Here is a 54930-nt window from a genome sequence, read left to right as displayed (position 1 = left end):
GAGGAAGTGGAAAGCCTGCCGGCAACCGTGAACAACGGTGATGCTGTAGTTTATAATTATGAAAAAGAAACATATGATTACATCGTTGAGTATTATAAAGGAACATTGGATTCTGAAAATAAGATAGGGACCAGTGAAAAACTCAGTGCGAAATATCTTGAGCCCATTATACTTGATTCTGGAACAGATAATGGACAGCTTGATTCAATGAGACCGGCTGGATATTCAAGCGGTGTGCAGCAAGAAGCTCCATATATAATGGGAGAAAAAGATAATATAATTAAAGTCTTATATGTAGCTGAAGAAGTAGATTACGTTGTGCATATGTATTATCAGACAGATGGCACTTACCCAGACTTTGATAAAGCAACTTATGTTGATATCAGACAGGGATTGACAGATTCTGAAGTTGAAGTCACAGCGAATGATTTAATTCCGGTAAGAGAAGGTTATGTCTTAGATACAGATGCCATTGGAAATCGGTATAAGGGTACGGTCATTGCGGGCGAGGAATATCTGATATTAAGAGTATACTTCAAACAACAGTTCACCGTAACATACGAACCGGGAACCTACGGAGTTGGAATTTTCGATACTTCAGTTACAAATGAACTTGACTATGGCAGCAATACTCCGACGGCACCAATAACAGAATTAGGTACCCCTGGAACAGGCGGCTACGTATTTGCAGGCTGGGAACCAAAGGTTGAACCTACCGTTACAAAGGATGCAACCTATGTAGCGCAGTGGATTCCTTCCGACAGCACGAAGTATACAGTTGAGTTCTATTATGAGAACGCAGGTAAATATCCTGCAGCCCCGGATGATATTTCATTGAGGGCAGGAACAACAGATGCCACAGGAGCTGTAACAGATACAGACAAAGCAGCGCCAGCTGGATACATCCTTGATTCAAATGCAGCAAATGTATTCGAGGCAAAGATAACTGGCGATGGCAATATGGTGCTTAGGGTTTACTTTAAACAGCAGTTTACCGTAACCTATAATCCTGGAGAGCATGGCTCATTTGATGCACAGAGCAATTCTGGATTAAGCTATGGTGATAAGACGCCTGCATTCAGCGGACAGACCACAGCGAATGGTAACTACAGCTTCAATGGCTGGGATAAGGAAATTGCTGAGACAGTCACAGGAAACGCAGTTTACACCGCTCTTTGGAGTTACAATAGCAGCACCGGAGGCGGTGGCGGAGGAGGCGGCGGCAACCCAGGCCGTGTAACCCCATCTGTCGACAACGGCCCAGGAGCAGTAACCATCATGCCAGAAGACGTACCGTTGGCACAGCTTCCAGGTTCACCAGTTGACCCAACAGTGATTGATGACGGAGAAATCCCGTTGGCAGCACTGCCAAAGACAGGACAGAGTTCTGTTAAATCAACACTTACAATGATGATGTCCGGCATCTTCCTGATGCTGACAGCCATGAGCAAGAAGCGGAAAGAAGAGGATTCCTGATAATCATTAATCAAGGATAAGTTACAGGTAACAAAAGCATAAGAGAGGGCGGCGCCTTACGGCTGAAGGATTATCAGCCGGAGGGTGCCGTCCCTTTTTTGCGTAAAAATCAATCCCGGTTTTATGTAATCGAAGCCCACGGGAGGTAAATCCCATGACCAAGCATAAATGATTTAAAAGATAAAAACCAATTTACAGAATTTCCTAAAATGTAACTGGTTTGTAACCTGCATTTGTTATACTGTCCCTAGATAACAAAAATCCTGATTTTGGAAATAGAATGTAAGAAAGGGGAAACAGTATGGAAGGAAAGAAAACAGCCAGGGCGATTGTAAGAAGCATGCACAGTGTGCAGAGAAGGTTCCTTGCATTTGTACTTGCGGCTGCAATGACCATCACAAATGTAGGCGTAAATGTGAATACGGCGTATGCAGCCAGTTCATCGGAACCAGTTACATTTTCAATGAGCGGCTCACAGCTTGTGCAGGCCATTGAAGACGCGATTGCCAATGGTAATGAAGTCACAGCAGATGACCTTGATTTCACCAATGGAAAGATTGCTGAATTTGAGGAATTATTATTTGGGGAGGGAAAGATTTACGAAGCATTCCCTGAGCCGGAAGGCGGCAGTATGGATGCAGAACTCCGCGTGTTTGTACGCCTGCCTGAAGATGCAGATGACATGTATATGGTAACTGGCGATGAGGAGATTATTTTCTTATATGTCAATAACGGTGATGACACCATCAGCTGTACCACTGAAATCACAAGAATGGATGATGGTAAGGAAAAGGTCAAAAAGACCAAGCGCGTAACGGTAAAGAGTTATGAGTCGGCATATGGTGATGAGAAAGTAAATTTTATTTCTAAACCAGCCGAGACACCGGCACCCGAAGAAAACCAGGGACCATCTGCAGAAGAAACAACTGCTCCTGCAGAAACCGTGAATCCAGATGGGACAACAGTACCGGATGAGGACGGAACCGCAGCAGCTCCGGAGGAGACAACAGCCGCAGAAGAAAGCACATCTTCTGAGAGCACAACCGCACCGGAGGAAACAGATACACAGGAGGAAACCACGGCAGCTCAGGAAGAAAGTCAGACAGAGCCCCAGACAGGGTCAGATGCCGCTGAACCTACCGAAGAAAAAACTCCTGAAACAGAAGCTCCCCAGCTGGATGAAACAGAAGCCTCTGAAACAGATGCCCCACAGCCGGATGAAACAGAAGCCCCGGAAACAGAGGCGCCAAAAGCAGAGTCTCTTGAAACAGAAACATCCAAGCCTGAATCAACCGGACCAGTGGCATCTATTATGCGTCATTACGCACCGGTAGTTGCAGATAATGAGAACGGAGATGCAGCGCCGGAGCCGAAGGAAGAGACAGATGCTCCAGAGGCAAAGGAAGACACAGAAACTCAGGAGCCGGAGAAAGAGGAAGAACCCAATGCAACAGAGGCGCCGGAAAAAGAAGAGGCAGCCGTTGGCAAGGACGAGACAACGGAAGCAATAGAGGGAACCACAGAGACAACCGAAGCAGCTGGTTCAGCCGAATCCCCACAGGCTTCCGAAGAGTCAGCAGAAGGTACTGATGCAGAAGCAGACAAAGAAACCACTGTACCGGATACAGAAGAGACAACCGCGGCTTCAGAAGAGAGCGGTTTCACGGATAACAGTGAAAGCAAGGCGGATGTATCTTCAGAGCCGGAAGGAACAGTTGGAACAGCTACATCATCCACAGCCCAGCAGACAGAAGAAAGCCCTTCGGAAGAGAAGCATGTTTCCAAGGCTGGCACCACGGATTTGGTTGGAATGGGGTATTGCTCCACTGCAAAGGTATATGCAGCTACACTCAACCAGCTGAAGGCTTTAGATGATTTTGACGGATACAAGGTATCCTATGCCGTATATCCAGAGGCAAGCGCACGTATCGTGGAAGGCCTCAGGGGCGTGGAAGAGGGAGGAACATTAACATTTGGCGTAAAGAACCAGCTTGGTTCTGCCATTGATTATGTTTCTGTAAATGATGAGATTATCGAGGCGGATGCAGTTGTTGATAATGAAAATGGTTCCCAGACCGCATGGTATTCGGTTCCGGATATCTATGAAGAGCAGGATGTAGAAGTTTATATGAATGAGACCATGGCCCATCCCGCGGTTGAACTGGAACCTATTGTGATGGACGACGGTGTAATCATTTATATCAGCGCTGATGAAGGCGTTCTTCCTGTTGGAGTAACAGCATCTGCTGCAAGGGTAAGTGAAGATGTTGAAAATGCAGTAAAAGAAACTGCACAGGCAGACGCGGAAGGCAAAATTGTTTCATCTGTCATGGCTTATGACATTAACCTCTGGTTAGGCGATAAGCTGCTGGATTCAGATATCTGGGGCGGAAGCAAGCGGGTAAGGGTAACATTTGCAGGCGCTCCTGTGGAAGAGCAGAATGCCCAGTCCGACAAAGTTGAGGTCATGTATGTTGAGACTGTCCAGGACAATGATAAGGAAGAAAAAGAAAAGGTAGCTGCACAGGAGATTGACGTTCAGGCGGCAGATATTGTAAATGTTGAAGCGGTTGGCGCCTCTGTTGACGAAGCAAGCGTATCTTTTGAAGCAAAACATTTCTCCATCTATGCTATCGTAGGAACTGAACAATACAAGAATTCCTATACCATGTATGCAGGGCAGACCATAAGGCTGGAAGCACGCAATGCCCTGATTGGAGGGACGTGGACTTCATCTGACCCAAGTGTAGTAAGCGTGGAGGAGAGCGGAACTGTCTGGTATCCATATGCGTTTGTACATGCCAAAGATACAAGCGGTAAAACTGTAACACTCACCTATTCATATGGATGGAATGGCCGTTACAAGCAGAAATTTGAGATTACGGTAAAGAAGCATGAGGTTAAAGCATATTTCTATGTTCAAAGACCTGGAATGGATCCTGATTCTTTGGAAAATAAAGACTGGAAATATGTAGGATATGGAAACATTGATGTAAGCGGTATTAAGAACCAGCATGGAACGGATATGGTAGGGGGAGAGGGGCATTACAGCCTTGATAATCCGGCCGGCAGAGTCATTAATTATCCGTCTGATACCAACATCAAGAAAATCATAGCAGATCTTTATGGGGTCAATGTTAATGATATTGATGTGGAAATATCATATTCACCATATAAGATAACCTATCCAATGGGATGGGTGGATGCAGATAATAATCCACATGATCAAGGAAAGGCAGTTTACCATGTGGATATGACAGCCAGCGTCACTACCAGGGAAAAGGCTACGGCAACCTATTGGTTATGGGATGCAGGCGAACAAGGCTATCAGCCTGTTGAGAGTCATGATGTAAGTATCGGAGACAAAACATCTCCGAAAAAAGTATATGATGATGTAAAGACAGTGGACGGAGTGGAATATCGGTTCAGCGGATGGTACGCAGATGCGGAGCGCAGCCAGGCGGTGGGATTCCCGTACCAGGTTGACAAGATGGTTAATTTCTATGCCAAATATATTCCGAATCCATTTATAACGATTTATTATGAGGCCGTAGGCGGAGGCAGCGTATCCCCAAGCACAGATCAGTTTATGGCATATACAGAAGGGCCGGCAGGCTCAACAGGCACAACGCCTCTGGGATATGAATTCAAGGGCTGGTTTAACAATGATATGGGACTTGGAACCCCCATTTCTACCAATCTCAAATTCACACCCAGCAAGCCGGCAGGCGGCTGGACAGACGGAATGACCTTCTACGCGGTATGGGAGGGGAATAGCGACGCTCTTACCTATGATGCCAACAAAGGCACCGGAGAAATGTCTGCAAGTACTGGAAATGTGGGAAGTGAAGTAGCGGTAAAGGAAAACCAGTTCACCAGACAGGGATATTACTTTGCGGGCTGGAACACAAAAGCAGACGGAACCGGCACCACATACATGCCAGGTGAAAACTATACACTGACAGCAGGTGATGATATTCTGTTTGCAGTATGGAAGGAAGTAGGGACCTTTAAGGTTTGGGCATACTATCCTGATACAAATCCAGACCTCAGTTACGGGGATTATATTAACATTTATGAAGATTATGGCCCGGATAATGCACCTCTGACTTACAAAAAGAATGGAACACAGAGCGGGGAGAACCTGACCCTTGAAGGTATAAATGAAATTCTGGCATACAGCAAGGCCGAGACGGAAGCGAATCATATGGGAGCTAAAATCAGTTCCGTATATCTTCAGTATGAGACAAATGCAGGATGGTCCAAAGCGATTTATGCGACATTAAAAGACAGTAAAGCTATTGCATTTGATGGGTTAGATGATGAAGTATTCCATGAAGGCAAAGAGTCACGCCTGCATATCACTTACAAACTTCCTAGAACTGTCCAGGTTGAATATTGGAAGAATATAGGTACAGGTTATGAACTGGTGCCTTCTGAAGGATATGGAATTGGTCCGGATTTCGTATATGCTTATGATTATATCAGTATTTCAGAGACCAGCACATCCAGCCAGGATATTATAAAAGCGGTTCCGGCCTCACTGCGGGGCTACAGTACTGGTAAAGTAGTCTTTAAGACAGGAACTGATGTGCCATCAGGGGAAGAGGATGACTTAGGGAAGAGTTTCCGCGTAAAGGATACCAGGGCGGCTCAAAGAATCTGTATCTTATTAGAGGAAAATGAGGATGTAACCCTGACTTACGTAGCAGGCCTTGGCGGCAGCGTGAATCCTGCAAGTGAGACAGTGGCTCCTGCCACCGGCATTGCAAAAGGTTCCGCAGCAAAGGCATCACCAGGATACCATTTTGTAAACTGGACAGTGGCTGACAAAGTAGTGGGAACCAATGTCTCCTTAGAGAGACAGGAAATAGATGCAGTGGCAAAAGCCAGCGGCGTTTATAAAGCCACCGAGTTTAAAGCTAATTTTGAAGAGGATGCAGATATAACCATCAACTATGTGGCAGCTAAGGGTGGAAATGTCGATTTATCAAGTGAAACCCTTGCCCCGGCAACCGGAAAACCGGAAGGATCCAAAGCAGTTGCAAAAGATGGATATGTATTTACCCATTGGACAGATACGGCTGGTGCAAAGGTAGGAGTAGATGCAGACTTTATTCCGAAAAAGAATCCTGAAACCCAGGTATTTGAAGCAGATACCTATACAGCGCATTTTGCCATAAGAGGCGACCTGAGTTATAAGGTTGAATACTACTATGACGGAGTGTTAGGGGAAGTTGATTCCAAAGATAATGTTGTATTTGGAATAGACATTCCATTTACCACCGTACCAAGAGATTTTAATGGCAGGAATTATATCTTCGAAAGCGCCAATGGTCCTAAGACAGTAGGTTCTGACAGCAATGTTAATCTTGTAAAGGTATATTATGTATTAGATGAAATTGGTGTGGAGATTCCTCAGAACCCAGATGGGATACCTGATAAATATCAGATAACCTTCACCTTTGTAACTGGCAATAATGGAACTGTAAGCGGGACCACAAGTGAGGTACACACCATCCAGCAGATAACCAGGGACCCGGAAACCAATGAGATTATCAAGGTCGGCAGCGTGACACCGGCCCATCCAAGGGCTAACGTCACGGCAGCAGCCAACAGCGGGTATGCATTCAGCAACTGGAGCATAGACGGAAATGCAGGTAAAACGTACAATAACACAGATGCAATCCAGGCAGATGCATTTGTTCATGACACCACATTTATAGCAAACTTCAGAACCGCTGGCGGAAGCGGCGGCAATGGAGGCGGTGGGGGCGGAAGCAACTCCGGCGGTCCGGGACGTTTTTCGCAGTCCGATGACAGCGGTCCGGGAGCAGTGAACATTGCACCCCAGGATGTGCCGTTAGCGCCACTGCCCGAGACACCGTTTGACACTACCCTGATTAATGATGATGAAATACCTTTGGCACCTCTGCCAAAGACTGGCCAGGGTTCAGTTAAGTCAACCTTAACCATGGTGATGTCCGGTATATTGCTGATGCTGACCGCTATGAGCAAAAAGCGGAAAGATGAGGATGCCTGAATCAGGCATAACTGAATCAGCCATAACTAAAAGAACCAATCTAAAAGGAATCAATCCAAAAGGCAGCGCCTGATAGCTGGAATACGGCTGGAAGGCGCTGCCTTCCTTTTGTCTTAACAGGAAGGCTTCCTAAGACCGGGCAGGATACTGCCAGGACAGAACTGGCACTGGTGTTATCCGGTATCTTCCCTGTAATGACCGCGGTAGGCAGAAAACGCAGGGATGAGGCATGATATACATCAGAATATGTAATTCCATTATGAAAGAAAGCCCGGGCTTTGAACCCAGGCTTTTTTTGTTTTTCCATATTTCAATCAATTCCTTTATGGGCCTTTCCGTATATGGTTTTCCCTAATCCATTGCATTGGGTAGTCCGGGATTTTCCATGGCTTTTGTTTTCCGACAGGGACTATAACTTATTTAGCCTAAGGATTTTATTGGCCGCGTCCAGTTTGGTCAATTCCTTGTCTGACAGTCGGAATAGGATGGATACGTATATGGTATCCAGCAGGCACAGGGCGGGAATCCTTTTGGCAAGGGTTTCGCCCATGATATCATGGGAAAATGCGGCTGTCATCAATACAATATCAGAGGTTTTGACCAGGGGGGACTGGGGGAAGTTGGTCAGTGACAGTACTTTGACCTTTTTTTTATTTGCCGCCTTGGCCAGCTCACATATATTCTTTGTACGTCCGGAATGGGAGATGCATATGAGGATATCAGATTCGCCCATCTGGGACAGATATACAAGCTGGGTGTCAAAATCCGTATTGTAATGTACAGGCAGGCCAAGACGCATGAATTTGCCCACACCGGACAGCGCCACGATATTGGCATCGCCGGATGCGGCAATCAGAATATGGTTTGCCTTCAATATGAGGTTAACAGCATCCTCGAGGAACTCGAAGTCAAGGGAACTGAGGGTGTCATTCAGCGCCAGTATATTGGTGTTAAAAACTGCTGTCGTTATGGTTCTGATATCATCCGAGTTCTTTATCCCCACACTGTGGGCAATCTCTTCTGAGTCTTCCCGCAGAAGGTTTTCCCGCAGCTCAGGATATCCGCTGTATCCAAGACGCTTTGCGAGTCTTACAAAGGTTGCTTCGCTGCAGTTCGCACATCCGGCCACCTCCCCAATGGTGGCTGTATTGACATATTCCGGCATTGATAAACAAAAGTCTGCTGCTTTTCGTTCAGCACTTTTCAAATCATCATAAACAGATTGAAATTTTATTAAGCAGGAATGGGAGATATTTTCAGAATACTCAGCCCAGGTTTTTTTCAAAGTTGGTCCACCACCTTTTATTTTTATCTCTATTCTATATTAAAACCTATGTTTTTACAAGCAGATTAGACAAATATTATTTAAAATAGGTGGTGTGACAAAAATCTGTGTAAAATAAATATTTTTACTTTATAATTTCAAATTTAAAAATTAAAAAAGAAAAAATGAAAGGATTTTACTTGACATACGAATATGACTATGGTAAATTGTAATTGTGATATTTGATGAAAAAAAGGGTATAATGTAGAAAAAAACGGTATAAAATGACATAATTCTAACAATCGAGTGGTAATGAACAATGGAAATAATATAAAATGCCCTTTGGTGAGAAACAATGTCTATGTTACAATACATACAGCACGGGAGGGGATAATTTCAAAAATAAAATTCAAATATGAATTTTAATAAAACACTAAGGAGGAAATGAAATGAAGAAACTTATTAGTAGTATTCTTACACTGGCGATGGTTGCAGGGTGTCTTGCAGGGTGTGCGGGCAAGCCGCAGGAAACTGCATCCGCCACGACGGCAGTCACAGAAGCACCGGCGAAAGAAGCACCTGACAAGACAGAAACAGCCCAGGCAGAGACATCGGACCAGGCAGAAACTTCGGCCCAGGAAGCATCCGGGGATAAGAAGGTGAAGGTAGGATTTGTCATCAGCGCGCTGAACGAACCGATTATGAACGCTTACAATGATTACGTGAAAAAGGCAATGGAAGAGCAGGCGGCCAAAGCCGGATATAAGCTGGAGTATGTATCGGTATCCTCAGACGGAGATGTGAACAGGGAGTATTCCAATGTCCAGGATATGATTGGGTCAGGATGCGATGTGATTATCCTCAACGCAATTGACAATGTAGCAAGCCTGGCAGCTGTAAAGGAATGCCATTCCAATGATGTGGGCAGCATCTTTTTCTGCCGTGAGGCAGACAGCAGCGCTTCGGAGGATGAAATTCCGGATGCCACGGTCAATATGGACAGCTATGACCAGGGATATGCGTCCACCATCAGGATGTTTGAGTATATGAAGGATGACGGCATTGAGCCTAAGGATATGATTGTTGTCATGGGATATGAAAATGACGTAAATGCCATCAACAGGCAGAAGGGTACCGAGGATGCCTGTAAGGAATGGAATGTGGAGATTGCCACAACCGTGTCCTGCGGACAGTGGGATCCGGCAACATGCCTGACCAATCTGACCTCCGCCCTGCAGACCTACCCGGATTCAAACTGTCTTTATGTACCGTCTGATTCACAGTATTCAGGATATTCCACAGCCCTTCAGCGTGCAGGCAAATGGCATAAGCGGGGCGAGGAAGGCCATGTGTACATTGCGGGGACCGATGTATTTGCAGATGGTTTTGTAGCCATAGCAACAGGCTATCAGGAATCCAGCACAGAGAATCCTGTATGGCTGAATGCGGTGAAGGCAGCTGAATGTGTAATTGATTATATGGAAGGTAAGGATCTGAACGGAGAAATATTCAAGATTCAGGGCGACACCGTGGATCAGGATAACTATAACAAGATTGACTATCTGTGGTGTCTGGAGTATTCCGATTCAGATTTGAGCCAGTATCTGAAATAGAAAGAAGAAGCTGACAGCCCGGAGTGGCAGTGCCTTTCCGGGCTGTACTAGTGGATTTTCAAAAACTTTCTAAGTTAAGAAATACACTTAAGATTAGGGGCAATAGGGGATGGATAATATACAAGATAAGAATGGCGGTAAAACGACAGGGATGACGCAGCTTTCATTCCGGACAAAGGAACGAATTGCCCTGTTGGCGGCAGGAGCAGCCGTATATGTACTTTTGATTATATTTGTACCTAACTTTTCATCTGCATATAACCAGTTTAATATCATAACCCAGGCAGCCATCTATGGAACCATGTCCCTGGGGCTGGCATTTGTACTGATTACAGGCGGCATTGACATTTCCCTCCCCTGTGTATTGGCAATGGGATCAGTGGTAGGGGTTACCTATATGTCCCATTCAGGCAATTGGATGACAGGATGTCTGATTATAATAGCGGTCTGTATGCTTGGCGGTCTGGTAAGCGGCATATCTGTGGCAGTCTTTAGGATGTCCCCCATGATTGTGACGCTGGCCATGATGAATGTTGCCGATGGGTTTGCAAAATGGTATACAAACTATGAGTCGGTTCGGGGGGTGCCGGATGTACTGACGGATTTCTTCAAATCAAAGATTGCAGGAATCATTCCAATGTATGTGGTGGTATTTCTGATACTTGTAGGTATCCTGCATTTTATTCTGGTAAAAACAGTATTTGGACGGTGGCTGTATTTTATAGGTACTAATAAACATACGGCTCAGGTTTCCGGGGTTCCGGTAAAGATGGTTACCATATGTGCTTACCTCATAGGTGCCCTTATGGCGGGGATTGCCGGAATCATGCTTTCCGTGCAGAGCGGCTGCGCCACGGCCAGGATGGTATCGCCTTCCATGCTCACGGAGGTCCTTGCAGCCGCGGTCATCGGAGGGGCTTCTGACCGGGGCGGGCGCGGAACGGCAATCGGGGTGGCAGTAGGTGCCATTGTCATATCAACCACCTCCATTACCCTGAACCTGCTGGGGGTTCAGTCGTATCCGGCCCAGGTAATCAAGGGATGTATCATAATTCTTGCGACCATACTGGATTACCGTCTGAACACCACCACTGCAAAGGTGAAGATAAAATAAGGAAGGATGGAAGGTACTTTGGAAGCAACGTTAAAAATAAGGAATTGCCATAAGCGTTTTCCGGGCGTATATGCCCTAAAGGACGTGTCCATAGAAGCTTATGGCGGTGAAGTGGTGGCTCTTTTGGGGGTAAACGGGGCGGGTAAATCCACTTTGATGAATGTGCTGGGCGGTGTCCTCAAAGCAGACGAAGGGGAAATCCTGATACATGATAAAACGGTGCAGATTCATTCTCCCAATGAATCCAGAAACCATGGCATTGCATTTATCCAGCAGGAGGTCCAATTATTTGATAACCTGACGGTTTATGAGAATATTTTCCTGGTAGAGTTAAAGGAACACCGGAAATTCAAGTATCTGCCAATCCTTAACAAAAAGGAGCTGTGCCAAAAGGCATCAGCATTACTGGGACCATTGGGCTGCAGCGTGGACCCTATGAAAAAGGTAATCGACCTGTCGGTAGGGGAGCAGCAGATTGTACAGATTGCAAGGGCACTTTCCCTGGGCGGGGAAATCCTTCTGTTTGATGAACCCACGTCTTCCCTGTCAATGAAGGAAAAGGAGAACCTGTTTCAGGTCATACGGAATTTGAAACGGGACGGAAAGACAATCATCTACATAACCCATTATCTGGATGAGGTGGAGATTATCTGTGACCGGGTGATTGTGATGCGTGACGGCCAGGTTGTCTGCAAGGGAACCGTACAGGAGCTGAAGAAGGAAAAAATTGTGAATTATATGGTTCCGGTGAAGGTTGTATTCAGCGAGGTGGAAAGCAATATGAAAGAGGAGGTTGTACTCCGTGTCAGGGAACTGTCAGGGGAACGCTCTCCAAAGGGAATCAGTTTTGATCTTCACAGGGGAGAGGTGCTGGGACTGTGGGGGCTCCTTGGATCCGGGCGTACGGAAACCGTGCGGACTATTTTGGGTCTGGATAAGATGTCGGGCGGCAGTCTGCTGTACAGCTACAACGGTGAATTAAAGCCGATTTCCCCTAAAAAGCTGTTTAAAAAATGCGGTTATGTGACTGAGGGCAGGCATTATGACGGGTTATACCTTCCCATGCAGCTGTGGAGGAATACGACGGCAGCCAATCTGGGGGCTTTTAGCAGCACCTTTCTCAGGGTATTGAACTCTAAAAAAGAAAGGGCTGAGGGGGAACGATTCATAGAAGACCTGCATATTGCCGCATCCGGCTGCGAAGCCTTGGTCATGCAGCTGTCTGGCGGAAACCAGCAAAAGGTGGTCATAAGCAAATGGCTGTCTAAGGACCCTGAAATCCTTATATTGGACGAGCCTACCCGCGGAGTGGATGTGGGTGCAAAGGTGGAAATCCAGAACCTGATACGGCAGCTGGCGTCCAGGGGCATGTCCTGCATTGTCATTTCCTCTGAGACAGAGGAGATACAGAAGCTGGCGGATAATATCGTGGTGCTGCAAGACGGCAGTGTGGGTGCATACCTGAAGCATGGGGAAATCAACAACCAGAGGCTGATAAAAGAATGTATTGGTGAGGGGTAAAGATGATGGATAATAATAGAATGAGCTTCGGCAAAAAATTAAATCTCTGGCTCCTGGATTATGCCCTCTATATTGTGCTGGTTTTGATTATCATAATCAGCGCCAATGCTTCGCCCAACTTTCTTACTATAAGGAATATGTTCAGCATGCTGCTTAACAATGGACAGTACCTGATTATTGCCTGTGGAATCAGCCTTGTCCTGTTAACCGGACTTACTGACCTTTCTGTAGGTTCTGTGGCCTACCTTTCTATGGTATTGTCCGGTATCGCCATGCGGGACCTGAACATAGGAACGGCGGGAGGTATCCTGGTATGTATCCTGACAGGGGCTGCGGTTGGTGTTGTGAATGGAATTTTCATGGTGAAGATGCGTTTGAGTCCTCTTCTTGTTACCCTGGGCATGCAGCTGGTCTTAAGAGGGATTGCCATGGTGATTACCAAGAGCATGTACATCTATATGCCGGAGAATATATACGGTTTTATGACTGATACAATCGGAGGGTTTCCTACGGTCCTGATACTGGTCATCTCCCTTGTGGTCATCCTGCATCTGGTGCTGTCCATTACAGGATTTGGGAAAAATGTTTACGCCATCGGATGCAATATAAAGGCGGCCAGGATGCTGGGCATCAACACGGATTCAACCAGGTTCCTGTGCGTCATGCTCTGCGGTATATTTGCGGCCCTTTCCGGATTCTACTGCGCCGCCAATCTGGGTACAATCCAGCAGACCATTGGCGTTTCCTGGGAGTTTGACGCCATTGCGATTTCTGTGCTGGGAGGTATCAGCCTGTTTGGCGGATACGGAAAAGTTTTTCCCGGGGTATGCATGGGATTTTTAATTATAACAATGATTGAAAATATTCTGGGCCTGGTGGGGGTATCTACTTATTTGATTCCCATTATGAACGGAGTTGTCATATTTGCATCCATGTTTATGGACAGCTTGAAGTATAGATACAGCAGCCATGTCAGGCAATAAATAATGAACCAGGAGGTTAAATGATGATTAGAGAAAAAAACATCCCCACAAAAATGAAGGCCCTGAGGATTTATGGTCCCGGGGACCTGCGGTATGAAGAGGTTCCGGTCCCGGAGATTGACGAAGACGAAATACTTGTAAAGGTATTGGGAACAGGAATCTGCGCAGGGGATATAAAAATCGTGGATGGAGCCCAGATGTTCTGGGGCGGAGGTGTGCTTCCCAAATGGGTAGACGAACCGGTGACACTGGGACATGAATTTACAGGACGCGTGGTGGCCATAGGGGACAGGGCCAGGGAAAAGTACGGCCTTAACCTGGGGGATATGGCGGTGGCTGAACAGGTGATTGCCTGTGGGGAGTGCTATTTCTGCCAGAATGGTGAACATTGGATGTGTGTTAAGACGGATATCTATGGAAGCAAGAAAAAGGTTGCGGAAGGTTCCATGGCTGAGTACATGAAATACTACAGGGGTTCCAGGGTAATAAAGGTCCCGGAAACCATTCCTGAAAGAAATACGGCTATGATTGAACCCCTTTCCTGTGCCGTACATACCATAGAACGGGCAGATATAAAGTTTAAGGACGTGGTTGTGGTGGCAGGTCTTGGCCCCATTGGTTTATGTGACCTGCAGCTGGCCATGAAGAAAAACCCCAGGCTGGTCATTGGTATTGATGTGCGTGAGAACCGGCTTCAGATTGCAAAAGAGTATGGTGCGGACTATGTTTTCAATCCAAAGGAATGTGATGTGGTGGAGGAGATAAAAAAACTCACAGGCGGATTGGGATGCGATGTATACATCCATTGTTCCGGCCATTCAGAGGGCGTGCTGCAGGGACTTAAAATGGTCAGGTCCCATGGAAGATACGTGGAATTCAGTGTGTTCATGAATGATACGGCGGTGGACTGGAGCATCATCGGCGACCGGAAGGAACTGGATGTAATCGGAGCCCACATAAGCGGTATAGAAGGATATCCGGTTGCGGTGGACATGCTGGCAAAAGAGCTGATTGACGTGGATAAAATCATAACCCACGATTTTAAGCTGGAGGAGTATGAGAAGGCATTTGCCCTGGCAAAGGACGGCACACAGTCAATTAAGGTGGTGCTGCATTAAGGGAGGACATAGGATGGAGATTGGTGATAAATTTAAATATGTCTGGGAAACAGAGTCCATGGAAGTATCCCGGCTTTGCGGCACAGTGGATTACCAGGCAGCAGGGCGGCTATGTGAGGTTCTGGAAGCGGCCAGGGAGAATGGAAACAGGATTTTTTTTGCAGGGGTTGGCACATCTGCCGCCGCCGCCAGGAAGGCGGCACATTCCTTTTCCTGTGTGGAGTTTCCTTCCAGCTTCCTGTCGCCGGGGGACGCGGTCCATGGAGGTCTGGGCGTGGTACAGGCTGGGGATGTGGTCATCCTGATATCCAAGGGAGGCAATACGGCCGAGATTGTGAATCTGATTGACAGCCTGAAGGGGAAGCACGCCTGGATTGCAGGGGTGACGGAGAATCTGTCGTCCAAGCTGGGAACGTCCGCGGATTTGGCAATACGGATTAAGATAAGCCATGAGCCGGACCTGTTCAACATGCTGGCCACTGCCAGCACCATGGCGGTCATTGCATATTTTGACGCGGTCGCCATTTACCTTATGGAAAAAACCGGCTATACCAGGGAACGGTTTGCGCTTATCCATCCCGGAGGCGCTGTGGGGGACAGGCTAGTACATAACAAGGAATAAAGATGATATATGGAGGTCAAGGCGGGATGAAAGCAGCTGTTTATGAAGATGTGGAACGGATTGTGGTAAAGGAGGTCCCAAAACCTTCCTGTCCGCCTGACGGTATCCTGGTCAGGGTGGAGGCCTGCGGTATCTGCGGCGGCGATATACGGAATTATTTCCAGGGGCTTAAAGGCGGGATAAAGAATCAGATCATGGGGCATGAAATATCGGGAATTGTGGAGGAGGCCGGCGACGGCGCGCGGTTTGGCCCTGGGGACAGGATTGCCACGGCTCCTGATATCAGCTGCGGGGAGTGTTATTATTGTAAACGCGGCCTGGTAAACCTCTGTCAGAACCACAGGATGCTGGGAACCCATGTACAGGGTGGGTTTGCCCAATATATCGCCCTTCCGGGTTTTGTGCTCAGACGGGGGTTTGTGGAGAAAATCCCGGATGGCCTGTCCTATATCCAGGCGGCATTCGCGGAAAAGGTGTCGGGGGTATGCGCCTGTCAGGAGCGTATCAATGTTTCCCTGGGGGATACCGTGGTGATGATAGGAGATGGCCCGGTAGGCTGCCTGCATTCGGAGATTGCACGGGCCAGGGGAGCGGCCAGGGTGATTGTGGCAGGGATTGACCGCCTGCCCTTTGTGAAACGTTTTCCAGTGGATGAGATTTTGGACAACCGTGACAGGGAAGCGGTTGTAAAACGGGTCCTGGAGCTGACAAAGGGGATTGGGGCGGACGTGGTTATCTGTGCGGTTCCCACAACCGTTGTCCAGAATGATGCGCTGCGGATGGTGCGCAGGCGCGGAACCGTGGTCATATACGGCGGGGCTCCTGGGGACAGCCGCAGGATGGCCAATGTGGACAGCAACCTGATTCATTATAATGAAATTATGGTTGTAGGCTCCTTCTCCTATCCTGGAGACGGACTGCAGAAAGCCCTGGCTCAGATTGAACAGGGAAATGTTTCCGTGGAAAGGTATATTTCCAGGGAAATCCCGCTGGAAGGACTGGTGCAGGGGATGATGGATATGAAATGCGGCAAAGCCTTAAACATTATGGTAAGGCCGTGGATGACCGCAGAATGACCACAGTGCCGTGTTTCTAAAAATGATTATGTGAGGAGAAAAAATGTACGAGATAGATACGAAACTGAAGGAATTGGAAGAAAAGGGAACCCCCATATCCGTGGCCCTGGTTGGCGCGGGTCAGATGGGAAAGGATATTGTGGCCCAAATCAGCGGGATGCAGGGAATGGTAATATCGGTGGTGGTGGATATCCGGACCGATATCTGTCTGGATGCGTACCGGCTTGCAGGAGTTACGGAAGGGGTATGCGTGACAGAGGACCTGGAGGAAGCTGAAAATGCATTCCGGCAGGGATTGTATATCGCTACCACGGATTATAAGATTGCAACCCGCCTGTCCGGGGTACAGGCAGTAGTGGATGCCACAGGTTCGCCGGAAATGGGAGCCAGGATTTCCCTGGACTGCTTTGACCATTTAAAGCACATTGTCATGATGAATGTGGAATGTGATATTACCGTGGGCCCCATTCTCAGGAAAATGGCTGAAAAGGCCGGGGTTGTGTATTCCCTGACAGCAGGTGACGAGCCTGGTTCCATCGTAGAACTGTACCGGTTCGCAAAAGCCCTGGGCTTTAAGATTGTGGCGGCGGGAAAGGGGAAGAATAATCCCCTGGACATCTATGCCAATCCGGGGATGAAGGAATGGGCCGACAAGGCAGCCAAGCGGGAGATGAGCCCCAGGATGCTCATAGAATTTGTGGACGGCTCCAAAACCATGATAGAAATGTGCGCTGTATCCAATGCCACCGGACTGATTCCTGACGTACGCGGGATGCACTGTGTCAAATGTAATGTGGACCAGCTGTCCAAGGTTTACAGCCTTAAGAGCCAGGGCGGCGTCCTGGATAAGGAAGGGGTTGTGGACTTTGCAATCGGCAATATTGCTCCGGGGGTATTTGTGATTGTCACAACGGACAGCCAGAGGATTATCGATGGACTGGTCCAGAGGGATATGGGGGACGGGCCTAATTACCTTCTGTACCGTCCGTACCACCTCTGCTCCATTGAAACGCCCATCACCGCGGCCCAGGCAGTGATTTACGGGGAATCCACGGCCCATCCCATGGACCATCTGACTAGTGAATGCATAACCATAGCTAAGATGGATTTGAAGGCAGGGCAGGTACTGGATGCCATTGGCGAGTATTGCTACCGCGCAAGTATAGATCTGGCAGAGGTTGCAAGGGAAGGCAATATGCTTCCCGTGGGCCTGGCAAAGGGGGCGAAGCTTATCAGTGACGTGAAGAAGGATGAAATCATAACCTACGATATGGTGGAACTGGATAATAAGTCCATGCTTCTGCAGCTAAGGAGATTACAGGACCAGCTGATGTGAGATATGATTGATTATGTGAGGTAGATTATGAGGATTTGCAGCGTTGATGTGGGGACAACAGGCACAAAGGCAATCATTTTTGATGAGCAAGGCAGAATCCTGTCCATGGCGTTCCGGGAATATCCTGTCATCTGTCCTAAGGTTGGATGGGCGGAGCAGGATGCAGGCAAGGTATTTGACATCATACTGGAATTAATGGGCAGCTGTATCTACAACGCAGGTATAAGGGAGTTGGACGCGGTATCGCTGTCTGTTCAGGGGGATGCGGTCATTCCTGTGGATGAGGATGGGAAAGCCCTTTGCAGCGCCATATTGGGGATGGATAACCGGAGCGCTCCCCAGGCAGGGTGGTGCGACCAGGAAATGGGGTCATACCACATTTTCTCAAAAACAGGAATGAGGCCCCATCCAATCAACTCGGCAACGAAAATCATGTGGATTCAGCAGGAGTGGAAGGAAATTGCCCGGCAGACCTATAAGTATCTGACCTATGACGGTTATCTTGTCAGGCGCATGGGGGCGGACGGATATGTGACTGATATGACAATGGCGTCCCGCTCCATGCTGTGCGGGCACCTGAGCGGGGATTGGGACCGGCAGATGCTGAGTGTCTGCGGCATAGACAGGTCTGTGCTTCCGGACATCATCCCCTCTGGCAGTGTGGCTGGCAGGATGCTTAGGCAGACAGCGAGGCAGCTATGTCTGCGCAATCAGCCTTTCCTGGTTATAGGAGGGCATGACCAGACCTGTGCAGGTGTGGGGGCTGGCGCTGTTGTACCGGGAGTGGCCGTGGATTCCCATGGCACGGCTGAGGTGCTTTCCGCCGGCTTTCGCAGACCTATATTAACGGAAGAAATGTGCGATGGCTTCTATCCCTGCTACCACCATGGGGTTAAGGGGCAATATTTTACATTTGCGCTGAACCACTGCGGCGGGATTGTATTCAGATGGTACAGGGACTGTTTTTCAGAAGAAGAAAAGAGACGGGCCGGTGCAGAGGGCAGGAAAGCCTATGATGTGATGGTGGAGGAAATGGAGGATACGCCTTCCGGGCTTTTATTCCTGCCTCACCTGAACGGGAGTGGGACGCCTTATTGTGATATCTCTGCCAGAGGATCCATTCTGGGGTTGACCCTGTCCACAACCAGGGCGGAGGTGGGGAAGGCGCTGCTGGAGGGTCTGTCCTATGAAATACGTCTGAATGCAGAAAGATTCCGGGACATGGGAATCCGGGCAGATGATATCCGTTGTGTTGGAGGCGGTGCCTCACATGACCGGACGGTACAGCTGAAAGCAGATGTGTTAGGACAGCCGGTTTCCACCATGAAGAACCGGGAGGCGGCTTCCCTTGGTGCTGCCATCCTTGCATTGAACGGCCTTGGATACTTTAAGACTGTGGAAGAAGGTGTTTCATGTCTTGTTAAGACGGACCGGGTTTATTATCCCCAGAAAGAGAAAGCTGATATTTACAGCGCCCGTTTCGGGTTGTACAGACAGACGTATCATGCGCTGGAACCTATATACAGATACTGGAACAAAGGTATGGTGAGAAGCCTATGAAAAATGTACTGATTGGTATTGATGTGGGTACATCCGGCACAAAGGCGGCCGTGGTGGATACAGACGGAAAAATCCTGGGGGAGGCATTGGTTGGTTATCCTGTAATCTGCCTGGAAAACGGATGGGCGGAGCAGGACGCGCTATTGTGGGAACAGGCGGTTTACCAGGCATCCGGACAGGCGGTTAAGCAGGCGGCCGTCCTGGCCGGAGTCCGGCCAGGCGACGTGGCTGGAATCTGTGTCAGCGGCCTGTTTGCAGGAAGCGGTGTCCCACTTGATGAAACTATGAAGCCATTGAGGAACGCCATCATATGGATGGACAGGAGGGCTGTGCTTCAGTGCTGTAATACCAGGACACTGGTTTCTGATGAGGAACTGTTTTCGATTACCGGGAACCGGAATGACGCATATTTTGGTTTTAATAAAATACTATGGATACGGGATAATGAACCGGATATATGGGAAAAAATACGATGGCTTCTGTCTTCTAACGGGTATATTGTGTATTGCCTTACCGGTGAAATCTCGATGGACCATACGGCTGCCGCTAATATAGGAGGAATTTATGACCTGGATAAAGGCAGATGGTCCTATCCGACGATGGAGCGGCTTGGAATCAGGGAAAGTCTGTTTCCGGAACATCTGATGGAACCTCAGGATATAGCGGGATATCTGACAGAAGAGGCGGCTATGAAGATGGGGCTTGTTCCCGGGATACCAGTCTGCGCGGGATGTACGGACTGCCTTGCATCCATGATTTCTGCAGGGGTATTTGAAGAAAATGTACAGACAGCCGTCATTGGAACATCCATTAACTGGGGAATCCTTCACAGGGATTTTCCGACGGATTCCAGATTGGTGACCATGCCTCATGCAATTGCGCCAAAGATTTTAAAGTACACCTATGGAGGCATATCATCGGCGGGGGTGTTATGCAAGTGGTTTTTGGAACAGGTGGCTCCGTTTACCAGAAGGCTGGGGACAGTGGTGGAGACGGATCTTCAGATACTGGAGAAAGAGGCGGGAAGGATACCGCCTGGGAGCGGAGGACTTTTGGTGCTGCCTTACTTTATGGGGGAAAGAAGCCCTATATGGGATTCCGGGGCCAGGGGAGTATTCTGCGGATTATCCATGAAGCATACAAGGGCACATATGTACCGGGCCGTGTTGGAGGCGCTGTCCTATGCGTGCAGGCAGATACGTGAGACTTCACCGGTGTTTGCTTTATCCGGAGATACCTGTATTGTGTCAGGGGGAGCCTGCTGTTCAGGTCTTTGGATGCAGATACTGGCGGATGTGACTGGCCTGAGGATAATTACTACGGATGACAGTGTTCAGGCGCCGGCAGGAGATGCGCTCATAGCCGGGGTTTCCATAGGCGTGATTCCTTCATATGAAGAAGGCAGGAAATGGGCACGGCACAAAGAAGTATATGAACCGGATTGGGACAGGTTTTGGATATACGATAAATATTATAAGGAATACCTGCGTCTGTATGATGCTACTTCTGGTATTGTACATTCCCTGGCGGATATGTAAATGGAAAGGGCGGGATTTATATCCAGTACTGCATTCACCGATATTTACGCATTGCATTACTATTGCAGGATATGAATCCTGTTTTTTTGTGGGAGGCAGCAGGTGTTGTTATCCTGACCAGGTTTACAGGGTGGCGGATTGTTGAGGGGATTTTTTGTGGACAGTGTTAAAAAACTGGTTTGAACTGGTTTGTCAGGGACATTGACAATTCCCCAACAATCAAGTATTATAATTATATTCTTACATATTTACAAAGTTTAAATCATTTAATTAATATGTGCATTCGCACATTCTGGCAGTTTCTGCCGAACAATCACATTTCTATCAAACGGCAGGAATCCAGGATGACAGTTATTTTTTAATCCGTCTGAAATCCTGCCTGTATAAGGAGGTACGGATGAAGAGAAAGACATTTATGTCAGAGTAGCTTGAGGCAGCCGGAATCAATGTGCAGAATGATGCCCATGCTAAAAGGGTTCTGGGCAGCAGGCAGGTCCTGGCCAGGATATTACAGGGAGCGGCAGAGGAGTACAGAGGGTATTCCGCGGAGGAGATTGGAGCATGGATAGGCCTGATATCCATATTGAGTGACCTGGTGCGGCCGGGAAGCGGCTCTGCGGACCGGATGATTTGTATGAACGCCCCTGCTTATGTGGGCAATGCCATGTCAGAATACCGGATAACGAAAACGGATGTCATGGGCAGGATACCGGAGCTGAAATCCAGCTATGATAAGCTGTCGGTAGTCATCATATGTCTGGATGGGAGGAACGCGGGTGATTCTAAGGGAAGCCTCCATGGCTTTTTAGGCACACTGCTGTCACCGGACATGTCGGTGGATGAAAAGAGAGGGATTCTGGAGCAGGACTATGGCATGAAGATGGAACAGGAACTGGAAGAGGAGTTGAGGCAGATGTGTAATTTGAGTGAAGCAATTGAGGAGAGAGGGTTTAGTAAGGGGTTTAGCCAGGGAATAAGCGAGGGAATTGAAGACTTTGCGGCATTGACGGAAAATCTGTTAAAGGAGTCCAGACTTGGGGATCTGCAGAGGGCTGTAAAGGATGAGGCGTTCTGCAGTCAGCTTTTTGAGGAATATAATATAAAATCAAGGTAGAAGCAGGACGGTTTGGTCTGCCAAAGGAGATATATGTCAAAGAAAACAATGAAAGCAGTAGTATACAAACACACAGGAACCATTGCGCTTGAGGAGCGGCCGTTACCAGGACTGCTGGATTCCAGGGATGCGGTCATAAAGGTGACATTGACCACAATCTGTTCCAGCGATATCCACATCCAGCACGGGGCAGTCCCAAGGGCGGTTCCGGGAACTATCCTTGGACACGAATTTGTGGGGATTGTGGACCAGGTGGGGAAGGATGTAAAACGGTTTAAGCCCGGAGACCGGGTTGCGGTTAATGTGGAAACATTTTGCGGGGAATGTTTTTTCTGCAAAAGGGGTTATGTGAATAACTGTACGGATGAGCACGGAGGCTGGGCCCTGGGATGCCGTATTGACGGAGGACAGGCTGAATACGTAAGGGTACCGTTTGCGGATAACGGCCTTACCCCTATTCCTGATAATGTGACGGATGAAGATGCCCTGTTTACCGGCGATATCCTGTCCACCGGGTACTGGGGAGCCTCCCTGGCTGAAATCAGACCGGCTGATACGGTTGCCGTGATTGGGGCGGGCCCCACAGGGCTGTGTACCCTTATGTGCGCAGGATTGTATGGCCCGGCCCGGGTGATTGCAATCGATGTTTCAGATGAGCGTCTTGAGCTTGCTAAAAAACAGGGACTGGCGGATGTCATACTTAACCCACTTAAGCAGGATGTGGTTCAGGAAGTGCTCCGGCTTACAGAGGGGCGGGGAGCGGATGCGGTCCTGGAGGCAGCCGGCGGCAAAGACACCTTTAAGACTGCCTGGAAGATTGCAAGGCCCAATGCGGTGGTTTGCGTGGTGGCTATGTATGAGGAGGCCCAGGTCATCCCTCTTCCGGATATGTATGGGAAAAACCTTGTTTTTAAGACAGGGGGAGTGGACGCTTCCTGCTGCGGGGAAATCATGGAACTGATCCGCACCGGCAGGCTTAATACCAGCTGTCTGATTACACACCGCACCACGCTGGAACATATCATGGAAGCCTATGATATATTCAGTAATAAAAAGGACCATGTCATCAAATATGCGGTGAAGGTTGGGTGATGCGGCATATTTACAATATTTTTACACAGCCAATATAGTGATAGAAAATAACGGGTAAATGTTGTATGATAGAGAGAGCGGATTCATGATGGTCTGCTTTCTCTTTTTAAGAGTATTTTTAAACGGGAAATGAGGTGTTATCTTGCAGCAGGCAAATACAGACATGATAAAGGGCAGCATATTCAAATCCATACTATGGTTTTCCATTCCGCTGTTGATTGGCAATTTCTTTCAGCAGCTTTATAATACCGTGGATTCCTATGTGGTGGGGAATTTTGTGGATACCAATGCCCTGGCGGCCGTGGGGGCGTCCACGCCGGTGATTAACATGCTGGTTGGCTTTTTCATGGGCTTATCTGCGGGAGCGGGCGTGGTCATATCCCAGTATTTCGGCGGACGCCGGAAGGAAGATATGAGTAAGGCGGTCCATAGCTCCATTGCGCTTACGGCACTTCTCAGCGTAGTGTTTACCGTGGCCGGGATGCTTTTTACAAAGCCCCTTCTCAGGGCCATCGGGGTGCCGGAGGAGGTGCTGCCGCATTCCTCCCTGTATCTGACCATTTATTTTGCAGGGATGACATTCTCCCTGTTTTATAATATGGGGTCGGGTATCCTGCGCGCAGTGGGGGATTCCCGGCATCCCCTTATCTATCTGGCAGTTGCCAGCCTTGTGAATATTGCGCTGGACTTCCTGTTTGTGTGCGGGTTCCATATGGGGATAGCAGGTGTGGCCATTGCCACCATCATAGCCCAGGCCGTGAGCTCGGCCATGGTCATGTACAAGCTTATGCATACCCAGGAGGATTATAAACTGGAACTGCGCAAGATACATTTTCATAAAAAGATGGTTAAGAAAATCATCGCCTTCGGATTCCCCGCAGCCCTTCAGCAGAGTATTACATCTTTTTCCAATGTAATCGTGCAGTCCTACATCAACCGGTTTGGCGCAACTGCCATGGCTGGTTATTCTGCGGCCATCAGGATTGACGGGTTCCTCCAGCTGCCTCTGCAGAGTTTTAATATGGCCATTACCACGTTTGTGGGACAGAATATCGGGGCAAAGCAGTACCGGCGTGTGAAGAAGGGAATCTGGGCCGCATGGGTGATGAGTTCCCTGGTCATCCTGGTTGGTTCCGTGGGCATGTATTTCTTTGCGCCTTACCTGATTGGCGTATTCACGGACGATGTACAGGTGATTGCCAATGGAAGCGGTATGCTGCGCATCTTCTCCTATGCATATATTGTGCTGCCGGTGGTACAGATCCTGAACGGGGCCCTGCGCGGCGCCGGACTTTCCAAGATTCCCATGTATTACATGCTGGGATGCTTTGTTGTGCTGAGACAGATTTATCTTATGATAGCAGTTCCTTTGACCAACAACCTGTTTGTGGTAATGACCGGTTGGCCGGTTACATGGGTGATATGCGCCATTGGGATGCTGGCGTATTATCTGAAGGCGGACTGGCTGCCTGAGGAGGCAGCGGCAGCACAGAAAAAGGAAGTGAAATAGCGGGAGGCTTTGTTCAGCCCTCCCACATTTCTTTAATCGTGAGTTTCTTTAATCGTGAGTTTCTTTAATTCTGAGTTCCTTTAATCCTGCATACCTCTGATCCTGCACACCGCCCGCCCCTCGTGGGCGTCCAGGGTCAGGCTGGCCCCGCATTTCCTGACGTCATATACCTTTACAATCCGAAGCATTTCCGGCTCATCCGGGCACAGCCCTGCCAGTATCTCCGGGCAGCCTGCCAGCATTTCCGGCTGATAAAGACGGGTCTTGCTGTTGTCATTGATGGCGCCGTAGTAGACATCTGCCTCCACCATGTCCTGGAACATGTGACTGCCATAGGACAGTTCCGGGTGGTATCCTGCCTTATCATAGGCAACTTCGCAGATGGCGTTGAACTGGCTGATTTCCGAGTAAGCTACCGGGACACCCAATTCAGGTGACGAGGTGCCGATCCTGCCGGGGACCAGAAGCATTAACTTGTAATCCGTATCTTCAAAGCGTTGGTTTATCCTGCCGATTAACCGCGCCACATCCGGTTTTTTCGCATAGGTATATTCGTAATATTGCTGTGGATCCACCCAGACAATGTAATCAATCCGCTCTTCCTTGGAACGCCGCATGGACGTCCTTCGCACGTCAAACAGAAGTTCATGGTCCACGCCTTCCGGAATCCGCACCTGTTCGGAACGGACGGCCTGGAGGGGCCTGCATTGCAGCAGGTTCAGCTTCCATCCGCCCTGATCCGGGCAGGAAACGGCAAATTCCACATCCACAGGGCGTTCATACGCTGCTTCCAGCATTTTCATAAGGTCCCGCATCAGATGTATGAAATCCATGTCATCCACCAGTCCCTGGCAGTCTGCAAAGTATACCTTTCTGTAGATATGGCGTTCCGCCAGCATGTCTTCCGCCTCCGTATCCCTGCTTAAGACCATTTTTTTCTGCCTGTCTGGCAGAAACCCTATTATCTGTTCCAACGGCTTTGTGCAGAGCTGTTTGGCGGCAAAGTCCAGCACGTCCACCTTCCGCTGGGAGAATTTGTGCCGATCTGCCATGGTGGTGCGCAGATTGGCCTGTGCCCGGTCCAGGCATATGAGACGTGGGTAATCCCCTGGGGTCCGTTCCACTGCACGGGTACCGAGTCCGGCTACCATGCGCAGCATGCCTGCCTCAGGATTCAGATATTCCATCCACTTATATGGATTGTAAGAACAGCCCATTCCGGCTGCAGCCGGAAAATAGAAACTGCCGTACGCCTGCCCTGCCACCTGCTGGATCAGCAGCGCCATCTGTTCATCCACATCCAGCAGATGACGTTTCCTGCGGTATTCAATGGCCTGTTCATTCATTACGCTGGCATAGACACGGCGGATGGCGTCCTCCAGTTCCTCCAGCCGTTCCTTCTTTGTTCCCTGGTTCATACAGAAGATGGATTCGTATTTGCCGGAAAAGGCATTGCCATATCCGTCTTCCATGATACTGCTGGAACGTACAATAATAGGGGTGGTTCCATAATGGTCCAGCATGTCTGCCAGTTCTTTATGTATATCATCCGGAATCATGCCCTTCCTTAACCGGTTTGTCAGTTCTTCTGTTTCCTTAAAATGCTCCTTTTCCAGGGTATGCTGCGCCTTAAGCTCGGCACAGCGGTTCAGCACCAGGTACCGGTAGAATATATCCGTGCCGATAAAGAAGGAATTATGCGGTTCGATATGTCCGGAGTATTGGGGCATGTTCCCTTCAATCAGTTTTCTCGCCACAAGCAGGCCGCAGGCCTTGCCTCCTATGACCCCTCCGCCTATCTTGCGCTCCCAGACCTTACGGAAATCTTCATCTGTAAAATGTTTCAGTATCAGCCGTTCCATATGGCTTTCCGTGGTCATCAGCTGGTTGCAGATGCATTTGCGTTCCTCATTGGTCAAATGCTCTCTTTTTAATATATCAGGATAATCTGCCATTCTTTACCGCCTTTCCCCATATAGGATGTTCATCCGTATTTGATTTAATCATAGGGTATTTTTGGGTGAAAGGCAAGGGGAAAGGTAAATGTGCAGGAGGAGAAGGATGTTGGGCGGTGCAGGGGCAGATAGGGAGTTGTAAAGGCGTCTTTTTGGAAAAAAGGGAAGAGGGGGATGGCAGACAAGATTCCATATTGACAGGCATCCGGTTTGGACTTACAATATTAGTATACATATGTATACTAATATGCGCTGATACAAACAGGAACAGATTGCGGTACGGTTTTTATGATAGTATTAAAACATGGCGGCATCGAAGCTATAGGGATATTGAAGCTACGCAGCATAAAATGACAGGAATCCGGAGGACTTAACATGGAAAAGATTAACCTATCAGACGGTGAATGGAAATTAATGAACCTTTTATGGCAGAATCCGCCCAAAACAATCACCCATCTCACAAAGGAATTGGAACAGACAACCGGATGGGGGAGGAATGTTATCATCACCATGCTGAAGCGGCTGGAAGCCAAAGGGGCTGTCTGCCATGAGGAGGGGGAACGGGCCAAGCTCTTTTACCCCTGCGTTGATAGGGACGGGGCGGTTATTGAGGAGACCAGGGGATTCTTGAACCGCATGTACCAGGGAAGCTTAAGCCTGCTGGTCAATGCCATGGTGAACTCCAGCGGATTATCAGATGAGGAGATTGAGGAATTGAAGGCAATTCTTGATAAGGCAGAGGAGGAGCGCCATGGCTGAGACATTAATTACTTCATCAGTCCTGATTCTGGGGATCATCCTTCTCCGCTTTCTTTTAAGGGGAAGGATCAGTCCCCAGCTTCAGTACGGCATATGGGGACTTGCGGCAATCCGGCTGGTGATGCCGTGGTTTTATCCTGTGCTGGGCTTTATGGGGAATATGACAAGCCCTTTCAGTGTGATGAATGCAGCGGAGACTGTCCGGGAACAGGCTGCTTTAAGGCCGGACCTTAAACCGCTGATCCATAATCTGGCTTCAGGGCAGGTGACACATTATACGGCTCCTGCCACCATGGCCCAACGGGCAGCGGGGATTGACTGGCAGATGATCATCCTGGTTTTGTGGGGTGCGGGCGGCATCCTTTTGTTTATATGGATGCTCTGGATTAATTTCCGTTTTTCATGGCGCCTTTACAGAAGCAGGGAACGTTATCACGGAGATACCTATGGGGTCACGGAGCTTCCGGTCTATTTGGTTGAGGATCTGGCTGTTCCCTGTTTCATGTCCTATCTGGGTGACCGGGCCATTTACCTTCCAAAGGACATGGAGGGAGACGGAACCCGCATGTCTCATGTGCTGGTCCATGAGGACTGTCATGCCCGCCGCCGCGACCATATCTGGGGAGGGCTGCGCTGTATCCTGCTTTGCTACTACTGGATTAACCCGCTGGTATGGGCGGCCGCGTTCTTATCCAAGCGTGACTGCGAGCTGTCCTGTGATGCGGATGCGGTCCGGCGTCTGGGGGAGGAGGAGCGGTTTTCCTATGGAAGGACATTGATTGACTTGACTGTCAAACCCAGGGCTGCGTCCGGATTCCTGAATATTTCTTCTGACATGTGGAATGGGAAAAAGGCTGTGAAGGAGCGTATTTCCATTTTGGCAAAACATCCGAAAACCACGGGAGTCATGGCGGCGCTGATCGTGCTTGCGCTTTCCTGGCTGGCGGTGTGCACTTATACAGGGAAAAAGCAGGATGACATAGGAGCCAGGGCAGGGCAGTGGGCCCAGGCTTTTTGTGACAGGGATGGAACGGCATTATATGGTATGTATGATCCGGGACATCCGGAAGGCTTTTATAAGATGGAACCGGTCATGTCACTGCAGGATGACCCGTATATCAGTTTCGGATGGTCCAGTCCTTGGCCCATGGACCATCTCTATCAGATTCATAATCAGGAAAATCAGACTGAGATTACCTACTATGCCATGACCTCTGACCCGCACCGGTGGGTATGGAAGGAGCGGATTACCTGGAAGAAGACAGGCGGTGTCTGGTATGTGGACCAGAGCCAGCTGACCCAATATGAAGAAATCCATTCTGCTACTGGGTTTTATGAGGCATACAGCGGCGGGATTGCCGGGACACCCATGGATTACAGGCAGGAAGGGATGGCAGAGGCACTGAACCGGAATGCCCGGACAGATATGGTGTACCAGGACCTGCTGGACCCTGGACTGGCCATGGAAATGCTCCTGAATCTCCAGGGAGGGGAGGCCGCGGTTGTGAAAGACGGTGATGTGATGGTGGCTGTCTACACGTTCCCGGATAAAAGCCAGGCAGCTGTTTCCATGATTCAGCCCTTTGGGGCTGAGGGAATCTGGATACCGGAGGAGATATGGGAGGCGCCGGAGGGAATGGAGGACGGGGTGATACCGGAAGATGGAGGGACAGACGGGATAGGAGCGGGAGATGGAACCGGGGCAGCAGATGGAGCCGGGACAGCAGATGGAACCGGGACAGCAGATGGAACCAGGGCAGCGGATAGGGGGTCAGCAGACGGAACAGCAGCGGACGCGGACCGGCTTCCTGTAAAGACGGCGGGTCATCCGCAATCAGCCAAAGCCATCACGGCAGAAGATGTGATACGTCTGGCCGGAATCCGTGATACGGAAGATCTGGAAGCGCGGACCGCGGATTTTCCTGAACCGAATGAGGCGGACAGCAAGGAAGCGGGCGGTTTCCTTAACTGGTCTGAATACTACATGTTTTATTATAAGGGGGAACTGTACTCGCTGACTATCTCATATGACAGGGAGGACGGCAGCCTGGCGGATATTATCCTGGTACGCCAGCCAACCTCAGAAATGCTGAATATTTACCGTACACCGGAAGATGTGAAGCATTATGGGATGACGCTGCCGGACGAAGAGGGCATCCGCCGCTTTTTAGATACCCATACAGCCATGACGGATTACATGACGTACCGGCTGCCCCGGGAACTGTCCAACCAGGAGTATACAGAGGCGCTGGGCAGCAGTACGGGGGGAAATGTATTTGCGACCTCAGACCCGGAAGACATAAAACGTCTGGACCATCTGGCTTCCCATATTGATTATGATACGGTTCCTAATTCATGGTGGGCTGCGGGCGCAGTGGAACGCTATACGGGCGGATGGCCGGACTGCAGGTTCAGTCAGGGCGGACTGTCAGGCATTGACCTTCCATGGAACCATTCCGTGTTTATCACGGAACCAGTCATGGTCATTGACTGTGAGGCCCCTGCCCTGCTGGTTCTGGTACAGCATGATTTATACACCCCTGCCTCACTGGAAGACGTGGAAGCTGAGTACGGACCTGTGCCGGAGAAGGACCGGACCTCCCGTATGTGGTATGTATTCTTTGCAAAGCCGGACAGCAGCGAGGTATATTCCATTTCACTGAATGCGGATTTATACGAGGATACGGATGTGCTGAAGCTGGCCAGAAGCGTTTATTTCACGGATAAAGCATGGACTGTCAAATAGCTGCTGCAGCCGCCGCTACAGCCGGAACCACATAGCCAGCCCTGACATGACGAATAATCCGATGACAATGGACACAGAGGCGGTAAAGCTAGATACAGCCGTGTCTCCCTTGCATTTTTCCGTATAGATAGGAGCCAGGGTGCTGACCGGGGCAAATACGGTCACGGCCAGCACCTGCCGCATTTCCAGGGAAAGGGGCGCAAAGTGGTAGATGGACAGGGAGAAAATGCAGGCAAATGCCAGCCGTCCCAGGATGACCCGCATGGTGTTCCGGAGGGCGGCGCTGCCATGGACAGGACGCAGCATCATCCCAATCATCAGCATGGCCAGAAAGCTGTTTGCCTGGTAAACCGGTTCCAGCAGGGCGTCCAGCCAGCCGGGAATCTGGATTCCAATGGAGGAGAAAACCAGCATCAGCATATAGGTGTCAAAGGGAATGGATCCCAGGAACCTTTTCCACACAGGCGTCTGCACGGAGCCATTGTCCCCGGTATCCAGATGCAGCAGGGTGGTTACCAGGGCATAGGAACCTCCGGTCATCATCACGGCATTGCCGGTATCGAACATGCAGGCAGCCACGGAGCCGGTCTGGCCGAAAAAATTCTGGATTAAGGGCAGGGTAAAACAGCCGATGTTGTATCCTGCTATATTAACCATGGTGAACATCCGGTCCTGGCGGTTCAGCTTACCTGTCAGGCAGTAGGCTGCCAGAAAGGGAAGGAGGCTGCACAGGAAGCCCATGGCAATCATGAGGTAAAGGGATGGTTCCTTTTCAAACCCGTAAAAAGAATGGATGACAGCGGCAGGGAGCGTGATATTGAGCACAAGCCTGCTGAATGTCTTCTGGTCATTGCTGCTTAAGATGTTCTTGTGCCTAAGCAGGCAGCCTGCCAGTATCAGTGCGCCGAAGGCGGCTGGTTTTATAAGGAAGCCCATGGATGTAAACCTCTTTTTCTATCAGATTTTATTTCCCTGCAAAAAGTCTGCTGTGGGTTAATTCTACTGCTGCCGGAGGGGCGGCGTCAACTGCTTTTTGTCTTGGGAGGTGTTTGGGAATTCATTCCCACCCTAAATCCTCATCATTCCCGACATGATACATCCTCCGGCCGCCCCGCATCCCAGCACTTCTTTTATCTGTGCCTCATCCAGATGGATGCCTCCGATTCCATAGACAGGGATGTCCGCCGCTTCACAGACCGCGCGCAGGAAGCCGGTCCCGCGCGCAGGCAGCCCTTTTTTGCAGTCCGTGGCATAGATATGCCCGGCAATGAGATAGGAGGCCCCAAGGGCCTCTGCCTCCAGGGCTTCCTCCACACTGTGGACAGAGACGCCTATTGTCTTAAAGCCATCCAGCAGGCCTGTGCCGGATGCCTCACGCAGCCGCCAAAGGGGGAGATGGATTTTATCCGCGCCCAGTTGGCGGGCTGTTTCCATGAAGCTGTGGGGAATGAAGGGAACCTGATATTCCCTGCATATCTTCATCACCTCTTTGGCCAGTTCACCATACTCAGCATCCGGTAAGTCCTTTTCCCTTAGTATCAGGGCAGCCGGATGAAAACAGCAGACCCGGCGGACCTGTTCCTCAAAGGGTCTGGAACAGAGGTTCCTGTTGGTGATTGCCAGGATGTGCCCTCTCAGTTCAGGGTCCATCATTAAATCCTCACACATAGATATAATCACTCATGACCGGCTGCAGATCCCGGGCAAGCAGGTCATGGAACACCTCATCCACGCTCCGCCCGTCCGATATCTCAAACTGGCCGTCCCCTTTCTCCTTGATTTCGTCCGAATGGCTGCCGATACCCGTGCTCACGCCTGCCGATATCTTGGTTGCGGCAATGGAAACCAGGTTGTCCCTTACCCGTGCGCACTCCCTGGTGGAGACAGTGATGCCTGCCCACGGCATCAGGAGGCGGTAAGCGCACACCACCTGAAGCAGCTGCGTTTCGTGTACATCCATGGGATTGATTCTGTCATTGTTGATGATTGGCCGGAGCCTTGGGCAGGAAAATGCAATCTCAGCATGGGGGTATTTCCTCTGCAGGAGCCAGGCATGGCAGCCGGCTGCGTATGCATCCCTGCGAAAATCCGCCAGCCCCAGCAGGGCCCCGAAGCCAACGCCCCGCATGCCGCCCATGAGGGCCCGTTCCTGGGTGTTGAGACGGTAAGGAAAACACCGTTTATGTCCGGACAGATGCAGGGTTTCGTACTTACCGGAATCATAGGTTTCCTGGAAAACCGTTATATAGTCAGCCCCGCATCCGTGCAGAAAGGCATATTCATCCGAATTCAGGGGATAGATTTCCAGCCCGATGACCTTAAAGTAGTTCCTTGCAATCTGGCAGGCCTCCCCAATGTAGGGGACTGTGGAATGGCTGCGGCTTTCGCCTGTAAGTATCAGGATTTCCTGCAGGCCGGTTGCTGCAATGGACTTCATTTCCTTCTCAATCTGTTCCGGGTCAAGCATGGCACGCCGGATCTTGTTCTTACAGTTAAACCCACAGTAAATACAGTAGTTTTCGCAGTAATTGGCAATATAGATGGGTGTGAACATTTGGACGGAGTTGCCAAAATGTTTTCTTGTCTCTGACTGGGCCTTCCTGGCAATCTCCTCAAGAAGCGGCTGCGCGGCAGGGGAGAGGAGGGCTGCAAAATCCTCAGGGCCGCGCATGTCATGGTTTAAGGCGGCCTTTACATCATCGGCCGTATAAGACGCCGGGTCATAGGACTCCATCATGGAAAGGACCTGGCGGTCAATGCCGGAATCAAGGACCTCCATGTCCGGAAGATAGGCCATGTGGTCGGTCCGCTCCATTTCCAGGTCCTGGCGTACCTGGGTGTTCAGTATGCTTTTATTAAACACATTGGTTTCATTCTTGTTATTGGACATAGTATCTGCCTTTCTGTGGTTTAGTCATGAAGGAATCCGGTCAGGGGGGAGGAGGCGCTGGCCTGCTTATCCAGGGTTCGTCCAAGCCCGGCCAGATAAGCCTGCCGCCCGGATTCAATTGCCAGCCTGAATGCATGGGCCATGGCAGGCACGTCCCCTGCGGTTGCAATGGCTGTGTTGGCCATGATGGCAGCCGCCCCCATTTCCATTGCCTCGCATGCCTGGGACGGGCGCCCGATTCCTGCGTCCACAATGATTGGAAGGTCAATCTCGTCAATAAGGATTTGGATGAAGTCCTTTGTGCACAGCCCCTTGTTGGTTCCGATGGGGGCGGCCAGGGGCATGATGCAGGCAGCGCCTGCATTGGCCAGGTCCCTGGCTGCGTTCAGGTCCGGGTACATATAGGGCATGACCACAAAGCCTTCCTTGGCAAGGATTTCTGTTGCCTTCACGGTCTCGGTATTGTCAGGCAGCAGGTATTTTGCGTCGCGGATGACCTCTATTTTCACAAAGTCCCCGCATCCCGCTGCCCTGGCCAGGCGTGCAATGCGCACAGCCTCATCTGCATTCCTGGCACCGGAGGTATTGGGAAGAAGGGTCACATGCCCCGGTATATAGTCCAGTATGTTTGCAGGCCCTCCTTCATTTGCCCTGCGCAGGGCCAGGGTGATGATTTGGGCATCTGCCTGCTCCACGGCAGCTCGGATCAAATCCAGGGAATACTTGCCTGAGCCCAGGATGAAACGGGAGGTGAAGGTATGCCCTCCCAGGATGAACGGGTCGTGGTCTGTCTGAGTGATTTTGTCTGTCATTGTCTGAAATCTCCTTTTTTATGTGTTTGATGGGGCTGCCGTGAGTTATCAGATACGCCCTACGGATCCTCCTCACCCAGGATCAGCCGTACAATCATGTTGGCCTGATGGGCTGCGCAGAGCATTACCCTGGGCGCCATGAGGCCGGCTCCGGATGCAGGATCCGAGATGCCGTCCCCGCAGAGGTAGAAGTTTTTTCCGGCCTTCCTGGTAATCACGGTATTGCTGCTGCCAAACCCGGCCATGCCGGATGCGGCCACCAGATATTTGCCGGGGAAATGGGTCAGTATGCCATTGGCCAGCATGGCCTTGGCCTGCGGGCAATCAAATGCCTCGCAGATAATGGTTTCCCCGCTGAACAGGGAAACCAGGTTATCCTCTGTCACTTTCACGCGGTCCGTGTAAATATCCAGGTAAGGATTTATTTCCCTTAATGCATCTGCCAGCGCATCTGTCTTGCAGGTTCCCAGATGCCTGGCCGTATACTGCTGTCGGTTCAGGTTGGTGATGTCCACCACGTCAAAATCCACGAGATGCAGGTGACCCACACCAATCCTTGCCAGCGCTGCCGCCACATGGGAGCCAAGCCCTCCAAGCCCTGCCACGGCGACCCGTGCCTTATCCAGCTTTTCCTGGACCTCTTGGGTATGCCGTTCCCGCAGGGCTTTTTGCAGCTGTTCCCTGGTCACTGTATCATCCATTGTCATCCTCCTCCTACAAAATTTACGATTTCCATCACATCGCTGTCCGTCAGACAGGTTGTGTCATAGCTGTCTTTTGGCAGAATGCCGCCGTTCAGCTCCACGGCAATGCAATCCAGCCGGTAATTGTGTTCCATAAGATATGTACTGACTGGCACTGCCTGCGTCAGTCCAACGGTGATGCCATTGATGACTGCCATTGTTCCACCTCCTTTGCTGTGGGATTGTTGCATGATATGGGCATAAAAAAAGTTCACGAAGCAATACACCCGCGGTGGTGCACCCCTTCGTGAACATCTGCTCACTCTGTTTACCAATATGGATTTTAAGGCAGCCGGATATAAGGTATCTGGCTTTCAAGCAATAAAAAACGGGAATACCAAGGTATTCCCGCATAAAAGCTGCTTCATGGGTCCCTACGTTGGCATTATCCAAATCAGGTTCATGGGTCGAAGTTCACAACTTCCTCTCAGCCTATCAATAAGCTCCCCTGTTTATGGAAATCAGTATAAGATATGGAAGGGGATTTGTCAACAGGAAATTTGCGGTTTGCCTGTCCGTCGAATCTGCCTGTCCGTTACCTGTCCGCGATTTACCGTTGGGCGTTACCTGTTAAGGACACTGGCCCCGTTGGTGGCAATTACCTCTTTATACCAGTCAAAGGATTTTTTCCTTTTCCTGTTAAATGTACCGTTGCCATAGTCATCACAGTCCACGTAAACCATGCCGTACCGCTTGCTCATCTGGTTGGAGGAGTTGGACACAAGGTCGATACAGCCCCAGCATGTATATCCCATCAGTTCCACGCCGTCCCGGGTCACAGCGTCATACATGGTTTTGATATGCTCCTGCATGTAGTGGATACGGTAATCATCCTGTATGCTCCCGTCTGCTTCCGGCACATCCTGGGCGCCCAGACCATTTTCCACAATGAACAGAGGAAGACGGTATCGGTCATACAGATCCACCATGGAAATGCGCAGTCCCACAGGGTCAATCTGCCATCCCCATGCGCTTGCCTTCAGATACGGATTTTTGATGGCGGCACATGTATTGCCCTCGGCCACGATAAGGCCCGTGGTGTCAGCGGCTGAGCAGGAAGAGGAGTAGTAGGAGAAGGAAATGAAGTCTACAGGGTAACTTCCAAGTATCTCATCATCCCCTGTTTCCTTTTTCAGGACAATGTTTTTCTTCTTATAAAGGGCTTTCAGATAGGCGGGATATCTGCCGAATACCTGTACGTCTGCAAAGGCCAGGGTGGCGCGCATATCCTGCTGGGCCTTCAGCACATCCTCCGGTCTGCAGGTATAAGGATAGAAGGTCAGCTTGGTCAGCATGCAGCCAACCTTGGAACCTGGAATGGTTTGATGGCAGATTTTTGTGGCCAGGGCACTGGCTACAAATTGATGGTGCATGGCCTGGTATAGGGCCTGTTCAAAGGCTTCATGGGAAGGAAAATGATCTTCTATAAGACCGCCTGTCATGAATGGGTGACGTATGACACTGTCCACCTCGTTAAAGGTGAGCCAGTATTTTACTTTATCCTTGTAGCGGTTGCAGATAGCTGTCACATAACGTGTAAAAAATGTAACAGATTCCCTGGAGTACCAGCCGTCATACTCGGTTACAAAAGCCAGGGGCGGCTCATAATGGGACATTGTGACCAGGGGCTCGATGCCGTATTTATGCAGCTCATCAAAGACACGGTCATAGAATGCCAGCCCCTCCTCGTTGGGGGTTTCCTCATCACCTCTTGGGAAAATCCTGGACCAGGCAATGGACATGCGGAACACCTTAAAGCCCATCTCGGCCATCAGCGCAATATCTTCTTTATAGTGATGGTAGAAATCAGAACCATGGCGCTTGGGATAGTAGGCGGTATCCTGTGTGCGGATGGCCTGCTCAATGTCCGCAGATGTGATTTCCCATTGCTTCTGCATATCCTCCACATCCACATCCGGCTTAAAACGGGTTACATCAGCAGTGGACAGGCCCTTGCCGCCTTCGTTCCAGCCGCCTTCAAACTGGTTGGCGGCAGTTGCGCCGCCCCATAAAAAATCATCCTTAAACTGTCTCATGTGTTTCCTCCTTATTCAAATTGTACCTGTAATACGTCTGTGTTGGCAGTGACTGCGTCATTCATTTTTTTCATGAAATCCAGTTTTTTATTGCTGTTAAGCACCAGTACCGGTGTGATGGGATTATATTCCTTTTCTATGGCAGATAAATCAAAGGTAATCAGCTTCTGCCCCTTTTTGACGTTATCCCCGCTTTTAACATATGCTTCAAAATACCTGCCCTCCAGCTGTACTGTATTAAGTCCGATGTGGACCAGGACTTCCAGGCCGTCCGGGCCGGTGATGCCGATTGCGTGCTTGGATGAGTAGAGGGCAGTGACCGTGCCGTCCACAGGCGCATGGATTGTGCCGTCTGTGGGCATGATGGCAAAGCCGTCCCCCAGGATGCCGGATGCAAAGGTGTTGTCAGGCACTTCAGATAAAGGGGTGATGCGTCCGCTTACCGGAGCAGTGATTACAGCGCTGTGGAGCAGCGGGGCCGCAGGAGCTGCAAAATCTGCCGGCAATGGGTCCACGGATGCCTGTGAGGTGTCGGTGTATCCGCAAAAGGTGCTGCTATCCGCTGCCGTATCCGTCTTTTCTAAAACCAGCGTAAGCGCGAACGCGGATACGATACTGATGGCAATGGCAATCAGTACATTGGATACATTGGACTGGAAATACAGGGGAAGGCTGACAATACTGGAGGAGGCAAAACTCAGCAGATGAAAATGGGTCATGGAGATATAACCTCCGCCCAGCGCACCTCCCAGGCAGGCAGCGAAAAATGCCTTTTTGTAGCTTATGAGCACACCGTATAAAGCCGGTTCTGTAATACCCATGATGGCGGAAAAGCTGGCCGATACGATGAGGGACTTTTTCTCCCGGTTCTTCACACGGAAATACATGGCCGCGGTCGCCCCGAACTGCGCCATGGTGGACATCATCATGGTCGGAAGCAGCATATCATAGCCAAGTTCAGCCAGGTTCTGGAATACAACCGGGGTAAAACCCTGATGCATACCGGTCATTACGGTCAAAGGACGGATGAGGGACATCACGAATCCTGCAATAAAGGCATTGACAGAAAACAGGTATGTGATGAAGCTGGTCAGCGCGCTGCCGGCATAGCTTCCCAACGGTCCCAGGACAACCAGTTCAAGGGGCACCATGATAAGCAGTACAACAGTGGGTGTGAATATGACCTTCAGGATATTGGGCATGTGTTTATCCACAAAACGGTATACATAGCTTAATATCCAGACAGACAGCACGATTGGGATGACGGAATAGCTGTAGTTCACCAGGCGCACAGGGAGGCCGAAAAACTCAATGGCCGTAACGTCCCCGGCACTGACAAATGCCGTGAAGGTGGGATGAAGGATGGCTGCTGCCAGGGCAACGGCCAGTGTGGCATTGGTCTTAAATATCTTTGCACTGGATACTGCCAGGAAAAAGGGCAGGAAATAGAAAATACAGTCCGCCATCATGTTAAACAGCTGGAATGTGTAGCTGTCCACCTGGACCAGGTTAGCTGCCTTTAAAAGGGCGATGATGGCCTTCAGCATACCGGCGCCGGCAATGGCGGGGATGACCGGAAGAAAGATGCCTGACAGGATATCCAGGAACCTGGTAAAAAGCTTCTGGTTGGTCTTTGGCGCATCAGCAGCAGGGTTTAGATTGGCCTGGGCAGCAATCTCGTTATACAGGGAACCAACCTGGGGGCCGATAATGATCTGAAGCTGCTGGTTCTGCATCTGTGCCCCCAATACACCTTTCAGGGACTCGATTTCTTTTAACTGGATTAAATCATTATTATATAAATTAAGCCGCAGGCGGGTCATGCAGTGGGCTGCCCGGCTTATGTTGCTGTTTCCGCCGATAAGTTCAATTATCCTGGCGGCCAGTTCTTGATTGGACATAGGTCATTACTCCTTTTTAATGAATTTGTTGATGTACATGGTAAGGTGCAGGATATCCTCAGGCTGGATTTCCAAGTCATATTTTTCCTTGGTAAACCTGCGGATACGGTCACTGCAGTCATAAGCCCTTTTAAAATATCCTTTTGCATACCGGAGCATTTCATAGTACCGGCTGTCGCTGCTGACGGCGGCAGCCTTCCTGTCATCCAGTACCAGGGCCAGGGTCTGGAGATAGCTGAGCAGCTGGTTGTATTCCAGGGAGTTCTCATCCATTTCCGTACACAGGAAGTATTTGATGAAATTAATAAGGTCCTGTACAAACACGGAAATGTATGCAAAGTCATGGGTTACTTCCGGTTCATTGTGAATCTTGGCATTGACAAAATGCAATGCGATAAGGCCTGCCTCCTCCTCGGGAAGGGTGACCCCGCACTCAATCTGGATGATTTTTAAAGCCACCTCGCCGATGTGGTATTCTTCACGGTAGGTTTTCTTAATGCTCCAGGTCATGGCATTGTCAAAGGCGATTCCCTTTTTCTTTCTGGACACGGCCAGTTCGATATGGTCGGACAAGGTAACATAAATGCTGTCATGGACGCCTGTCTTTAAGACCGTGCGGCCATAATCCACAATTTTTTTGGAGACTTCTATGTATTCCTCACTTATCAGCGACAGCAGGTGTATCATATCATCGGAAACATTCTTTTCCTGGAGGATAAATACTTTCTCCATATCGTTGTCCTTCAGCACCATCCCCTTTTTGCTGTTAAACCCTATCCCATTCTTAACAATAACAACCTCCTTTTCATTTTCATCAATGGCTATAACGGCGTTATTGTTTAATATTGTCTTAATCATCATGGCTGCTGTACCTCCCTCCGGTAAAAATAGGCATAAAAAAAGCAATACAAACACACGCCTAAAGCATTGTGAAGGTATTGCCTATCATTAAATATAGTTACAAGCCCTGTTCAATTGACTACATTATACATACCATGAAATTCTAAGTCAATAGGTAATATTAGATTTGTTAAAAGTGTAAAAAAGTTAATTGGGAAATTGTGCATTTGTGACAAATGACCCATGAGGCATTAAGATATGGTCTGCTAAAGACAGTACGGGACAGATAGGAGCAGTACCCATACAAAACTATAAAGTCCTGCTCCTGCCTGAAGGGTTAACTAAGCTTACTTATCCTCTTTTCCGCATACGCAATGATTTGATACAGCATCCCGGACACAATACAAAGTATCACAATGGAGGTCACCACCATGGTCATGGCAAAGGTCTGTGACCCATAGGTAATCAGATAACCAAGTCCGGCCTTGGCGGACAGGAACTCCCCGATGATGACGCCCACCAGGCACAGGCCGATGTTCACCTTCATGTTGCTGATGAGCATGGGCAGGGAACCTGGAAGCAGGACCTTTACCAGCACATCCTTCCGGTTTCCGCCCAGGGAGTAGATCAGCTTGATTTTTTCCGTATCCATCTGGGTAAAGCCGGTGTAGAGTGTCAGGATGGATCCGAACACGGCCACGGACACGGCGGCCACGATGATGGTCTTCATATTGTTGCCCAGCCATACAATGAGCAGGGGGGCCAGGGCTGACTTGGGAAGGCTGTTTAAAAGTACCAGGAACGGCTCCAGCACCTGGGCAACGCTTTTGCTGGACCATAAAAGCAGGGCGCAGGCCAGGCCAAAAACCGTGCAAAGTGCAAAGCTTATAAGGGTTTCCAGCAGGGTGACGCCTGTGTGGAGGAACAGGCTGCCGTCCCGGGTCATGGTTACCAGGCACTTGGCAATCATGGTGGGGGAACTGAAGATGAAGCTGTCAATCCAGTGCATGTCGGCCGCCAGCTCCCAAAGCGCCAGAAGAAGCACTAAAAGCATGATGCGGCAGATGGTAACCTGCCGGTGGCGGCGCAGTTCCCCTTCAACAAAGGCCTGCTGGGCCACGGACATTTCACAGGTGCCGCAGTTTTTCCTGCCCTGTTCCTGTATGGTATAACAAGGACCGTTATGATTCATATGTCTTCAGCTCCTTCCATACGGTATTAAAATAATTGGAAAATTCCGGGCAGTTACGCCTGTCAAGGGAGCGGGTGCAGCCTTCCGGGAAATCAATGGATAAAACTGACTTGACCCGTCCGGGACGTGCGGACAGCACAACAATACGGTCGGCCACACTGATGGCCTCAGACAGGTCGTGGGTCACCAGGATGGCCGTTTTGTGGGTCCTCCGTATGATGGAGCTGATATCATCGCACACAGACAATCTTGTCTGATAGTCCAGGGCGGAAAATGGCTCATCCAACAGCAGTATATCCGGTTTCAGGGCCAGGGTCCTGATTAATGCCGCCCTCTGGCGCATGCCCCCGGAAAGTTCGGAAGGCTTTGCATATTCAAAGCCGGCCAGGCCATAGGCGGACATCATATCCAGAAGTTCAAGCCTGGCAGGTTCGTCCAACCGTTTTTGTATTTCAAGTCCAAGGGAAATGTTGGAGAAAATGTTGCGCCATTCAAATAAATGGTCCTTCTGCAGCATATAGCCAATCGCGGAATGGGCTTTGGACAGGGGGGCGCCGTCAATGCTGATGGTCCCCTTTTCAGGCTGGGTCAGCCCGCTGAGCATGGTCAGCAGGGTGGATTTTCCACAGCCTGATGGTCCCACAATAGCCACAAATTCCCCGGCAGACACATCAAATGATATATTGGAAAGGGCCAGCGTCTCACCATCCAATGAGTGGTAGGAGTAGCTGACCCCATTTACTTCCAGTTTGGGAATCATGAAAAAGCTCCTTTCAATTAGAAATCAATTCCTTGATTTATTATATGTTGACAACGGGAAACAGTTCGTGGGTTCTTGCCTGTACATGTGCGGCCGGGATAAATTAAGGACGGGGAACCGGACAGGGAAGGGGGGAAGGATAAAACAGGCAGTGTGCCGGCGGCTTCGTATGGAAGCTGCCGGCACACTGCCTGTTCATTGGGATGCCATTAAGGTAAATCCTATTGGTAACTCCACTCCACCGGAGTGGGTCTTGCAGGATCGAATATCTGAGCCGCATCGAATAAATCGCTTAAGCGCTTTTTGGCCGGGTCTGTCTGGGTCATGTCCTCATAGAGCCGGTAGCCGTCCAGGTTCCTCCTTGCCATGCGCAGATAGTTATTGCCCATCTGCATCCAGTATGGGGTACTGGCATCCACGTTACAGAAATACCGGAATCCCTTGGACTCCAGATATTGAAACCGGGGGTTGTCATCCTTATATGCGTGCCAGTCAGCAATATCGTTGCCGTAAGGATAGAGCAGGATATCCGTGGGGCCAATCAGGGATTCCACCTCGGCTTCCCACTTGTCCGTATCCGTGCGGAAACGCTCCTCGGAAATGGCAAAGCCATCCTCCGGATTCCTGGCCACCCCCAGCTGCAGATGGCCCCAGCTGTGGGAGGCCAGCTCCCAGCCATTGTCCCTTAAGCACTGCGCCACCTTGGCGGCCTGTTCCCTGTCAGCCTCATAGGTGGGGCTGTCTGAATAGGAGGAAGCCGTACGGTAGCCAAGAATGCCTTCATATCCGGTAAATGCAATGATGGCCCTTGCTCCCTTGTATGAGAAATCAGGATGTTCCTGAATGAAATCCTCCAGCAGGGGAACCAGGTCGTAGGAACCGGTAGACACGGTGCCGTCATCCATGACCATCTCACAGGTGGGCTTGCCGTCCTCGCCGATTACAATACGGCTGGCAAATCCGTCCCCGTCCATGTATGGGTAGTAACACACATCATCCTGGGACATCACAAATGGCTGCTTGCCCTCGGGCAGCATGATCTTGCCCTTCACAAACCGTTTGCTGCCGTTTCCGTCCGTTTCTTCGTAGGCAATGTCATGGATCCGCACCAGTACATAACCACGGTCATACATGGCCTGAAGCATTTTCATGAACTCATCCTTGGTGGTCATGACTGAATTATACCCTCCGCTGTCCTTGTCACCGTCAAATGCCTTGGATGTATCCATAATCAGTGTGTGGAAGAATACATGGGTAATCTTATTCATATCAGCCGGCACCAGGGCTGCCTTTTCTGCCTCATACCGCCCAAGGGCTTCCTGCACCCTGGCTTCGGTCACGTCCAGCCCGCTGCTGTTGACAAGGTCAATGGCCTTGTCATAATCGTAACCCATCGCCAGCCTGTCCGCCTGGGCAATAAGCCTGGAGACATCATCCTCTATTACCTGCGTGCCCTCATCCGAGGGCCCTGGGCTGGTCACGCCGCCTGAAGAAGGGTCTGCCTGGGCAGAGGATACTGCTGCCTGGACAGAGCTGCCCGGCCTTGGGGGCTGTTTCCCCAAAACAAACCGGTAGAGGGTGAAAACACCGCCCCCTACCAGTAGTGTGATGGCCAATAATACAATAAATGTCGGAAGATGCCTCGACATCATGGTTAATTTATGTCTGCGCCTGCGTGCCTGCCTGCGTCTGAAGTCTGCTTTACTCATAACACTGCTCCTATATTGATACTTGTGTATCATTATAACATAGAAATGGAAAAGATGGTACATAGAAAGAAAAACAAATATTGGAATTGCTTTTGCCACCCATAAGTGGTATGTTAAAACCAAAATAAAATCAAACATAAAGGAGATAGTGGTCATGGAAGAAATGGTAAAAGATACGAATTGCGCATATTGCATGCAGGGAGGGCTGGTTGCCAAATTCGGGTATCCTGTATGTGAAATGAAGACAGGCTTCCTTTATATATTCAAGGAGCAGAGCAAGAAGGGAAGGGTGATCCTGGCCCACAAAAAGCATGTAAGCGAGCTGATAGACCTGACGGATGAGGAGAGGAATGATTACTTTGCGGAGATCGCCCAGGTATCCAGGGCCGTGCACAAGGTTTTTAACCCGGATAAGGTAAACTACGGCGCATACGGCGACACGGGCTGCCATCTGCATTTCCATATAGTTCCCAAATACAAGGGCGGCGAGGAATGGGGCGGCACCTTTGAAATGAACAGCGGGAAGACCATGCTTAGGGATGAGGAATATGAGGAGATGGCAGAGGCGCTGAGAAAGGCGCTTTAAGTAAGATTTGGGGCGCGAGGGTACGTCCGCGGGGCCATGGCGCGGCCTGTCCCGTGAGGAACGGCGGGGCCGGACAGGTTCCTTAGGACGGCTGCGGCCCGGACGCCAGGTTCCGGAGGGGCTGCTTCTACCGCCCTTTTTGATGCCAGGGCCTAAAACGCCGCCCCTCCTTCACACTGGATTAGTTTTTCATATATTTTTCCTGATAATCATTGAATACCTTCATAAATGTCCCTGATAAGAACAGCAGTGCAATGGCATTGGGGATGCACCAGAAACCGGATACGATGTCCACCACGGTCCACACAAGTTCCGGGGTCTTTCCAAGGGAGATGAAGCCGGGAACCAGCCAGATCAGCCTTATGAGCAGTTTGGCTGCGTTGGAACCGGACGCCTTTGGGAAGATATAGAAAAAGGCGGATTCGTAGTTGATTTCCCATCCAACCATTGTGGAGAAGGCAAACAGGCAGAGGCAGACCGACACGATGATGGGGCCGAGGTTTCCGTAGGTGGAGGCAAATGCGGACTGGGTCAGCGCCACGTCCTTGAGGCCGCTCTGCCAGATTTCCGGACCGCTGCAGATGATGGCCAGCGCTGTCATGGTACAGACAACCAGGGTGTCGATGAATACCTCAAAGGAACCGTACATGCCTTCTTTGAATGGGTGGGGCGTGATGGCGGTTGCATGGGTGATGGGGGAGGTGCCGCATCCTGCCTCATTGGAGAAGGTACCACGTGCAGCGCCCTGCTTGAGGGTCATGGCAACCGTGCTTCCTGCCAGTCCGCCTGTTGCGGAAAGGGGAGTGAAGGCATGGGTGAAAATGGTAGCGATTGCCTGTGGGACCTGGTTGATATGCGTAAGGATGATGCCCAGGACAGTGATGATATAGATTACACACATGACAGGAGTTACCCTTTCACAGAACCTGCCGATTCCGGTCACGCCGCCGATCAGCACGGTGCCGCAGATCAGGGCGGCTATCACGACGATGATCCAGGTGGGGATGTGGAAGGCGTTGTTCATGGCATTGGACATGGCAAAGGGCTGTACGAATGCAGCGGTTCCCAGACCGCCCACAATGATGGTTATGGCAAAAAAGATGGCTAAGGGTTTCCATTTGCGGCCCATGCCCTGTTCAATGTAATACATGGGACCGCCGTAGTATACGCCGTCTTTGCCTTTGATTCGGTAGTATTGGGCCAGAGTGACTTCCACGCACTTGGTCAGCATGCCGAACAGGGAGATAATCCACATCCAGAATACGGCGCCGGGACCTCCCACAAAGATAGCGGTGGCAACGCCGGAAATGTTGCCGGTTCCCACGCATCCTGCCAGTGCGGATGAAACAGCCTGGAGAGGGGTAAGGGTTCCATCCCCTTTTGCGGAACCTTTTTTAAACATTTCACCGGCCGTATTTTTCATGATGTGCTTAAAATGGCGGAACTGGAAAAACCGTGTTTTAACAGCGTACAAAAGGCCCACTGCAAAGAGCAGGATTAATACAGGAGCGCCCCAGAGAAAGGAGTTAAGCTTTACTAAAAAGTTTTCCATACCGATACCTCTTTTCTTATGTTAATACAATGGTTTATTTTGTAAGCTGGGAAAGGATGCCGTAGAATCCCCTGCACGCTTTTTTCAGCTGATCGATTTCTATGTACTCATCCCTGACATGGGCCAGGCTCTCAAGGGACGGGCCGAAACCAATGCATGGGATTCCTGCCTCCCCACAGAAATGGCTTCCGTTGGTACAGAATGCAAAGTGGGAGATGGGGGCGTCAATGCCGGCTTCCTTAAGTCCTGCCAGGGCCTTCTGCACCAGTTCATCCTTTTCATCGATGAGCCATGCAGGAAAATACCTCTTGGCCTCAATGGTCTCGCCGGTCCAGCACTTCTCGCTGCCTTGCGCCAGATATACCCTGGCCTTTAAATCAGGCACTTTCTTTTTCGCTTCCTCAATTGCTTCCTCAACCTGTCCAAGAATAAATGCCTCATCCTCGCCTACCAGCGTGCGGCGGTCAAAGGTGGCCCTGCATATGGATGGGACCACGGATGCGCCGGGATAGGGGGAGGAAATGATGTCTGTAAGTTCCAGAATCCCCTTACCCAGGATTGGGTGCTCATTCACTTTGATGCCGCGGATGGCTTCTATGACAGCCATCATATGATAAACCGCGTTAACACCCTTTTCCGGATTGGAGGAATGGCAGCTTTTTCCTTCTGTCTCCACCACCACCTCGGCCCGGCCCCTCTGGCCGATTTTGACCGTGGTTGTGGTGGCCTCGCCGATGATGACGAAATCAGGCTTGGCCTGTCTGCTGATCTCACGGGAAGAAACTCCTTCAAAGCATTCCTCATGCACGGTGCAGGATACACAGATATTGCCTGCAAAATCCTTGCCCGTGTCCTCTGCATACTGGGCCGCGGCCGTAATCATGGCGCAGACGCTTCCTTTCATATCAGAGGTGCCGCGGCCATAAATCCTGCCGTCTTCAATCTCGGCAGCAAAGGGGTCATGGCTCCACTGGTCACGGTCAATGACATCCACAGTATCAATGTGCCCGTCCATCAGGACTGTCTTTCCAGGACGGCTGCCATGGATGATGCCCAGAACGCTTCCGTATTTGTCAATGTTCACCTCGTCAAAGCCATAGTCAATCATGGTTTTCTTTAAAAGCCCAGCCACTTCCTTTTCATGGCCGGACATGCTGGGAATGCGGATTGCCTCCTGGCATAGGGATACTAACAGTTCTTCTTTGTTCATGGTGCATGATCCTCACTTTCTGTGAATGTTTTCATTCTAGCACAATATTTTGTGTGCGATATATTGCATATTGAATATAACATATGTGAACTTGGTTGTAAAGGATTGTTATGGAAAGGATTGTAAATATGGTTAGAACTGACAGGATTATAAGTCGAAATACATGCAATATACACAAAAAACCAGCGGATTTAGGGAGAAAAGCAGGAAAACCCTGATATTTTCTTAACATTCTTGATAGAGATAAGTGTATGTGATATATTATATATAGCGTACATTGGTTTTGGCCCTATGCCGGGATGTTTCGTCAGGCTTCATGATGGGATATGGCTCCGATATGGCATGGATCAAAGCCGTATCAGGTACATGCTTATTAACAACCAAAAGACAGGAGGCCATACCGTGCCAATACCGAAAAAAGACAGCGCCCTGCAGCGCAAATCAGCCAAGGATCTGGTATATGAGACATTATGTGACTGGATCATGCGCGGAGAGATGATGCCTGGGGAGAAGCTTTTAGATACAGAACTGGCCGCTTATTTTGATGTAAGCCGGACGCCGGTCCGTGAAGCGCTCCAGATGCTGGAGGCCCAGAAACTGATTAAAGTAACGCCCGGCCGTGCAACCACGGTTGCGGACGTGGATAAGAACGATATTGAGAAATGTTACCGTCCCCTGGCGGAAATCCAGGGACTGGCAGCCAGACAGGCGGCCCTCATACTGACTGAGACACAGCTGGCTGAACTTGAACAGGTCCAGAAGGAGTTCTCAGAGGCATGCGATGCCAATCAGGCGGAAAGAGCCATCCTTTGTGACAATGCGTTCCACGAACTGATTGTTAAGGCAGTGGGCAATGAGTACATTACGGAATTCTCCCATATGCTGCTCCTGCACATCCAGAGAATCAAATACCACTATTTCCATAAGAATATGATGAGAAAGGAATCCGTCAAGCACCACAGGGATATCCTGGACGCCCTTGCCAGGAAGGACGCGGACCGGGCCGGGGAGCTGATGCGCGGACACTGGCTGCACGTAATGGAGCGGTGCATACGGGAAGTGGATGTGGCCGGGGAAAACATGACCTGACTGCCATTAAGGCCGGACCTATGGGTACAGGCCGCCGTGGATGCGTGCAGGTAAAACGCATAAGAATGAACCGCGCAGGCTGAAAGCACCGGCGTGCCCATGCAGCGGATATATTATGGATTTGCAGGAAAAATGACTGAAAATCGGGAATAAGCTGTTTGTCCGTCCCCATACAATTAGTAGCAGATGAGTTTATCGGAGGAAGATATGAAACGGATTGCAGCCATATTGTTATCATTTACAGTCCTGCTGGTCCATCCCGCGGCCACGGCGCTGGGGCAGGAGCCCGATATTGCCATACCTGTGGGAGCGGTTGCTGCTGACAGTGAACTGAGAACGGCTGTGGGCGGGAATGCGGGGGCGGCCCGGGCGGCAGCCAGTCAGGCAGCGGACGGTCAGGCAGCGGACGGTCAGGCCGTGGACGGTCAGGCTGGTGAGGAGCGAATTGGGGATACCCAGGCCGTGGAAGTGCCTTCGGCAGACACCCGGTCCGCCCAGGCGCCGTCCTCGGACTCCCAGCCAGCAGAAGCGCCTTCAGCAGATACCCAGGCAGCGGTTCAGATTGCGGCGCCTTCTGCCGTACTTATGGAGGCGTCCACAGGGCAGATAATCTACGAAAAAGGGGCGGATGAGAAACGCAGCCCGGCCAGCGTTACCAAGGTCATGACCCTTATACTTATATTTGATGCGCTACAGTCAGGCAAAATCAATCTGACGGACGAGGTGGTCACCAGCGCCCATGCAAAATCCATGGGAGGTTCCCAGGTTTTCCTGGAAGAAGGGGAGAAGCAGACCGTGGAAACCCTGATTAAATGCATTGTCATTGCTTCAGGCAATGATGCGTCGGTGGCCATGGCGGAGTACATAGGGGGGACGGAAGAGGAATTTGTACGCATGATGAATGAACGGGCGGCAGGACTGGGTATGGCCAATACTCATTTTGTGGACTGCTGCGGCCTTACGGAATCACCGGACCATCTGACCACTGCCAGGGACATTGCCATTATGAGCAGGGAATTGATTAACAAATATCCGCAGATACATAATTATTCCACCATCTGGATGGAGAACATAACCCATGTCACAAAGCAGGGAACCAAGGAATTCGGTCTTTCCAACACCAACAAACTGCTTAAGATGGCAACGAATTTCAAGGTGACCGGATTAAAGACCGGTTCCACCTCCATTGCGAAATACTGCCTGTCCGCCACAGCGGAGAAGGATGGCGTGCGGCTGATAGCCGCCATCATGGCCGCCCCTGATTTCAAGGCCAGGTTCGGGGACGCCCAGACCTTGTTAAACTATGGCTATGCCAACTGTAAGCTCTATGAAGACAAGGAACATGTCCCCCTTCCCCAGATGCCTGTGACAGGAGGTGTGGAGGATGAGGTGGGTCTTGCATACGAAGGTGTGTTTTCTTATCTCAGCCTGAAAGGGGAGGACCTGGGGGCAATTGAGAAAAACCTGGTGCTGGCCGAATCCATGCCCGCGCCCGTGGAGCCGGGACAGAAAGCAGGGGTACTGGAATATACCCTGGGAGGCAAAAAGCTGGGTGAGGTCAATGTACTCACCAACGGAAGTGTCCGGGAGGCCGGGTATATGGATTACCTGAAACGGTTGGTGGGGGCCTGGAAGCTGAACCGGTAAACACACCCTGAGGTGTGGGAAATATGGTATGGGATCTGCCCGGGATTTTTGCTATAATAGAAGCAGGAGTCCCGGGCAGGTTTTATAAGGTCCGGAAGAAGGAGGATACAATCCATGCTGCGTTTTGCAATCATAGGAACAGGGAGAATCAGTCACACATTCATGAAGGCCGCCTTAAAGGTGCCTGGCTTTAAGCTGGAGGCCGTCTATTCCAGGTCACAGGACAGCGGACGCGCCTTTGGGTCTGTTTACGGCGCGGACAAGGTATATACCACACTTAAGGCCCTGGGGGATGACCCGGAGGTGGACGCGGTATACATAGCAAGCCCCAACAGCAGCCACTGCGCCCAGACCGTGTTCATGCTGGAACACGGCAAACATGTGCTGTGTGAAAAGCCCATTGCATCCAGCGCACAGGAACTGGAGCGCATGATGAAGGCTGCGGATGGGAATGGGAAAATCCTTCTGGAGGCCATGCGTCCTGTATTCGACCCAGGATTCGCAAAGATAAAGGAACTGCTTGGGCAGCTGGGACAGATCCGGCGCGCCGTGTTCCAGTACTGCCAGTATTCCTCCCGATACGATGCGTTTAAAAACGGAATCATTGAAAATGCCTTTAACCCCGCGCTTTCCAATGCAGCCCTTATGGATATCGGCGTGTACTGCATCCACCCCATGGTACTGCTGTTCGGAAAACCCCGGCAGGTCATGGCCTCAGGCATTTTCCTGCCCAATCATATGGAAGGGGCAGGGACCGTGCTCATGGATTACGGTTCCATGCTTGGGGAGGTGAGATATTCCAAGATAACGGATTCCGCCCAGCCCAGTGAGATCCAGGGCGAGGATGCCAACATGCTTATCTGGCAGATACAGGACACCAGGAAGATTCAGGTTACATACAGGGGCGGCAGGCAGGAGACATTTGAAATCCAGAAGGAAGACAACAATATGTATTACGAAGTGCAGCGGATGATGGAACTTACGCAGCAGGACGGTGGAAGGGAACTGGGGGCAGCCCATCTGGAAGGTTCCGTCATGGAGATGGAGGTCATGGATGAGGTGAGGAGGCTGACCGGGATACGGTTCGGGGACTGAGCCGTGCCTGGGTCTGTTTGAAACTGTTTTTCCGCCGGAGGCGTCCCGCTTTGCGGTGAAGGAGGTAAGTATGATGAAGAAAAGATTACTGTTTTACGGATCTGCTGTATTCCTGTCAGCCATACTGGGCCTGTCGGCCTGCGCAGGAAGTTCCAAGAGCGTCCAGACAACAGCCGCCATGCCGGCCGCTGACTATGAGGCCATGGATTCTGCGGAAACAGCGGGTGAAAGGGCTATGGAGGAGCAGGCGGGTTTGGAACTGGACGCGAGTAAGACTGGGATGACGGACACCACGTCCCTTGGACAGGCCCTTCCGTCAAACCGCAAGCTGATACGCAGCGTGGACCTGTCCTTGGAGACAGATGCATTTGACCAGCTGCTAAAGACGCTGACAGACAAGATTGGGGAACTGGGCGGGTATGTGGAGCAGTCAGACATATCGGGCAACAGCCTGAACTACCGCAATGAGCTGATTCCACGGTATGCATCCCTTAAGGTCCGTATCCCCATTGACAGGCTGGACGGATTTATATCTGTCGTGGAGGCAAACGGCAATATAACCAACAAATCAGAAACCACCCAGGATGTCACCTTACAGTACAGCGACCTGGAAAGCAGGAAGAAATCCCTGACCGTGGAGCAGGAACGCATCTGGGCCCTGCTTGAGAAGGCGGATACGCTGGAATCAGTCATTGCCCTGGAAGAACGGCTTTCCGAAATCCGCTACCAGCTGGAGTCCATGGAATCACAGCTCAGGCTGTACGACAACCAGGTGGACTACAGTACGGTCAATCTGTACGTCCATGAGATTAAGGAGGAAGCGTCCTTTACGCCCACTGAGCCGGAAGGAATCGGGCAGAGGATTGGGAAAGGGTTCACAAAAAACCTGAATGCCGTGTCCCGGGGAGTGACCGGCTTCATTATCTGGTTCCTTGCAGCCAGCCCCATCTGGGTTCCTCTGGCAGCGGCTGTCATTGTCATACTGCTGATACTCCGCCGGAGTAAGAGGAAGATGCAGGAGCGGCTTAAATCATACGTGGTCCATGATGAGGAGAAGGCCGAAGATACAGACGGGTGATATCCGTCACCCCATCAGGGTCCCTCTGTCAATATCTGATTGGCAGGGGGATTTTTTAATTGTCGGAAAATACCTATAACCGGGAGTTTGGACGCGGTAATATATATAAAATGATGGATTTGACTGCCGTCGGAGCGCTGTGAACTGTAAAAGTGCATAATAATACCCCCCTAATTAGGATTATGCCCCCCTTATCCATCCGGATGGGTCCTGCTATAATACAATCAGGGAATAGAGGTCTGAAAACTGATTACAGAGAAGGACAGGTGGCTGAAAATGAGTGAAACGATTGTTTCCATGGAGAACATCTGCAAAAGTTTTCCGGGAGTAAAGGCATTGGACCATGTGCATTTTGAACTGCGTTCCGGTGAGGTCATGGCGCTTCTGGGAGAGAACGGTGCTGGAAAAAGTACCCTGATGAAGGTGCTCAGCGGTGTCTATACAAGGGATGGGGGCACGGTCAGGATATTCGGGAAAGAGTATGGGGACATGAATCCAAAGCAGGCCCAGGAGGCAGGGGTTGCAATCATACACCAGGAGCTGAATATGTGCAGGCATCTCTCCGTATCGGAGAACATGTTCCTGGGGCGGGAGAAGGTAAAGGGCATGATACTGTCCAACAAGGAGATGGAGGCTGAAGCCAGGACAATCCTGAATGAGCTCAAAATCGACCTGGATCCCCATCAGGTGGTGGGCGACCTTCCGGTGTCCAAACAGCAGATGGTGGAGATTGCAAAAGCCCTTTCCACCCATGCCAGGATACTTATCATGGATGAACCCACCTCGGCGCTGACGGCCCGGGAGATTGAGGACCTGTTCCGCATCATACACAACCTGAAGGAAAAGGGATGCGGCATTGTATACATATCCCACCGCCTGGAAGAACTGCAGTCCATTGTGGACCGGGTTACCATCATGCGCGACGGTCAGTACATAACAACCATGAATTTTGAGGATACAACCCTGGATGAAATCATTTCCAACATGGTGGGCCGGGAAATCAAAGAGAAGTTTCCCCGCGTCACATGCGACAAGGGCAGGCTGGTGCTTAAGGTCAGTAACCTGAACGCGGGCAGGATGGTCAGGGATGTGGATTTTTCCCTTTACGAAGGGGAAATCGTTGGTTTTGCAGGGCTGATGGGCGCGGGCAGGACCGAGACCACCAGGGCCATATTCGGAATCGACCCCAAGGAGAGCGGACAGTTTTTCCTGGATGGAAAGGAAATCATGATCCGCAGGCCAGAGGACGCCATCCGGGCAGGAATCGTCCTGGCGCCTGAGGACAGGAAAAAGGATGGTCTGTGCACCAAGCTGAGCATCCGACATAACATCGCCCTTCCCAACCTGGACCTGCTGTGCAGCCGGATGGGGGTGGTCAGCAGGACAAAGGAAGATGAGATGTGCAATAAGGTGGTGGCTGACTTAAAGGTCAAGACACCCAATGTGGATGTGAATGCAGGCAACCTTTCCGGCGGCAACCAGCAGAAGGTGGTGGTGGGAAAATGGCTGGCCAGGAATTCTCGGGTGGTGATATTTGATGAGCCCACCAGGGGCATTGACGTGGCGGCAAAGGTTGAGATATATAACCTTATGAACCAGCTGAAACAACAGGGGATTGCGGTTATGTTCGTATCCTCCGAGATGCCGGAGGTCATGGGGATTGCGGACCGGATTATAGTCATGTGCGACGGGCGCATAACCGGGGAACTGATGGCGGATGAAGCCACCCAGAACAGCATCCTGACACTGGCAACCAGGTTTGAGAAAAAGGTAGTATGACCGGAGCAGGGCGGGCGCGCACTGCAACCAGGCATCCGGGACCCAGGCGCCGGGTGCGCATAGCAAGGAGGAAAAAGCAATGAATCACAAGAATCAAGGGGCTGTGAAACAGTTTTTGAATATCCGGGGCATGAGGGGGGCCTTGACTGCGTTTGCAGGGCTTATCATCATTTATATAGCATTTGGCGCCATTAATCCCACGGTGTTTTCCGGCCAGAATGTAACCAATCTGTTCCGTTCCATGTCAAAATACCTGATTATCGGCATCGGGCAGAGTTACGTGCTCATAACAGGAAATATCGATCTTTCCATCGGTTCCGTGGTAGGCATGAGCGCCATGATATCCGCCACCCTGATGACACACGGGGTTAATCCCATGGCGGCAATCCTCATCACATTAATCTGCTGCCTGGCCATCGGGGTTATCAACGGCATCCTGGTGGGAAAGTTCCAGCTGCCGCCCTTCATTGCAACCCTGGGAACCATGTTCGTGGCCAGGGGCGTTGCCTATATGGTAAACGGCAACCGGAATACGGATGCCATCAGTTCCGGCATCGGCAAGGAAGCAGCTGATAAGTTCCAGGCCTTTTTCTACTACGGCAAGACAGCCGGCGTGTTTAATACATTCTGGATTGCGCTGGTGCTGTTCATCGCCTTCTTTTTCCTGCTCTCCAAGACCAGGACAGGGCGCCATATCTATGCCATTGGTTCCAATGTGGAGGCAGCCAAGCTGTCAGGCGTGAGCGTGGTGGCAACCGTGACAAAGACATATCTTGTCAGCGCATTCTGTTCCTTTGTAGTGGGACTCATCCTCTGCGGCCAGGCCAACATGGGCAATATGGAGGCAGGCAACATGTATGAAATGTACGCGGTTGCGGCAGGCGTTATCGGCGGTATCTCGCCGCTTGGCGGGACCGGTATCCTGCTGGGGACATTTGCAGGCGCGGCCGTATGGCAGACACTGGAGAACGGACTGAACATGATTGGGGTCCAGGTAGGTATCCAGCGCCTTGTAATCGGCATCATCGTGGTATTTGCAGTGCTTCTGGATGTGGTGCTGCGCAAGGGCATGCTGATCCGGAAACGCCCGATGGCTGAAAAGAAGTCTTAGGGAAAGGAAATAGAATTAGACGCCCGGGGCTTTATCTGTATCGCAGGTTTACACCCTATGACCGCAGCAGTCCCGGCAGCGCTAATATATGCATTGAGAAACGTATGTGAAAGCAAAAAGGAGGAAAATGCAATGAAAAAAATGTTAGCATTGGCTTGTTCCCTGGGCCTGGCAGCTTCCCTTATGACGGGATGCAACAGCAAGACAGAGGATGTGGCGGCTTCCACGGCGGCATCCGCAGCCACTGAGGCGGCAAAGACTGAGACACCGGCAGCCGGCTCCGGCACCATGATTGCCCTGATAACCATGGACTCCATTGACCAGCACTGGGTCACTCTGAACGAGGGCGCCCAGAAGGCGGCAGGGGAACTGGGCGTGACCGTACAGTTCATGGCCCCCAATACAAAAGACGATGCGCAGCAGATTGAGTGTGTAAACAACGCGGTGTCAGCCGGCGCAA

General features: G+C 50.4%; 41 protein-coding genes, 1 pseudogene and 1 riboswitch. Of the genes and pseudogenes, 25 read left to right on the top strand and 17 right to left on the bottom strand.

Features of this window, described 5'->3' with window-relative positions; all coding sequences use genetic code 11:
• Together DWX59_RS18895 and DWX59_RS18890 are read left to right on the top strand one after the other, a co-directional pair.
• On the top strand, positions 1-1476 hold a 1476-nt coding region (locus DWX59_RS18895), incomplete at its 5' end, for a doubled motif LPXTG anchor domain-containing protein (protein ID WP_353626773.1).
• 301 nt (positions 1477-1777) lie between these two features.
• Positions 1778-7519, top strand: coding sequence for a doubled motif LPXTG anchor domain-containing protein (locus DWX59_RS18890; protein WP_117560752.1), 5742 nt, complete (start codon positions 1778-1780; stop codon positions 7517-7519).
• 40 nt (positions 7520-7559) lie between these two features.
• Here the strand turns inward: DWX59_RS18890 and DWX59_RS18885 are convergent, their stop codons facing one another.
• Both DWX59_RS18885 and DWX59_RS18880 read right to left on the bottom strand, forming a co-directional pair.
• Positions 7560-7826, bottom strand: a complete 267-nt coding sequence (locus DWX59_RS18885) for a hypothetical protein (RefSeq protein ID WP_117560751.1) — start codon at positions 7824-7826, stop codon at positions 7560-7562.
• 102 nt (positions 7827-7928) lie between these two features.
• Positions 7929-8804 (bottom strand): MurR/RpiR family transcriptional regulator, encoded by an 876-nt coding sequence (locus tag DWX59_RS18880; protein ID WP_117560750.1) that lies wholly within the window; start codon positions 8802-8804, stop codon positions 7929-7931.
• Positions 8805-9232: 428 nt separating this feature from the next.
• On the opposite strand from DWX59_RS18880, the gene DWX59_RS18875 reads away from it, so the two are divergent.
• The 13 genes from DWX59_RS18875 (at position 9233) to DWX59_RS18815 (ending at position 24980) form a co-directional block, all read left to right on the top strand.
• Positions 9233-10396: a sugar ABC transporter substrate-binding protein gene (locus tag DWX59_RS18875; RefSeq protein WP_117560749.1), complete on the top strand. Its 1164-nt coding sequence runs from the start codon at positions 9233-9235 to the stop codon at positions 10394-10396.
• A gap of 109 nt (positions 10397-10505) precedes the next feature.
• On the top strand, positions 10506-11510 hold the full coding sequence (locus DWX59_RS18870) for an ABC transporter permease (RefSeq protein ID WP_117560748.1): 1005 nt from the start codon (positions 10506-10508) through the stop codon (positions 11508-11510).
• 18 nt (positions 11511-11528) lie between these two features.
• Positions 11529-13031, top strand: coding sequence for a sugar ABC transporter ATP-binding protein (locus DWX59_RS18865; protein WP_166460266.1), 1503 nt, complete (start codon positions 11529-11531; stop codon positions 13029-13031).
• Positions 13032-13033: 2 nt separating this feature from the next.
• Positions 13034-14014, top strand: a complete 981-nt coding sequence (locus DWX59_RS18860) for an ABC transporter permease (RefSeq protein WP_117560746.1) — start codon at positions 13034-13036, stop codon at positions 14012-14014.
• Between the two features lie 20 nt (positions 14015-14034).
• Positions 14035-15132 (top strand): zinc-binding dehydrogenase, encoded by a 1098-nt coding sequence (locus DWX59_RS18855; RefSeq protein WP_207660446.1) that lies wholly within the window; start codon positions 14035-14037, stop codon positions 15130-15132.
• Positions 15133-15145: 13 nt separating this feature from the next.
• A complete protein-coding gene (locus tag DWX59_RS18850) occupies positions 15146-15754 on the top strand; it encodes a KpsF/GutQ family sugar-phosphate isomerase (protein WP_117560744.1) in 609 nt (202 codons plus the stop codon).
• Between the two features lie 26 nt (positions 15755-15780).
• Positions 15781-16830, top strand: a complete 1050-nt coding sequence (locus tag DWX59_RS18845; protein ID WP_235845110.1) for an alcohol dehydrogenase catalytic domain-containing protein — start codon at positions 15781-15783, stop codon at positions 16828-16830.
• A gap of 43 nt (positions 16831-16873) precedes the next feature.
• Entirely contained in the window at positions 16874-18166 is a 1293-nt protein-coding gene (locus DWX59_RS18840) for an NAD(P)H-dependent oxidoreductase (protein WP_117560742.1), read from the top strand.
• A 27-nt stretch (positions 18167-18193) separates the two neighbouring features.
• Positions 18194-19726: an FGGY-family carbohydrate kinase gene (locus DWX59_RS18835; RefSeq protein WP_117560741.1), complete on the top strand. Its 1533-nt coding sequence runs from the start codon at positions 18194-18196 to the stop codon at positions 19724-19726.
• A complete protein-coding gene (locus DWX59_RS18830) occupies positions 19723-21264 on the top strand; it encodes an FGGY-family carbohydrate kinase (RefSeq protein WP_117560740.1) in 1542 nt (513 codons plus the stop codon). Before DWX59_RS18835 ends, DWX59_RS18830 begins: the two co-directional genes overlap by 4 nt.
• 448 nt (positions 21265-21712) lie before the next feature.
• The gene (locus tag DWX59_RS18825; protein ID WP_117560739.1) at positions 21713-22378 is read left to right on the top strand and encodes a hypothetical protein; all 666 of its coding nucleotides are present in this window, start codon (positions 21713-21715) and stop codon (positions 22376-22378) included.
• A 48-nt stretch (positions 22379-22426) separates the two neighbouring features.
• On the top strand, positions 22427-23470 hold the full coding sequence (locus DWX59_RS18820) for an alcohol dehydrogenase (protein ID WP_353626772.1): 1044 nt from the start codon (positions 22427-22429) through the stop codon (positions 23468-23470).
• A gap of 142 nt (positions 23471-23612) precedes the next feature.
• Positions 23613-24980, top strand: a complete 1368-nt coding sequence (locus DWX59_RS18815) for an MATE family efflux transporter (protein WP_227117050.1) — start codon at positions 23613-23615, stop codon at positions 24978-24980.
• An 80-nt stretch (positions 24981-25060) separates the two neighbouring features.
• Here DWX59_RS18815 and DWX59_RS18810 read toward each other — a convergent pair whose 3' ends face one another.
• Positions 25061-26935, bottom strand: a complete 1875-nt coding sequence (locus DWX59_RS18810) for a PEP/pyruvate-binding domain-containing protein (protein ID WP_117560737.1) — start codon at positions 26933-26935, stop codon at positions 25061-25063.
• A 375-nt stretch (positions 26936-27310) separates the two neighbouring features.
• Between DWX59_RS18810 and DWX59_RS18805 the strand changes: the two genes are divergently transcribed.
• Both DWX59_RS18805 and DWX59_RS18800 read left to right on the top strand, forming a co-directional pair.
• Positions 27311-27694 carry a BlaI/MecI/CopY family transcriptional regulator gene (locus DWX59_RS18805; RefSeq protein WP_117560736.1) on the top strand — a complete coding sequence of 128 codons (384 nt, stop codon included), beginning with the start codon at positions 27311-27313 and terminating at the stop codon, positions 27692-27694.
• Entirely contained in the window at positions 27687-30440 is a 2754-nt protein-coding gene (locus DWX59_RS18800) for a M56 family metallopeptidase (RefSeq protein ID WP_117560735.1), read from the top strand. The genes DWX59_RS18805 and DWX59_RS18800 overlap by 8 nt, the downstream gene beginning before the upstream one ends.
• A gap of 15 nt (positions 30441-30455) precedes the next feature.
• Here the strand turns inward: DWX59_RS18800 and DWX59_RS18795 are convergent, their stop codons facing one another.
• From DWX59_RS18795 to DWX59_RS18740, 12 genes are all read right to left on the bottom strand, one after another.
• Complete coding sequence (locus tag DWX59_RS18795) at positions 30456-31376, bottom strand: AEC family transporter (RefSeq protein WP_117560734.1); 921 nt, start codon at positions 31374-31376, stop codon at positions 30456-30458.
• 132 nt (positions 31377-31508) lie between these two features.
• On the bottom strand, positions 31509-32108 hold the full coding sequence (locus DWX59_RS18790; RefSeq protein WP_207660445.1) for a thiamine phosphate synthase: 600 nt from the start codon (positions 32106-32108) through the stop codon (positions 31509-31511).
• Entirely contained in the window at positions 32101-33330 is a 1230-nt protein-coding gene (gene thiH / locus DWX59_RS18785; protein ID WP_117560733.1) for a 2-iminoacetate synthase ThiH, read from the bottom strand. Before thiH ends, DWX59_RS18790 begins: the two co-directional genes overlap by 8 nt.
• 20 nt (positions 33331-33350) lie before the next feature.
• The gene (locus DWX59_RS18780; protein WP_117560732.1) at positions 33351-34142 is read right to left on the bottom strand and encodes a thiazole synthase; all 792 of its coding nucleotides are present in this window, start codon (positions 34140-34142) and stop codon (positions 33351-33353) included.
• Between the two features lie 59 nt (positions 34143-34201).
• Positions 34202-34843: a sulfur carrier protein ThiS adenylyltransferase ThiF gene (thiF, locus tag DWX59_RS18775; RefSeq protein ID WP_166460265.1), complete on the bottom strand. Its 642-nt coding sequence runs from the start codon at positions 34841-34843 to the stop codon at positions 34202-34204.
• Positions 34844-34845: 2 nt separating this feature from the next.
• A complete protein-coding gene (gene thiS / locus DWX59_RS18770; RefSeq protein ID WP_117560730.1) occupies positions 34846-35043 on the bottom strand; it encodes a sulfur carrier protein ThiS in 198 nt (65 codons plus the stop codon).
• Positions 35044-35238: 195 nt separating this feature from the next.
• Positions 35239-35345: riboswitch (TPP riboswitch) on the bottom strand.
• A 103-nt stretch (positions 35346-35448) separates the two neighbouring features.
• Positions 35449-36921 carry a 6-phospho-beta-glucosidase gene (gene ascB / locus DWX59_RS18765; RefSeq protein ID WP_117560729.1) on the bottom strand — a complete coding sequence of 491 codons (1473 nt, stop codon included), beginning with the start codon at positions 36919-36921 and terminating at the stop codon, positions 35449-35451.
• Positions 36922-36932: 11 nt separating this feature from the next.
• On the bottom strand, positions 36933-38822 hold the full coding sequence (locus DWX59_RS18760; RefSeq protein WP_117560728.1) for a beta-glucoside-specific PTS transporter subunit IIABC: 1890 nt from the start codon (positions 38820-38822) through the stop codon (positions 36933-36935).
• 6 nt (positions 38823-38828) lie between these two features.
• Positions 38829-39683 (bottom strand): PRD domain-containing protein, encoded by an 855-nt coding sequence (locus DWX59_RS18755; protein WP_117560727.1) that lies wholly within the window; start codon positions 39681-39683, stop codon positions 38829-38831.
• A 316-nt stretch (positions 39684-39999) separates the two neighbouring features.
• Positions 40000-40854: an ABC transporter permease gene (locus tag DWX59_RS18750; protein ID WP_330668720.1), complete on the bottom strand. Its 855-nt coding sequence runs from the start codon at positions 40852-40854 to the stop codon at positions 40000-40002.
• Positions 40844-41614 (bottom strand): ABC transporter ATP-binding protein, encoded by a 771-nt coding sequence (locus DWX59_RS18745; RefSeq protein WP_117560726.1) that lies wholly within the window; start codon positions 41612-41614, stop codon positions 40844-40846. The genes DWX59_RS18750 and DWX59_RS18745 overlap by 11 nt, the downstream gene beginning before the upstream one ends.
• A 221-nt stretch (positions 41615-41835) precedes the next feature.
• Entirely contained in the window at positions 41836-43323 is a 1488-nt protein-coding gene (locus tag DWX59_RS18740; protein WP_117560725.1) for a polysaccharide deacetylase family protein, read from the bottom strand.
• A gap of 154 nt (positions 43324-43477) precedes the next feature.
• Here DWX59_RS18740 and DWX59_RS18735 point away from each other — a divergent pair, with 154 nt between their 5' ends.
• Positions 43478-43909 (top strand): HIT family protein, encoded by a 432-nt coding sequence (locus DWX59_RS18735; RefSeq protein WP_117560724.1) that lies wholly within the window; start codon positions 43478-43480, stop codon positions 43907-43909.
• A gap of 181 nt (positions 43910-44090) precedes the next feature.
• On the opposite strand, the gene DWX59_RS18730 is transcribed toward DWX59_RS18735, so the two are convergent.
• Entirely contained in the window at positions 44091-45461 is a 1371-nt protein-coding gene (locus DWX59_RS18730) for an alanine/glycine:cation symporter family protein (protein WP_117560723.1), read from the bottom strand.
• A 34-nt stretch (positions 45462-45495) separates the two neighbouring features.
• On the bottom strand, positions 45496-46671 hold the full coding sequence (locus DWX59_RS18725) for a YgeY family selenium metabolism-linked hydrolase (RefSeq protein WP_117560722.1): 1176 nt from the start codon (positions 46669-46671) through the stop codon (positions 45496-45498).
• Positions 46672-47073: 402 nt separating this feature from the next.
• Between DWX59_RS18725 and DWX59_RS18720 the strand changes: the two genes are divergently transcribed.
• From DWX59_RS18720 to DWX59_RS29420, 7 genes and pseudogenes are all read left to right on the top strand, one after another.
• Positions 47074-47760 (top strand): GntR family transcriptional regulator, encoded by a 687-nt coding sequence (locus DWX59_RS18720; RefSeq protein WP_117560721.1) that lies wholly within the window; start codon positions 47074-47076, stop codon positions 47758-47760.
• 207 nt (positions 47761-47967) lie between these two features.
• Complete coding sequence (locus tag DWX59_RS18715; RefSeq protein WP_117560720.1) at positions 47968-49407, top strand: D-alanyl-D-alanine carboxypeptidase family protein; 1440 nt, start codon at positions 47968-47970, stop codon at positions 49405-49407.
• A gap of 114 nt (positions 49408-49521) precedes the next feature.
• Positions 49522-50502 (top strand): Gfo/Idh/MocA family protein, encoded by a 981-nt coding sequence (locus DWX59_RS18710; RefSeq protein WP_117560719.1) that lies wholly within the window; start codon positions 49522-49524, stop codon positions 50500-50502.
• Between the two features lie 70 nt (positions 50503-50572).
• A complete protein-coding gene (locus tag DWX59_RS18705) occupies positions 50573-51580 on the top strand; it encodes a DUF4349 domain-containing protein (protein ID WP_235845109.1) in 1008 nt (335 codons plus the stop codon).
• Positions 51581-51856: 276 nt separating this feature from the next.
• On the top strand, positions 51857-53359 hold the full coding sequence (locus DWX59_RS18700) for a sugar ABC transporter ATP-binding protein (RefSeq protein WP_117560717.1): 1503 nt from the start codon (positions 51857-51859) through the stop codon (positions 53357-53359).
• A gap of 79 nt (positions 53360-53438) precedes the next feature.
• Complete coding sequence (locus DWX59_RS18695) at positions 53439-54470, top strand: ABC transporter permease (RefSeq protein WP_117560716.1); 1032 nt, start codon at positions 53439-53441, stop codon at positions 54468-54470.
• A 132-nt stretch (positions 54471-54602) separates the two neighbouring features.
• Positions 54603-54930 (top strand): annotated as a pseudogene (locus DWX59_RS29420) (substrate-binding domain-containing protein); the annotation flags it as partial.

This window comes from Enterocloster aldenensis (assembly GCF_003434055.1).
GTDB classification, from domain to species: Bacteria; Bacillota; Clostridia; order Lachnospirales; family Lachnospiraceae; genus Enterocloster; species Enterocloster aldenensis.
The sequence above is the reverse complement of the archived record's forward strand: the minus strand, read 5'-3'. Positions and strand labels throughout refer to the sequence as shown.

Excerpts from the sequence above, each read along its gene's own strand:
- DWX59_RS18890 (WP_117560752.1), top strand. The coding sequence starts at position 1,778 with ATGGAAGGAAAGAAAACAGCCAGGGCGATTGTAAGAAGCATGCACAGT.
- DWX59_RS18885 (WP_117560751.1), bottom strand. The coding sequence starts at position 7,826 with ATGGAAAAACAAAAAAAGCCTGGGTTCAAAGCCCGGGCTTTCTTTCAT.
- DWX59_RS18875 (WP_117560749.1), top strand. The coding sequence starts at position 9,233 with ATGAAGAAACTTATTAGTAGTATTCTTACACTGGCGATGGTTGCAGGG.
- DWX59_RS18870 (WP_117560748.1), top strand. The coding sequence starts at position 10,506 with ATGGATAATATACAAGATAAGAATGGCGGTAAAACGACAGGGATGACG.
- DWX59_RS18860 (WP_117560746.1), top strand. The coding sequence starts at position 13,034 with ATGATGGATAATAATAGAATGAGCTTCGGCAAAAAATTAAATCTCTGG.
- DWX59_RS18855 (WP_207660446.1), top strand. The coding sequence starts at position 14,035 with ATGATGATTAGAGAAAAAAACATCCCCACAAAAATGAAGGCCCTGAGG.
- DWX59_RS18850 (WP_117560744.1), top strand. The coding sequence starts at position 15,146 with ATGGAGATTGGTGATAAATTTAAATATGTCTGGGAAACAGAGTCCATG.
- DWX59_RS18845 (WP_235845110.1), top strand. The coding sequence starts at position 15,781 with ATGAAAGCAGCTGTTTATGAAGATGTGGAACGGATTGTGGTAAAGGAG.
- DWX59_RS18840 (WP_117560742.1), top strand. The coding sequence starts at position 16,874 with ATGTACGAGATAGATACGAAACTGAAGGAATTGGAAGAAAAGGGAACC.
- DWX59_RS18835 (WP_117560741.1), top strand. The coding sequence starts at position 18,194 with ATGAGGATTTGCAGCGTTGATGTGGGGACAACAGGCACAAAGGCAATC.
- DWX59_RS18830 (WP_117560740.1), top strand. The coding sequence starts at position 19,723 with ATGAAAAATGTACTGATTGGTATTGATGTGGGTACATCCGGCACAAAG.
- DWX59_RS18820 (WP_353626772.1), top strand. The coding sequence starts at position 22,427 with ATGAAAGCAGTAGTATACAAACACACAGGAACCATTGCGCTTGAGGAG.
- DWX59_RS18810 (WP_117560737.1), bottom strand. The coding sequence starts at position 26,935 with ATGGCAGATTATCCTGATATATTAAAAAGAGAGCATTTGACCAATGAG.
- DWX59_RS18805 (WP_117560736.1), top strand. The coding sequence starts at position 27,311 with ATGGAAAAGATTAACCTATCAGACGGTGAATGGAAATTAATGAACCTT.
- DWX59_RS18800 (WP_117560735.1), top strand. The coding sequence starts at position 27,687 with ATGGCTGAGACATTAATTACTTCATCAGTCCTGATTCTGGGGATCATC.
- DWX59_RS18795 (WP_117560734.1), bottom strand. The coding sequence starts at position 31,376 with ATGGGCTTCCTTATAAAACCAGCCGCCTTCGGCGCACTGATACTGGCA.
- DWX59_RS18790 (WP_207660445.1), bottom strand. The coding sequence starts at position 32,108 with ATGTGTGAGGATTTAATGATGGACCCTGAACTGAGAGGGCACATCCTG.
- thiH (WP_117560733.1), bottom strand. The coding sequence starts at position 33,330 with ATGTCCAATAACAAGAATGAAACCAATGTGTTTAATAAAAGCATACTG.
- DWX59_RS18780 (WP_117560732.1), bottom strand. The coding sequence starts at position 34,142 with ATGACAGACAAAATCACTCAGACAGACCACGACCCGTTCATCCTGGGA.
- thiF (WP_166460265.1), bottom strand. The coding sequence starts at position 34,843 with ATGGATGATACAGTGACCAGGGAACAGCTGCAAAAAGCCCTGCGGGAA.
- thiS (WP_117560730.1), bottom strand. The coding sequence starts at position 35,043 with ATGGCAGTCATCAATGGCATCACCGTTGGACTGACGCAGGCAGTGCCA.
- ascB (WP_117560729.1), bottom strand. The coding sequence starts at position 36,921 with ATGAGACAGTTTAAGGATGATTTTTTATGGGGCGGCGCAACTGCCGCC.
- DWX59_RS18760 (WP_117560728.1), bottom strand. The coding sequence starts at position 38,822 with ATGTCCAATCAAGAACTGGCCGCCAGGATAATTGAACTTATCGGCGGA.
- DWX59_RS18755 (WP_117560727.1), bottom strand. The coding sequence starts at position 39,683 with ATGATGATTAAGACAATATTAAACAATAACGCCGTTATAGCCATTGAT.
- DWX59_RS18750 (WP_330668720.1), bottom strand. The coding sequence starts at position 40,854 with ATGAATCATAACGGTCCTTGTTATACCATACAGGAACAGGGCAGGAAA.
- DWX59_RS18745 (WP_117560726.1), bottom strand. The coding sequence starts at position 41,614 with ATGATTCCCAAACTGGAAGTAAATGGGGTCAGCTACTCCTACCACTCA.
- DWX59_RS18740 (WP_117560725.1), bottom strand. The coding sequence starts at position 43,323 with ATGAGTAAAGCAGACTTCAGACGCAGGCAGGCACGCAGGCGCAGACAT.
- DWX59_RS18735 (WP_117560724.1), top strand. The coding sequence starts at position 43,478 with ATGGAAGAAATGGTAAAAGATACGAATTGCGCATATTGCATGCAGGGA.
- DWX59_RS18730 (WP_117560723.1), bottom strand. The coding sequence starts at position 45,461 with ATGGAAAACTTTTTAGTAAAGCTTAACTCCTTTCTCTGGGGCGCTCCT.
- DWX59_RS18725 (WP_117560722.1), bottom strand. The coding sequence starts at position 46,671 with ATGAACAAAGAAGAACTGTTAGTATCCCTATGCCAGGAGGCAATCCGC.
- DWX59_RS18715 (WP_117560720.1), top strand. The coding sequence starts at position 47,968 with ATGAAACGGATTGCAGCCATATTGTTATCATTTACAGTCCTGCTGGTC.
- DWX59_RS18710 (WP_117560719.1), top strand. The coding sequence starts at position 49,522 with ATGCTGCGTTTTGCAATCATAGGAACAGGGAGAATCAGTCACACATTC.
- DWX59_RS18705 (WP_235845109.1), top strand. The coding sequence starts at position 50,573 with ATGATGAAGAAAAGATTACTGTTTTACGGATCTGCTGTATTCCTGTCA.
- DWX59_RS18700 (WP_117560717.1), top strand. The coding sequence starts at position 51,857 with ATGAGTGAAACGATTGTTTCCATGGAGAACATCTGCAAAAGTTTTCCG.
- DWX59_RS18695 (WP_117560716.1), top strand. The coding sequence starts at position 53,439 with ATGAATCACAAGAATCAAGGGGCTGTGAAACAGTTTTTGAATATCCGG.